The 41,044-nt window shown below is 71.1% G+C and carries 38 protein-coding genes and 4 pseudogenes (1 of these 42 only partly in view); 7 read left to right on the top strand and 35 right to left on the bottom strand.

What is annotated here, in order from left to right; genetic code table 11:
- Window positions 1–996: IS701 family transposase (locus ACOFKS_RS01790; RefSeq protein ID WP_419807522.1), on the bottom strand; the 996-nt coding region annotated here is incomplete at its 3' end.
- A gap of 65 nt (window positions 997–1,061) precedes the next feature.
- Between ACOFKS_RS01790 and ACOFKS_RS01785 the strand changes: the two genes are divergently transcribed.
- From ACOFKS_RS01785 to ACOFKS_RS01775, 3 genes are all read left to right on the top strand, one after another.
- Window positions 1,062–1,367: a hypothetical protein gene (locus ACOFKS_RS01785; protein ID WP_419807521.1), complete on the top strand. Its 306-nt coding sequence runs from the start codon at window positions 1,062–1,064 to the stop codon at window positions 1,365–1,367.
- Between the two features lie 997 nt (window positions 1,368–2,364).
- Window positions 2,365–2,769, top strand: coding sequence for a hypothetical protein (locus tag ACOFKS_RS01780; protein WP_419807520.1), 405 nt, complete (start codon window positions 2,365–2,367; stop codon window positions 2,767–2,769).
- A gap of 31 nt (window positions 2,770–2,800) precedes the next feature.
- Window positions 2,801–3,328, top strand: a complete 528-nt coding sequence (locus ACOFKS_RS01775) for a hypothetical protein (RefSeq protein WP_419807519.1) — start codon at window positions 2,801–2,803, stop codon at window positions 3,326–3,328.
- Between the two features lie 262 nt (window positions 3,329–3,590).
- Here the strand turns inward: ACOFKS_RS01775 and ACOFKS_RS01770 are convergent, their stop codons facing one another.
- The 23 genes and pseudogenes from ACOFKS_RS01770 to ACOFKS_RS01660 all read right to left on the bottom strand — a co-directional run bounded on the left by ACOFKS_RS01770 (window position 3,591) and on the right by ACOFKS_RS01660 (window position 26,521).
- The gene (locus ACOFKS_RS01770; RefSeq protein WP_419807518.1) at window positions 3,591–3,863 is read right to left on the bottom strand and encodes a hypothetical protein; all 273 of its coding nucleotides are present in this window, start codon (window positions 3,861–3,863) and stop codon (window positions 3,591–3,593) included.
- Between the two features lie 248 nt (window positions 3,864–4,111).
- A complete protein-coding gene (tssK, locus tag ACOFKS_RS01765) occupies window positions 4,112–5,479 on the bottom strand; it encodes a type VI secretion system baseplate subunit TssK (protein WP_419807517.1) in 1,368 nt (455 codons plus the stop codon).
- Between the two features lie 142 nt (window positions 5,480–5,621).
- Entirely contained in the window at window positions 5,622–6,509 is an 888-nt protein-coding gene (locus ACOFKS_RS01760; RefSeq protein WP_419807516.1) for a hypothetical protein, read from the bottom strand.
- A gap of 90 nt (window positions 6,510–6,599) precedes the next feature.
- A complete protein-coding gene (locus tag ACOFKS_RS01755; RefSeq protein WP_419807515.1) occupies window positions 6,600–9,596 on the bottom strand; it encodes an RHS repeat-associated core domain-containing protein in 2,997 nt (998 codons plus the stop codon).
- A 9-nt stretch (window positions 9,597–9,605) separates the two neighbouring features.
- Window positions 9,606–10,550: a DUF4123 domain-containing protein gene (locus tag ACOFKS_RS01750; protein WP_419807514.1), complete on the bottom strand. Its 945-nt coding sequence runs from the start codon at window positions 10,548–10,550 to the stop codon at window positions 9,606–9,608.
- Between the two features lie 74 nt (window positions 10,551–10,624).
- Window positions 10,625–10,990: a PAAR domain-containing protein gene (locus ACOFKS_RS01745; protein ID WP_419807513.1), complete on the bottom strand. Its 366-nt coding sequence runs from the start codon at window positions 10,988–10,990 to the stop codon at window positions 10,625–10,627.
- A 187-nt stretch (window positions 10,991–11,177) separates the two neighbouring features.
- Window positions 11,178–11,711 (bottom strand): hypothetical protein, encoded by a 534-nt coding sequence (locus ACOFKS_RS01740; protein WP_419807512.1) that lies wholly within the window; start codon window positions 11,709–11,711, stop codon window positions 11,178–11,180.
- Window positions 11,712–11,754: 43 nt separating this feature from the next.
- Window positions 11,755–12,525, bottom strand: a complete 771-nt coding sequence (locus ACOFKS_RS01735) for a DUF2515 family protein (RefSeq protein ID WP_419807511.1) — start codon at window positions 12,523–12,525, stop codon at window positions 11,755–11,757.
- Window positions 12,491–14,947, bottom strand: coding sequence for a type VI secretion system Vgr family protein (locus ACOFKS_RS01730; RefSeq protein ID WP_419807510.1), 2,457 nt, complete (start codon window positions 14,945–14,947; stop codon window positions 12,491–12,493). Before ACOFKS_RS01730 ends, ACOFKS_RS01735 begins: the two co-directional genes overlap by 35 nt.
- Before the next feature lie 135 nt (window positions 14,948–15,082).
- On the bottom strand, window positions 15,083–15,364 hold the full coding sequence (locus ACOFKS_RS01725; RefSeq protein ID WP_419807538.1) for a hypothetical protein: 282 nt from the start codon (window positions 15,362–15,364) through the stop codon (window positions 15,083–15,085).
- Between the two features lie 39 nt (window positions 15,365–15,403).
- Window positions 15,404–15,748 (bottom strand): annotated as a pseudogene (locus ACOFKS_RS01720) (AAA family ATPase); the annotation flags it as partial.
- 73 nt (window positions 15,749–15,821) lie between these two features.
- Window positions 15,822–17,063: pseudogene (locus tag ACOFKS_RS01715) on the bottom strand (AAA family ATPase); the annotation flags it as partial.
- Window positions 17,064–17,329: 266 nt separating this feature from the next.
- Window positions 17,330–17,701 carry a hypothetical protein gene (locus ACOFKS_RS01710; protein WP_419807509.1) on the bottom strand — a complete coding sequence of 124 codons (372 nt, stop codon included), beginning with the start codon at window positions 17,699–17,701 and terminating at the stop codon, window positions 17,330–17,332.
- Window positions 17,702–17,771: 70 nt separating this feature from the next.
- A complete protein-coding gene (tssG, locus tag ACOFKS_RS01705) occupies window positions 17,772–18,800 on the bottom strand; it encodes a type VI secretion system baseplate subunit TssG (protein ID WP_419807508.1) in 1,029 nt (342 codons plus the stop codon).
- Window positions 18,755–19,000 (bottom strand): annotated as a pseudogene (locus ACOFKS_RS01700) (type VI secretion system baseplate subunit TssG); the annotation flags it as partial. The pseudogene ACOFKS_RS01700 and the gene tssG, both read right to left, overlap by 46 nt.
- Entirely contained in the window at window positions 18,964–19,713 is a 750-nt protein-coding gene (locus ACOFKS_RS01695) for a type VI secretion system baseplate subunit TssF (protein WP_419807507.1), read from the bottom strand. The pseudogene ACOFKS_RS01700 and the gene ACOFKS_RS01695, both read right to left, overlap by 37 nt.
- 316 nt (window positions 19,714–20,029) lie before the next feature.
- Window positions 20,030–20,854, bottom strand: a pseudogene (locus ACOFKS_RS01690) (type VI secretion system baseplate subunit TssF); the annotation flags it as partial.
- On the bottom strand, window positions 20,847–21,431 hold the full coding sequence (locus tag ACOFKS_RS01685) for a type VI secretion system baseplate subunit TssE (RefSeq protein WP_419807506.1): 585 nt from the start codon (window positions 21,429–21,431) through the stop codon (window positions 20,847–20,849). The pseudogene ACOFKS_RS01690 and the gene ACOFKS_RS01685, both read right to left, overlap by 8 nt.
- A complete protein-coding gene (locus ACOFKS_RS01680; protein ID WP_419807505.1) occupies window positions 21,428–22,333 on the bottom strand; it encodes a type VI secretion system accessory protein TagJ in 906 nt (301 codons plus the stop codon). The genes ACOFKS_RS01685 and ACOFKS_RS01680 overlap by 4 nt, the downstream gene beginning before the upstream one ends.
- A gap of 28 nt (window positions 22,334–22,361) precedes the next feature.
- The gene (locus ACOFKS_RS01675; RefSeq protein ID WP_419807504.1) at window positions 22,362–22,868 is read right to left on the bottom strand and encodes an Hcp family type VI secretion system effector; all 507 of its coding nucleotides are present in this window, start codon (window positions 22,866–22,868) and stop codon (window positions 22,362–22,364) included.
- Between the two features lie 189 nt (window positions 22,869–23,057).
- Window positions 23,058–24,722 (bottom strand): type VI secretion system contractile sheath large subunit, encoded by a 1,665-nt coding sequence (tssC, locus tag ACOFKS_RS01670; RefSeq protein ID WP_419807503.1) that lies wholly within the window; start codon window positions 24,720–24,722, stop codon window positions 23,058–23,060.
- Window positions 24,719–25,192 (bottom strand): type VI secretion system contractile sheath small subunit, encoded by a 474-nt coding sequence (locus ACOFKS_RS01665; protein WP_419807502.1) that lies wholly within the window; start codon window positions 25,190–25,192, stop codon window positions 24,719–24,721. Before ACOFKS_RS01665 ends, tssC begins: the two co-directional genes overlap by 4 nt.
- A gap of 111 nt (window positions 25,193–25,303) precedes the next feature.
- Window positions 25,304–26,521: an ImpA family type VI secretion system protein gene (locus tag ACOFKS_RS01660; RefSeq protein ID WP_419807501.1), complete on the bottom strand. Its 1,218-nt coding sequence runs from the start codon at window positions 26,519–26,521 to the stop codon at window positions 25,304–25,306.
- Between the two features lie 444 nt (window positions 26,522–26,965).
- Here ACOFKS_RS01660 and ACOFKS_RS01655 point away from each other — a divergent pair, with 444 nt between their 5' ends.
- The 4 genes from ACOFKS_RS01655 (at window position 26,966) to ACOFKS_RS01640 (ending at window position 31,160) form a co-directional block, all read left to right on the top strand.
- Window positions 26,966–28,435 carry a protein kinase domain-containing protein gene (locus ACOFKS_RS01655; RefSeq protein ID WP_419807500.1) on the top strand — a complete coding sequence of 490 codons (1,470 nt, stop codon included), beginning with the start codon at window positions 26,966–26,968 and terminating at the stop codon, window positions 28,433–28,435.
- 224 nt (window positions 28,436–28,659) lie between these two features.
- Entirely contained in the window at window positions 28,660–28,821 is a 162-nt protein-coding gene (locus tag ACOFKS_RS01650) for a hypothetical protein (RefSeq protein WP_419807499.1), read from the top strand.
- Window positions 28,822–29,064: 243 nt separating this feature from the next.
- Complete coding sequence (locus tag ACOFKS_RS01645) at window positions 29,065–30,480, top strand: caspase family protein (RefSeq protein ID WP_419807498.1); 1,416 nt, start codon at window positions 29,065–29,067, stop codon at window positions 30,478–30,480.
- 77 nt (window positions 30,481–30,557) lie between these two features.
- The gene (locus tag ACOFKS_RS01640; RefSeq protein WP_419807497.1) at window positions 30,558–31,160 is read left to right on the top strand and encodes a hypothetical protein; all 603 of its coding nucleotides are present in this window, start codon (window positions 30,558–30,560) and stop codon (window positions 31,158–31,160) included.
- Between the two features lie 39 nt (window positions 31,161–31,199).
- Here the strand turns inward: ACOFKS_RS01640 and ACOFKS_RS01635 are convergent, their stop codons facing one another.
- The 11 genes from ACOFKS_RS01635 to ACOFKS_RS01585 form a co-directional block, all read right to left on the bottom strand.
- Complete coding sequence (locus ACOFKS_RS01635) at window positions 31,200–32,384, bottom strand: caspase family protein (RefSeq protein ID WP_419807496.1); 1,185 nt, start codon at window positions 32,382–32,384, stop codon at window positions 31,200–31,202.
- Window positions 32,385–33,986: a transposase gene (locus tag ACOFKS_RS01630; protein WP_419807495.1), complete on the bottom strand. Its 1,602-nt coding sequence runs from the start codon at window positions 33,984–33,986 to the stop codon at window positions 32,385–32,387.
- Between the two features lie 392 nt (window positions 33,987–34,378).
- Window positions 34,379–35,032, bottom strand: a complete 654-nt coding sequence (locus ACOFKS_RS01625; RefSeq protein WP_419807494.1) for a hypothetical protein — start codon at window positions 35,030–35,032, stop codon at window positions 34,379–34,381.
- Between the two features lie 37 nt (window positions 35,033–35,069).
- On the bottom strand, window positions 35,070–35,891 hold the full coding sequence (locus tag ACOFKS_RS01620) for a hypothetical protein (protein ID WP_419807493.1): 822 nt from the start codon (window positions 35,889–35,891) through the stop codon (window positions 35,070–35,072).
- Window positions 35,892–35,935: 44 nt separating this feature from the next.
- Window positions 35,936–36,382: a hypothetical protein gene (locus ACOFKS_RS01615; RefSeq protein WP_419807492.1), complete on the bottom strand. Its 447-nt coding sequence runs from the start codon at window positions 36,380–36,382 to the stop codon at window positions 35,936–35,938.
- A 339-nt stretch (window positions 36,383–36,721) separates the two neighbouring features.
- Window positions 36,722–36,958, bottom strand: coding sequence for a hypothetical protein (locus ACOFKS_RS01610; protein ID WP_419807491.1), 237 nt, complete (start codon window positions 36,956–36,958; stop codon window positions 36,722–36,724).
- 97 nt (window positions 36,959–37,055) lie between these two features.
- The gene (locus tag ACOFKS_RS01605) at window positions 37,056–38,144 is read right to left on the bottom strand and encodes a hypothetical protein (protein WP_419807490.1); all 1,089 of its coding nucleotides are present in this window, start codon (window positions 38,142–38,144) and stop codon (window positions 37,056–37,058) included.
- Window positions 38,145–38,259: 115 nt separating this feature from the next.
- Entirely contained in the window at window positions 38,260–39,597 is a 1,338-nt protein-coding gene (locus ACOFKS_RS01600; RefSeq protein ID WP_419807489.1) for a hypothetical protein, read from the bottom strand.
- 39 nt (window positions 39,598–39,636) lie between these two features.
- Entirely contained in the window at window positions 39,637–39,900 is a 264-nt protein-coding gene (locus tag ACOFKS_RS01595; RefSeq protein WP_419807488.1) for a hypothetical protein, read from the bottom strand.
- A 20-nt stretch (window positions 39,901–39,920) separates the two neighbouring features.
- Window positions 39,921–40,811, bottom strand: a complete 891-nt coding sequence (locus tag ACOFKS_RS01590; protein WP_419807487.1) for a hypothetical protein — start codon at window positions 40,809–40,811, stop codon at window positions 39,921–39,923.
- Window positions 40,812–40,858: 47 nt separating this feature from the next.
- Window positions 40,859–41,044 carry the 3' portion of a hypothetical protein gene (locus ACOFKS_RS01585; protein ID WP_419807486.1) on the bottom strand. 1,755 nt of this gene lie beyond the right edge of the window, so only the last 186 of its 1,941 coding nucleotides appear in the window; the start codon falls outside the window, past its right edge — the gene reads right to left on this strand; its stop codon occupies window positions 40,859–40,861.

Raw genomic sequence — 41,044 nt, 5'->3', positions numbered from 1 at the left:
GTGGGGCGGCGCGTTGGACACGAAGTACTTCACCTCCCCGGACGCCACGTTCCGGGCGACGATCAGCCGGTACGTGCGATCGGTCGGCTGCCCGTCACGCTGGAGGTGGACCTGCCCGGCCTTCACGTCCCACGCCTGCGGTCCGAGCGTCTGCCGCGCCAGCTCGACCCGCTGCCACTTCTGCGTGCGGAACGGCTTGCCCAGGGCCGCCGCGTTGTCGGCCCGCTTGGCCTGGTACGGCCGCTGGTGCGAGTCGTACGCCGGGTACGTCGGCCAGCACATCAGGTTGGCCGGCACCTCGCAGCAGTAGTGGAGGCCCGTCCCGTCCAGCAGCGCCAGGAACTCCGGCTTCCCGCCGTACCCCTCGTCGAACGTCAGCCAGTCGAACCGCACGCCGTTGGCGACCGCCCGCTTGACCTGCTCCAGCGCCATGACCCACTTGGACCGGTGGGCGATCGTCTCGGGGATGTGGGCGGCCGCGCACCGGTCGCGGTCCTGGTCCCACGACTCGTCGGGCACGTACAGGTCCGAGTCGAGCACGCCCAGGAACGTCCCGCGTCGGACCGCCAAGTGAACGGTGACGATGCAGTTCTCGACCTTGCCCATGGACCCGCAGTACTGCCGCTGCACGCCCGGGGTCTTGTCGCCCTTCTTCGCCTGCGACGTCTCGTCGATCAGCCCGATCGTCCCCACCCCGTCGGCCGCCGGTGGTTCGCCCGGGGCCGGCAGGTGGCGCTCGACGACCCGCCGCTGCAGCCGGGCCAGCACCGCGTCCTGGTCCCACGCGTGGTCGGCCAGGAACTGCTGCAGCGTCCGCGCCGCCGTCCCCGCCGCCAGCGCGATCGGCTCGACGCTCTTCCGAGGCAGGTCGCTGGCCAGCCCCCGGCAGTACGTGCCCAAGTGGCGGAACGACTTCACGTTGCCGAAGGCGGATCGAAACTCCCGCAGGTACCCGTCGAACGCCGGCCCCAGGGCCGTCACTTGCTCCGCGGTCATGTGACCTCCTTGTCAGGAGGCGTTACCGCTTTCGGCGTCTGGCGTTGTGCGAATGCGGCGCTGTAGTGCTAGGCGTCGTCGACGCATTCAAGGTGCTCGGACGGCGTCTCCCAGACTTGGTCCGCGAGACGACCACGACGCTGCAGTCGGGCCGGTCCGCCGTTGATGCCGAGACCCTGGCAGCTCGGATCTGCGTCGTCGCCGCCCAGGCGGTCGTGGCATATCGCGCGTGTGAGGACCAGATCAGCTCCGAGTTGAAGTTCTACCGTTCCGAGCTGAAGGGGGCTGGGCAGCATGCCGCAGGCGGTCAGGGCGGGGCTAGCCTGCGGGACCAGGAGTCGGACGAACACCTGCAGGTCGGCTCGGGGTGATGGCAGTCGGGGGGAGACATGTCCGCGAACCGGCTGGGTCGAGGCCCTGGGTAGAGCTGGACATCTCGCCGCTGACGGCGACACCATGCAGCGCGACGCACCGGGTGTACGAGGAGTGGAACACAGGTCGTCTGCGATCAGGGAGCTGGCCGGCACGCAAGCTGGTGCCGGTCCATGGGACGGACGTCGACCGCGATCCGTGGGCGGTACGCGTTCCGACAAGATGGCGGTCGTCACGACGGTTACAGAGATACAGGTTTGAACATGGCGATCTCAAACAAGCGTGCAAAGGGGGTCGGGAAGTCTCAAGTCGCTGCGGTTCGGCGGGCGGCGGCCATCAATCGGTCGCTCAGGTGCGGGCTCAGGATCGACGGCGAGACGCTTTCGATCGGGGGTATGCGGCTCGACATGCCGGAGAGCGCCCGGTCGTTGTTGCTTGACCACCTTGTTCGTGGTGTCGGCACTTCGGCAGCCCTGGCCCGCCGCCTCAACAGTTACGGGCTCTCGGAGTGGGAGAGGCGGTTCTCGTCCGTGTTCCACCAGGACGAGGTGGCACCGGAATGGGCGGCCCGGGCTCGCTCTGGTCCTTGATCGGAACATCGGCGAATGGAACGCTCGCCAGATGTACATCAATCATCGGTGGCAGGGTGACGATCGCCACGTTCCGAGGCGACCCGTGTTGGGGGGCTCGGCTGTGGTCTCCGACCCGGTGGATACCTCGCTACCAGGAACGAGTTGGCGACTCGGCCTCCCGCGAAGCTGATAGCGGCGACCGGCCCGGCGAGAACGTCGATTGAAGTGTAAGTGAGCCCTTGGCCCAGCCACCCATCGATCTCTGCCTTCTCGTTCGCGGCAGAAGGCGGCGGTGCCGTTCGCGAGACCTCCACTCTGACGTGCTGGGCCCGGCGTGCGTGGTGAGGACGTCGGCCTCGATTTGAGGGGCGCGTCAGGCCTCGCCCTGCTGCGCCTGTGTGCAACCTTGAAAGGAGAACGTGTGATGAGTGACTTTGATGACCTTGAATGTGCGGGTGCCGTCGTCGTGGAGGGATGCGAGGCGGTAGACGCCTGGGCGCGGAACCGAATACACACCGAACGAGGCGACGATCCGGTGGAGCGTCAACTGAACGCCCTGGCTGACAACATGATTCATTTGGCCGCTCTCGCACGCTCGCGGGGCTGGGGGCAGGTGTTCCTGGCGTACTTGGTCGACAGGGCAACTCTTGGGGCGGCGGACGGCGATCCAGACCTGCGAGTTGTTGTCCGCTTGAACAACACCGGCCGTTCGCCCGATGCGGCGGCTGAAGACCGGAGGGCGATCAGCGAGACCGCCTGCCCCTGGACGGAAGACGGCCTGCGCAGCCACGGAACTGCCCGTCGGACGGGACCTCGTGCGGCGAACTGATCGTCCACGAATTGAAAACTGTGAGACTTCTATGCCGAACCATTGTTTCTGCGACCTGTTCATTGAGGGACCGCAGACGGACATTACCGACCTGTGTTCCCGGCTCCGAGTCGACGAAGACGGCTACCCCATGCTACTTGAGAGCCTGCTGCCCATGCCGGCGGACCTGGCCGACACGAGGTCGCCGTCGCCACTTGAGACGGGGCTCATCTACGACCGAATGCTCGGCACTACTCGTCTGTTGACGGGCGAGGAGCGGACACACCTTGAAGGCTTACAAGGAAAACATGGGCATGCCGACTGGCTCTCATGGCAGCTGGAGAACTGGGGTGCTCGTTGGTGTGACTGCGAGGCGAGCATCGAGTGTGGCAGCAACCCCGTAAGGGCAACCTTCTGGTCGCCGTGGCGTCCGCCGATCAGCGGGGTCGCAGCGGTCGCCGCCATGTACCCGCGACTGGAGTTCGTGCTGGAGTACGAGGAGCGGAACATGGGCCTGTATGGCTCCTTGGTTTGGTCGGCGGGCGAGTTGGTGTCAGAGAATGGTCGAAGGGTCGCGTGATTAGGGTAGGCCTAGCTGTGACGGCTGCCGGCCACTACATCCTAGCGGCTCGGCGGGTGGCCGGGGCCGGATCGGACGCGCCCGACATCGAGGCGCTGGCGGACCGAGACGGCTTGGGCATACACTCGCGGGACCGACCACCGGTGGCGTGGGGACAGTAAAGAATATGGTAGGCGTCGAGAAACCGGACGTGGCCGCAGTCGGCCACAGCCACGTCGAGCCGAGGTCTCCAGCTCGCCATCACGGAACCGACGCTGCTCTCTTACCTGCTCCGGCAGTTCCTCAGCGGCAGGGTTGCCGCACACGTCCGCTGCCAAGAGAACCCCAGGCCGGGCCGGAACCGCCGCGCCTGCGTCGATACCCACCGGATGCCGATCAGCCGCTCGATCCGGTCGGCCGCCTCGGCCACCGTCCGGACCGGCCGGTCGGCCAGGTCGGCCTTGATCGCCGCCGCGTGGCGGGCCAGGTCGCTGACCAGCCCCTTGACGGCCCACCGCCGCAGGCCGTCCAGCCCGCCGTCGCGGTAGGCGGCCACCTACCGCTCGGCGGTCGCCCGGGACACGGCCGCGACCTTGGCTGCTACGTCCCGCTTGGCCCCGCAGGCGGCCGGGTTGACGGGTCATGTTTGAACCTGGCCGAGGGGTTCTCTTCGTCCGCCGTCAGCCACGCAGATTGAGCGGGGCACGACCGGATGGTTTGCTGAGACATCATCCGCCTCCCGTTCCTCTTCCGGCGTGAAGCGCGAGGGGGTAGGGCAACTACCGGAACACGGTCAGCTGCGGCTCACGCCGGCATGAACAGCTCGGCCGTCATTTGACCGTTCACGTCGCGCTTGTCGGCCCAGATGACCAGTTGCTTCTCCTCGGCCTGCTCGATCATCAGGCGGATTTGGCCGCTCACGCCCTCGGCCCAGTCGAGCTTGTAGTAGATCGCCCCAGTGCCCGGCGGCGGCAGGTTCGGCACGGCCTCCAACTGCGGGACCAGGCGGATGCCGCTGAACGCCTTATTGACCCCCTCCGGCAGCCCCAATTGGATCGTCCGCATTCGCACCGCGTCGGCCAGGGCGCTCACGTCTCCGTCGGTGTGGACCCGCAGGTAGAAGCCAACCGCCCGGGCGAATTGCTCCTTGGTCAGCGTCGCCCGGGCCACCGGTCCGGCCGGCACGAACCGTACTCGGTCGACGTTGTGCGTTATGGGGGGCACCAGCAGCTCGCGCGCCTTGGCAATGGCCGACGCGAACGTCCGGGCCAGATCGGTATGGTCGTACTCGGCGACGGCCGCGGCGTGGTCGTCACCCGGCTGCAGGGCGGCGAGCTCGCCGACCATTGCCCGCAACTCGCAGTACACCTCGAACGGCGACACGTGCGTCGCCGCCGCCAGCGACGCCAGCCGGCCGTGGTACCGGTTCAGCGTCCGCAGCCGCAGCGCCCCCTCAAACTGGGCCGGCGTCGGGGCCGTCTTGAACGCGAAGCCGCCCTGCCCCAGCTCGGCCAGCGACCGCTCGCGGGCCTCGCCGACCTCCAGCACCAACTCGTCGACCTTCCGCCGCAGCGGCGGCCACCCGCGGAGCACCATCAGCGGCGGGTAGAACTCCGGGTCGACCGCCGGCCGGCCGTCGACCACCCGCACGCGGAGCAGTGGCACCAGCTCGACGTTCTCCCCCCGGGGCGGCCCGACGACCAGCCGGGCGTTGATGACCCGCACCTGAACGTCCTTGGCCGCCGCGTTCGTGTTCTCGTCCCGGACCTGGACCGTGTCGACGGCGTACCGCCGGTTTCGCTCGGCCGACCCGTCGAGCACGTTCGGCCCGGCCGCGTCCCACCGCGGCACGGCCAGCGACACCAGCAACGCCTGCCCGGGGCCCAGCGCCGCCAGCTCGGCCGCCACGGCCGCGTCCTCGGGCAGGTTGGCGTTGGCGTTGACCTCGACGTCGAGCCCGTCGGGCAGGACGACGCGGAGGCGGTCGAATCGCAGCCGCCGCCCGGCCAGCAGCTCGGCCGAGACGGCGCAGTCGACCACCCCGTACGGGTACGGCCAGGCCAGCTGCCGCTCGCGGGCGAACCGCTCGTCGGTCGCCCGCTGCATGATCTGCAAGTGGTGCGGCTGCAGGGCCAGGCCCTGCCGCCAGTGGATGGGACGTTCAGCCGCCATGTTTCGTGCTCCTCGGGGTCTGAGATGATTCGTGGATTGGTCTACGGAGGTCGGTTCAGCCGTGGATGGGTCGGCCGCAAGCACGACAAACCGGGCGGCCGCGACGACGACCGCCGGCGTCGGTGGTCGGCGTGGTGATGGCCTAACACGGCGTCGCGATGCCCGGACGGATCGGGTTGCGGACGGTGACGAACGCCGTCCGGACGCTCGGGTTCTTCGGCACGCCGGATCGGCGGCCCACGCAGGTTGAGAATCCGATGGTCCGGTCCCGGTCCCACTCTTCGAACAGGTTGTGCCGCCTGCCGACTTTGTAGTTCACCCCTCGTTCTCGAAGTTCGAGGTCCGCCAGGTAAGGGTGTTCCAGCTCACCCTCGCCGACGGCCACGCGCGTGAACTCGGATTCGGGCGGAGGTGTGCCGTCCCAAAGTCGCAACAGCCCGGGCATCATCCGACGGAAGTCGTCGGCGGCGAGGAACGCCCTGGCGGATTGCAGGTCGAACCGGCCGGCGAGCACCTTGCCGAACCAGCCGGAGTAGGCGAGGGCCTCGTCTTGATAGACGTCTGTCGCGGGATCCAAGGACGCGGCGCGCTGAAATCGATCCGCGGTCAAATAGTCGGCCGGTACCCGAAACTCGGTCACGTCCCGCGTGGTCTGTGCCAGGGCGAGGAAAACGCGGAACTGCCATACGGCGACCGGGCGGGTCGCGAGCCACTGTTGTCGGCTGGCGTCCGGGGTGAACCGTGACGGAATCAAGACCATGGCCGCCAGCTCCACCGTATCGAACCAGACGTCGCCCGGGACGGCCTGATGGGGAGGGGTCAGTCCCGCGTACGCGCGGGCACCGTCCCAGTCGTCGGGTGACAAGTCGACGGTCGCCCGCCCCACCCGCGCGAACGCCGCGAGGGACCGCGCGTCGCGGCCCAACCCGGCCCGCTTCAGCGCGGCGGCCAAGGCGTCGCCTGCGGCCGGGTCGCACCCGGACGACAGGTAGGTTGAAAAACGGTCTTCCAATTCGCTGGCGTAGATCATGGGTCACTGGCGGTTGTGGTTGTCGATGTTGCCGCTCGCGGCCGCCTCGCCCGAGACGGAGACGCCCGGGCCCGGATGCGTCCCGAGCATCTACGGGGCCGTGCCGGACGGCCCACTGCCGCGAACCGGTGGAAGGCCGGGCCGCCCGTCGGCAGGGAACGTCGGGTCGATCGCCTGCTGCTTGAGCGACCGTATCCGGGTGGCCTCGCCCCAGGTGGTCGGCTTGTCACCGGGGTAGTAGACGCGGCCGTTAGCGTCGTCGACCAGGGCGTTGTCACTCGTGTTGCTGAACCGCTGCTGCTCGGACGCGCTCAGCGGCTCGTCCGGGTCGTGCACGTTGGCCGGCACCTCGTCCAGCCCCGCCCGGTCGGCCGCGACGAGCCGGCGGTGGTCGAGGGTGGTGTAGCGGCCGTCGTCGGTCTGCACCATGTCCGGGGGAGCCTTGGAGTTGTCCCAGCCGTTGGTCCGCATGTCGCCCGCCACGTCGTCGATGCTCCGACCGTCGGCCGTGTTCGGGCTGACGTCCGCCTGGGTGGAGTTCACCTGATCCAACCGGACGTTCTTGACGACCGGACCATCTGTCGTCGGATTGGGTTCCGCCCCGGGTTCGTCGCCCCCACCCGCGGTCGCCTCGGGCGTGGTCGACTCGGGCGCGGTGTCCCCGCCCGCTCCGCCGCCGGTCATGGCCTCGCCCACGCCGCCGAGGACGCCGCCGAGGGCGACGGACGTGCCGAACGCTTCCCAGCTCCAGTGCGCGTCCGGGTTCGCCGCCGTCGTGGCGGAGTAGGACGTGGCTCCGGCCAGCATGCCGACGCCGATGGCCGTGCCCATCGCGCCCAGGCCGGCGGCGGCCAGCACCGGGGCGGCGACGATCGCGGTGGCCGCGCCGACGGCCCCGCCGAGCGCGCCGTAGAGGGCGGCCTTGGCGATGCACGACGGGCACAAGTGGTCCTCGTTCAGCGCCTCGCCCAGGCCGCCGGCGACGGCCCCGCCGATGGCGGCGGCGGCGATCAGGACCGGGGCCGCCGCCCCGCAGGTGGCGACGATCAGCACGCCCACCGCGATGCCGGCACCGATCGCGGCCACCGTCTTCCAGCTCGGCCACAGGCCCAGCACGTCGATCCGATTAACCGGGTCGTTGTCGCAGTAGCTGTAGACGTGCATCCCGCCGAGGTACGTGACGGGGTCGCGGGAGAGGTACCGGCCCAACTGCGGGGAGTAGTAGCGGAAAAAGTTGTAGTGCAGGCCGGTTTCGTCGTCGAACTGCTGGCCGGCGAACCGCAGCGGGTTGCGAACCTGATTGACGAGGACGGTCGCCTCGCCGAAGGCGGCGTAGTCGGCCGACCAGACGACGGTGCCGGTCGCGTTGGTCAGCCGTCGCGGCGTGCCGACGTGGTCGGTGTGGTAGCAGTAGACGGCCGTGCCGATGCGCGTGGCCAGCGGCGTCGGCAGGCCGGGGTGGTACAGGTAGTCCTGCACGCCGGCCGGACCGGCCCCGCCGGCCGGGGGAAGGGCGACCTCGCGGATCAGCCGTGGGCCGGCCCACAGGTACCGCGTGCGGGTGCCGTCGACCTCCTTCCAGATGCGGCGGCCCAGCGCGTCGTACCCGAACCGAACCGTGCGGCCGTCGGCGCGGGTGGCGGCGATGAGCAGCCCCCGCGCGTTCCAGGTGTACCGCCAGGTGCCGGTCGGGGCGGACAGCGTGGCCAGGTTGCCGTCGGCGTCGTGGCCGCACCGGGCGTCGCCGGCGGTGACGATCTGGCTGAGGTTGTTGGCCGTCGTGGGGACGCCGTTGGCGCGGACGCGGTTGCCGGCCGGGTCGTACGCGAACGCCTCGCTGCGGCCGGGGCGGTCGGCCTGCACGGCGAGCAGTTGGCTCTCGGCGTCGTACCGGTACTGTCGCAGGCCAACGTCGGTGTCGCGGGACTGTCGCAGGCGGTCCTCGCCGTCGTAGGCGTAGTCGGCGGCGAACCGCTCGTGGCCGTCCGGCGAGGCCGTACGGATGGCCGCCGGTCGGCCGTTGGGGGCGAAGGTGGTCGTCGTGACCAGGCCGTTGGCGGCCGTCTGGCGCGTGGTGCCGTCGGCCGCGTAGCTGACGGCGTGGTGGCCGCCGGCCCAGTCGGTGGCGCGGGCGAGCCGGCCGTCGGCGTCGTAGTCGAACGCGACCCGTTCGCCCGTCGGGTAGCCGATCGCGGCGAGCAGGCCGGTGCCGCCGTACTCGTAACGGACGGTCTCGCCCGATTGCGTTTCCTCAACCAGGTGCCCCCTGCCGTCGTATCGGAGCGCGACGACCGACTCGCCGCAGCGGGCCTCGGTCACGCGGCCGGCGGCGTCGTAGGCGAACGACAGCGACTCGTCGGCGTACGCGGCCCCGATCACCCGGCCGTCGGCGTCGTGCTCGAACGACACGATCGGCCGGGCGTCGTCGGCGACCTTCCCGACGCTGACCCGCGTGAGCCGCTGGCCGGCCGCGTAGGCGTAGAACTCGCTCGTCCCGTCGGCGTGCGTCTTCCGCGCCGGCGACGGGCCCCTGCCGTACGCGAAGGCCGTCGTGTTGCCGTTGGCGTCATCGATGCCCGTGAGGCGGCGTTGGCCGTCGAACGCGAACGATTGGCGGTGCCCCCGCCGGTCGGTCACGGCGACGACCTGGCCGGTGTCGCCGTACGCGAACGCGGTGGCCGTGCCGTCGGGGTAGTCGACGCGCTCGATCTCGCCGCGGGTGCCGCGGGCGAACCGGACCGGCTTCTGGCCCGCCCGTGCGACGGCGACGGCCAGGCCGTTCGCGTCGTATCCGACGTCGACGGCCGCGCCGGTGGGGCCGGTGATCTTCGTCGGCTGTCCGTCGCGGTTGTTCTCGAACAGCGTCGTGTGGCCCAGCGGGCTCTGGACCCGCGAGATGAACCCGAGCCGGTCGAAGCCGACCCGCGTCGGGTTGCCGGCCTCGTCGCGGACGACGATGACGACCACGTCGCCGGTCGCGGCGTCCCAGGCCGCCGTCCGGCCGGTGCCGTCGAACGTGCCGATCAGGCCGTTGCCGATCGCCCGCCGCCGCAGCGCGCCCAGGACCGGATCGCGGATGACGAACATGGGCCTACGTCACCCGACGGTGACGCCCTCCGTCGCGGGTCGGCCGATCGTGACGGCGAACGGCTGCCGCCGCAGGGCACCGTCGGCGAGCGAGAACCGGAGCAGCGTGGACCGGTCCTCGCCCTCGGCCAGGTACGACCCGACCGGGCCGAAGAAGTCGGCCAGCTCGGCCGCGTTCAGCTCCGGCAGCACCAGCGGCAGGACCCGCGGGTCGTAGTAGCGGAAGTACAGTTGTTTGCCCGCCTCGGTTTTGACCAGCAGGAACCGGCGGAGGTGCCGGCGGACGTCGGCGAACGGCTCGGCCGACGTCAGGTACACGCCCCAACTGCGGCCGAACCCGCGGGCGACCAGCGCGTCCAGGATCGGCGACGCCGGCGCCAGGCGGACCAGGTGCGGCGCGACTCGCGCCAACTCGTTGCCGCGGGCCCCGTCGTACAGCGATTGGCACTGCACGTCCGCCGCGGCGTGCAGGACGCCGTGGACGGCCGGCCCGCGAGCGGCGTCGACGATGGCGAACAGCGGCTGCGAATCGGACAGCAGCAGCAGTCGTCGGAGGTCGGTCGGCGCCGGCGCGGCGGTGTGGACGATCGCCGCCGGCGGGGCGTCGCCACCGGCCGGGCCGCGCGGCGTGACCGTCGGCGGGGCGGCGGGGCCGGCGGTCAGTTGGACGCCGAACGTGGTGGTGCCGGCCCGGACGTGGTCGTTGTCGTTCAGGGCCGCGGCCGCCACGCGGACGCCGTTGACGAACAAGCCGGCCGGGCTGCCGAGGTCGCGGACGAGGCACGCGTCGGGGCCGAACTCCAGGCCGAAGTGGACGCCGGCCAGGTCGGGGTCGGCGGGGACGGGCAGCGTGTTGGCCGGCCCGCGGCCGACGGTGGCGACGCCGCCCGGCGTGAGCGTGATCCGGCGGCCGGTCAGCAGGCCGGTGAGGATTTCCAGGGTCAACCGCGACATGGTCAACTGCGATGGTCTGGTCCGCCCGACGGACCGGGGGTGGCGGCGGCGGCGGCGCGACGGGTCGTCGGCCGCTAGCCGCCGCCGGCGCACTTCTCGGCGAACGGGGCCCCCGTGCCGGCGGCGGCCCCGAGGGGCCCGCCCTGGCCGGCGAGGCCGATCTGGACGGTCGGGCAGCCGACGACGATGACGCCGCCGTGGGCCGTCAGGTCGCCCATGCGGGCGGCCGGCTGGCCGCCGATCAGGACGTCGAACGCGCCCATGGCGATCACGTCCGGCGGGCCGACGCAGGTGACCATGTCGCCGACCCGGGCGGCCGGCAGGTCGCCGATCAGCACGGTCGGGCACCCGGGGGCCAGGATCGGCCCGCCGACGTGCGGGACCAGCACGGTCACCATCGGGCAGACGTGCATGTCGGTCAGTCGGGCGGCGGGAGGCATGGCTCTTCCCTGTTTGATTACTGCGGCTACCCACTTCGGGTCGCCACTGGCCGGTGCGGCCGTCTGTGGCGGGTTGCACCTGCCCTCACGAGAATCTGGTGACGCCCACGGCACTGCCGTGGGTTCCCGCCGCGGCGTGACGGGCTTTGAGGCGAACGCCGGCCGCGACGGTTAGGCGTAACCCGCTCTAAAATGCACCGTCCTGACTGAGCAGCTTGGCCGTAAGCGTCAGCAGGTACAGGTCCGACCCGATGCCGGCTGCGCGGCCCAGCGTTGAGCCCTTGGGTACTGTCTTCTTCATTACAAGCGAGCAGCCGATGTCGCCCCGGCGCGCTCGGTAGACCTCGCGGTGGAAGCTGGGATCGGCGTCAATCTCGCCCATGGCCGCCCTGAGTTGCTCGCCCGTGGTCGTTCGATCTAATCGGGGTCGGAAGCCGAAGTCGACGAACCGCCGCTGCAATCGGTCGACGATTTCGGACGTTGGTTCGAGCAGTAAATAGTCTGACTGGGGGCTCACGTGCGCTGCGATGACGAGCCCGTTATCGAAGTCGACGCTCGAGAACCGGGTCGGGTCGACGGTCAGGGACCAGCCCGGACCCCTCAGCTGGACGACGTGCGGGTCGACCGTGATCTGGCCCGTGCCGGTGTCAACCGCGTTCAGCCGTGGGTCGAGCCGGGCGACTAGGTCGTCCGAGTGCCCGCCGAGCATGATGTCGATCACGGGAAGGTCTGGCATAAGGTGACTCAATGTGGCATGTCGGGGGTCAGAGGCCGCCGTCGCTGGCGATTTTGCCGAGGGCCGCGTTGATCGTGGACGACTGCGATCTCGACAACTCGTCAAACTTTTCGGCCGTCGCGGCTGCGAAGCCCCACCGCCAAGGCTTGTCGCCCAAGTTGCCGCCGGCCATCTCGATCGCTGGCGCGTCCGCCGCCGCACAGGCCGAGTCAAAGACCACCTTCGTCGGCTGAGTCTGCCCGAACGTCGGTACCGGTCGGTCGTTCCACTTCTGGTTGATTTCCAATGCCCTCCTGAACAGGGGGTCGTCGTAGGCCGACTTTTGGAGGGTCACAAACTGCTCGTGCCGGAGCATGGATAATGTGCCCTGCCGTGCCAAGTCGGGGTCGTTGGTCGCCCGCGCGCGGTCGGCCTGCTCAAACCCGTTCATCACGCCGTCGGGCACTGGCGGCTGTCGTTCCGGTCCGCACCGCTTGAGGCCGTCCATGCCGTTCGCGGCGTAAAAGTTGTAGACGGGCTGCAGCTCCTCGAACACGGCCTTGTTCCCGTCGCCTAGGCGGGCCAAGGTATGGTCCGCAAGAGCCTGATTCTCCGAGAACCGCCGGACGAACCACCCGTCTTCGACGCCCTTGGCGGACTGCATCCCGCACCCCACCTGCTTGGACGCGAACGCCGCGGTGCCGAACCAACCGAGGTGGGGGGCTTTCAGGTAGTCTGCGGCGTAGGTCGCGCTGATAACCCTGTTCCGCTTTATTGGGTCGGTCTCACGGGACACCTTTTCTACGTCCCCGTTCCGCATCCGCCCACCCACTCTTGCAGTCGACCGGCGGCTCGGCTGCGGCGACTAGGGCAGCTGGCGTAGCCGGGCTGCCGGGATGGGCCGCTGGGCCCACGGTGGTGGCGGCGGACGGGATGGCAGGCGAATGACCGGGCTGCCGGGCGGAGGCGTGGGGCGGTCGAGACGAGTTGGAATGCTTGGCCGGCGGAGTGGGCGTTGGCGACGTGGTCACGCACGGCTGGCCGGTGACCGAGTCGTCGGCCCCGGCCGGGGCAGCCGGGGCGGCGTCCTTGGCGTCGACCGGCGCGGCCGGGCTCGACCCCGAGCCGGAGCCGGCGGCCCCGCCGCTGTTGATCAGCACCATCGTCCCCTGGATCGTTACGCCGGCCGGGCCGATGCTGATGAAGCCGCCGGCGGCCTTGATCGTCAGCTCCACGCCGGCCTCGATCGTGACGTTCATCCCGGCCTTGAGGTGGATCTCCTGGCCGGCGTCGACGGCGTGCTTCTCGCCGATTTTCTCCTGTTGGCTGCCGCCCACGGTCAACGACGTGCTGCCATCGACCTTCTCCCGGCGGCTGCCCTTCACGTGCAGGTCGCTGCCTTGGCCGATCGTCTCGGTCCGGTGCTTGTCGACCGACACGTCCAGGTTCCCGCCGCCGCCGGCCGGGCCCTTGCCGACCAGCAGCTGGGCGTTCCCGCCGACGTGCTCGAACTGGTCCCGCTGGACGGTCAGGTGCTGGTCCTGGTGGACGAGCTGCCTGTGGTCGCCGCCCCGTCGGCCGTCCTTCTCCCACCCGATCGACGTGTTGTGGTCGCCGCCGACCGACTCGTTGCTCGTGCCCAGCACCTGCACGTCCAGCGTCGCCTGGCTGCGGAGGAACACCTGTTCCTTGCCGGCCGTGTCGTCGAACCGCAGCTCGCTGAACCCCTTGCCACCGGGCGTGGAGTTGGTCTTGAACCCGCTGACGTTGGGGTCCTTGGCGTGCTTGGGGTCGGGGCCGCCGCCCAGGTACGGGGGCTTGTTGTCGCCGTTGTAGACCGACCCGATCACCAGCGGCTGGTCGGGGTCGCCCTCGAGGAACGAGACGACGACCTCCTGGCCGATCCGCGGCCAAAAGCTCGCCCCCCACCGCTTGCCGGCCACCGGCTGAGCGACGCGGATCCGACACGAACTGTTCTCGTTCTTCTGGTGGACCCGGTCCCAGTAGAACTGGACCGTCACCCGGCCGAACTCGTCGACGTAGATCTCCTGCCCTGCCGGGCCGACGACCAACGCCGTCTGCGGCCCGTGCATGACCGGCTTGGGCGTCACCCGCGGCGGGCGGTACGGCTCGGCGTGGCTGATGGCCTCGAACGTGCACCGGGCGGCGAACCGCTTGGCGTCGGCCCCGCCGCCGCCGACGCCGCCCGGCGACCCGCCCTGGTACTCGTCGCCGTCCACCTCGTGGGTGACGGCCGTGACCAGGTAGTCCTGGTTGCGGTCGTCGCGGGGGTAGTCGATCACTCTCAGGACGGTCCCGCAGGCCACGGCCCGGGAGTCGGTTCGGCCGGCGAAGGTCTCGAACTGGGCCTGCCGCTCGTTGACCCGGACCTGGGCGATCACCTTGCCGACGGCCGTCTCGGTGAACCGGCCGGGGTAGTCGTACACCTCGGCGTCGGCGTGGGCGTTGGTCGGCGGGGCGGGCGGGGTGGCCCGCACCTGCAACGACTTGCGGGGCACCTTGAAGTCGTAGTCGGTCAGCGTGACCTGGCCCGGCTGGACCTGCTGGCCGGCGGTCAACTCGCTCAGGTGGGGTGTGTCGTCGAACGCCTCGGCGTTGCCCCGGAACGCCAGCGACTCGTACCCGGCCGTCGGCTCGTGGGCCGACGGGCCGTCGCACAGGATCAGCGTGTGGTGGTCGTCGGCGTGCGTGAAGTAGTAGTAGATGCCGGCCCCCTCCATGAGGCGGCTGACGAACGCGAAGTCCGTCTCCCGGTACTGGACGCAGTACTCCAGCGGCGGGTAGGTCGCGGTCAGGTGGCCGGCGTCAAAGTCGTGCCCGGCCTTGAACCCGTGGGCGGTGAACACCTGGGTCAGGACCTGCGGGACGGTTTGGCCCTGGAAGATGCGGCAGTCGGCCGAGCGGGTCAGGAACCACATCCAGGGGACGACAGTGGCCGAATAGTGCGGCAGGGCCCCGCCGCGGGACGTCTGGACGAACCGGCTGACGAACCCGGTGAAGTGCCGCGGGTCGGACACGCCGTGCCGGTTCACCCGGACGGCGACCGGCTGGCCGACGATGTCGGCGAACGCGATGGCCGCGTCCTCGCTGAACAGGTCCAGCTCGTACTCGAACAGCTGGCTCAACCGGTCGGTTGCCCGCAGCCTGTGGAACAACAGCTTGTCCTTGCCCAGCGGCGAGGTGACGGCGGCCAGGCGGTGGTCCTGCGTGTAGGTGTACATGGGTGTGTCGACGTGGCGTCGGACCGAAGCCGGAACGGGACCCGAGAGCCGGCCTGGGCTCGGCCCCTCAAGACCACGGCGGGTCAGACGCCGGGGCCGGCGGAAGTTGCCGGCCGAATTTATCAGCCCCATTCGTCAGCCGAACGTGTACGTGAACTGCCCGTCGTCGGCCACGCCGACGTGGACGTTGCGGACCGGGTCGCCGCCGGCCATGGCGGTGAGGAACGCCCGGCTGAGCCGGGCGGCGACCGAGTGGGTCAGGATCGCCTCGACCGCCCGCGCCCCGCTGTCGGCCTCGGTACACCGGCCGGCGATCGTCTCGGCCACGGCGTCGTCGTACGTCACGGCCGCCCGCTGGGCGTCGGCCACCCGCCGGGCCAGCCGGGCCAGTTGCAGGCGGACGATGTCCCGCAGCATGGCGTCCCCGATCGGCAGGTACGGGACGACGTTCAGCCGGCCCAGGAACGCGGCCGAGAACACCCGCCGGAGCGGGCCGCCCTTGGCCATCATCGCCGCCGTAATGCCCGGCACGTCGGCCGGCAGCTCTTTCGACTCGCACAAGTCGACGATCAGGTCCGACCCGGCGTTGCTCGTCAGCAGGAAGATGGTGTTGCGGAAGTCGATCGGCCGGCCCGACCCGTCCTCCATCACGCCCTTGTCGAACACCTGGAAGAACAGTTGGTGGACGGCCGTGTGCGCCTTCTCGATCTCGTCCAGCAGCACGACCGCGTACGGCCGGCGGCGGACCGCCTCGGTCAGCACGCCCCCCTCGCCGTACCCGACGTACCCCCGGCGGCGACCCCTTGAGCGTCGACACGCTGTGCGCCTCGCCGAACTCGCTCATGTTGATCGTGATGATGTTCTGCTCCCCGCCGTACAACGCCTCGGCCAACGCCAGCGCCGTCTCGGTCTTGCCGACGCCGCTGGGGCCGACCAGCATGAACACGCCCAGCGGCCGGGTCGGGCTGGCCAGCCCGGCCTTGGCGTTGGCGACCGTCTCGCCGATCTTCTCCATCGCGTGCCGCTGGCCGACCACCCGCTTGCCCAGCGTGTTCGGCAGCGACAGCACGGCCGCCACGTCGTCACGGAGCATCCGCCCGACGGGGATGCCGGTCCACCCGCCGACAACCTCGGCCACGCTCTGGGGCGTGACGAACGGGCTCAGCAGCGGCCGCTCGCCCTGCGCCGTCGCCAGGTCCGCCCGGAGGGCCGCGAACCGGGCCTGCCCGGCCGGGTCCGGCGTTTCGGCCGCCGTCAGCTGCCGGCCCAGGTCGATGATCTGGCGGACCAGGTCGCCCTCGTGCTCCCACCGCTGTTGCAGCGAGGCCTGCCGTTCGGCCAGGGTCGCCCGCCGGGCGTCCAGCTCCGCAGCGCGGGCGGCATGGTCGATGCCCATCGACCGTTCGCGGCGGACCACGTCGGCCTCGGCCCCGACCGCGTCGATCTCGCGGAAGACCGCCGCCAGCTCCGGCGGCGTCGCATGCAGGCCAACGGCGACCGACGCGCAGGCGGCGTCGAGCACGCCGACGGCCTTGTCCGGCAGTTGTCGGGCGGGGATATACCGCGTCGGCAGCCGGACGGCGGCCGTCAGCGTCTCGTCCAGGATGTGGACGTCGTGGTCCCGCTCCAGCTTGGCCTTGAGGCCGCGGAGCATCTTCACGCACGCCGCCTCGGACGGCTCGTCCACCTTCACGACCTGGAACCGGCGGGTCAGGGCCGGGTCCCGCTCGAAGTACAGCTTGTACTCCGACCAGGTGGTGGCGGCGATTGTCCGCAGCTTGCCGCGGGCCAGGGCCGGCTTGAGCAGGTTGGCCGCGTCGCCCTGACCAGCCTGGCCGCCGGCCCCGATCAGGGTGTGGGCCTCGTCGATGAACAGGATGATCGGCCGGGGCGACGCCTGGACGGCGTCGATCACCTTCCGCAGCCGGGCCTCGAACTCGCCCCGCTGGCCGGCCCCGGCCTGGAGCAGGGTCAGGTCCAGCGTCCGCAGCCGCACGTCCCGCAGCGGCGGCGGGACGTCGCCGGCCACGATCCGCTGGGCGAACCCCTCGACCACGGCCGTTTTGCCGACGCCGGCCTCGCCGGTCAGGATCGGGTTGTTCTGCTTCCGCTTCATCAGGATGCGGATCAGCTCGTCGATCTCGTCGTCCCGGCCCAGGATCGGGTCCATCCCGCCGGCCTCGGCCTCGGCCGTCAGGTCGACCGTGTACCGGTCCAGCGCCTCGGCGTCGGCGACGGCCGTCACGGCGGCGGCCGTTTTGCCGGCCGGGTCCTCGGGCGAGCCGGCGACCATCGGCCCGAACCCGTCGTTCACCTCGTCCGGGGGCAGCTTGGCGAACTCGCGCGACAGATCGGTCAGCAGGTCCCGCAGGCCGGGCGTGGTCAGTAGGGCGACCAGCAGGTGGCCCGTCCGCAGGCGGGTCTGGTCCAGCAGCAGCGTCGCGTGCAGCCAGGCCCGCTGCAACGCCTCGGAGACCGTGGACGGACAGGGCCGGGACCGACGTCATCCGCCGGGGCAGCCCGGTCCATGGCCGCCGTCAGGTCGGTTGACAGGCGGGCGACGTCCACGGCCGGGTACCGGGCCAGGACGCGGTGCCAGTCGGAGTCGGCCCGCAGCAGGATGCAGGCGACCCAGTGGGGCAGCTCGACGAACGGGCTGCCGCGGGCGACGCACAGCTGCATCGCCTCGCCGAGCGTGTCGGTGGCGATCGGGTCCAACCGGTCGATCAGGACGTCCAGGCCAATCTGCGGCATCGGGCACTCCCTCCGGGAGAGGTCAGCGGGGGTCGGGGCGGTTCCGTTCAGGGCATTCAGTTCAGGGCATTCAGTTCAGGTCGGCCGAGACGACCAGGTCGCCGGCGTCGCGGTCGCCCGGCCAGTCGCCGAGCCAGGTCGTGTGGCCGAGTTGTCGGTCGCCGCCCAGCCGGCACGCCGGCACGTTCCGGCCGCGGAGGACCAGGCGGGCGTCCCAGTCCAGGTGGCCGCCGACGTAGGTCAGCACCCACGCCCGCAGTCGGCCCAGGCTCGGGCCGCCGGGCAGGAGCCGCTTGAAGTCGGCCAGGGTCATCGGCCCCAGGACCAGCCGGAACCGCTGCTGGACGTCGAGCACCTGGTCGCCCAGCACGGCGGTGGTGCCCAGGGCCGAGGTGGCGTCGGACCCGCCCAGCTTGCACTGCTCGGCGGCGGGCAGGTCGATCCACTGGCGGACGAACGGCTCGACCGTGACCGGGACGGCGAAGTAGTCTGCCAGGATGGCGGCCAGCCCCTCGGCGTTGCGGGTCGGGCAGGCGAGCCGGCCGGCGTAGTGGAGCTTGGCCTCGTCGGGCACGGCGTCGCGGTCCCACAGGGCCGGCGTGCCCAGGCCGATCAGGCTGCCGAGGAAGACGCGGAACCGGTCGGCGTCGCCGGCGCCGTGGTCCCCCGCTTGGTGCGGGGCCGCCCGACCGCCCCCGCGGCGGGCGGCCGCCGTGGCCGCGTGCTGGTAGTTGACGGTCATCTCGCCGTCGCCCCAGGCCCGGTAGAACAGCGACAGCATGCGGTGGTGGAAGACGTCGAAGAACGCCGGCAACACCGGCCCGCGGGTGCCGCGGGCCTCCCGGTCCAGCCGGTACAGGTGCGGCGGCATCGGGCAGTCGGCCCCCAGCAGCCCCAGGAAGTGGCTCCACAGCGTCGGCGGCTGCCGCGCCGCCCGGCCCGGCCCGGCCCGGGGCGGGGACCAGGCCGCCGAGTTCGGCCGGCCCCGTCGTCGCCCGGCCCGGGGTCGACCGGCCCGATCCCGCCGGGCGTGCCGCGGTCGAACTTGGCCAGGTTGGCCGGGGCGAAGGACATGACCGAGTGATGGCGGAACCGGCACTTGTCGTCCTCCGGTCGGCGGGCGTACCCGACCGAGTCGCCGTCGGGCACGGTTGCCTCGATCAGGCGGACGGCCCGAAAGAAGTCGAACGCCCACGGCTCACGCGACAGCCGGGCGAGCGGGTCCGCCGGCGCCGCCGGGTCGGCGGCCGGATCGGCGTAGGTCAGAAGCTGCTCGCCCGCCCGGTGTTGGCCGACCATCGGATCTCCGTCCGCTTGTGGTTCCACGTCCCGCCGACGACGACGCGGACCATCGAGTTGACCGACACGTACCGGGCGAAGAACTGGTTCAGGACCGACCCGAGCAGGTACGCCCAGCCGTCGGCGAACGCCCGCTCGGCCAGCTCCACCTGGACTTCGACGCCCCGGGCAAAAGCGACCTCCCAGTCGTTCGCCCCGGTCGGCGGGACGCGGCAGGTGAACGGCTTGGACCGGACCGACAGGATCGCATTCACCTCGTCGGCCGCCCGGGGGTCGCCGGCCCGGGCGTACAGCGACAGCAAGTCGCGGAGGCCGGCGGCCCCATCGGTCCCGCCGCCCGTCCCGCCGTTGCCCCGGTCCCCAATCGACAGGTAGTTCAGGGTCAAGTAGTTGACCAGCCGCCAAGCGTACGGGCCGGTGGCGGGGGACGGGCGTGGGGGCGTGACCCCGGACAGGCAGCGGACGTGGCTGACGACGCCGCCCTGTTCCCACCGCAGCTCGACCTCGCCGCCGGACCGGCTCAGGTACAGCGGCAAATCCCGGTTGGTACACCGGGCCGACACCTCCAGCCGGTTCAGGTCGTGCCGGTACGGGGCGTGGGCGGCGTCGACTAGGCTGAGGTACACGTCGGTCCCGCGGTAGTCGGCCTCGGCCGCCCCGGCCCGCCGCCGCTGCGATGGGACGCGGTTGGGGCTGTAGTACCGCCCGCCCACCCCCGCCGACGTCTTTGGCGGCGTAAAACGGGGCGAACGCCTGCCCCCGCGGGGTCTGCACGGCCGCGATACTGAAAATCTCGTAGTCGTCGGTCCGCCCGCGTGTCGAGCTTGACGAGGTGCTCGGCCTCTTGGCGGGACAAATCGACCCACGCGCTGGGCACGTCGAACAGGTTGACCGCCGGCGTGCAGAACAGCCGGGAACGCGTCGGCCGACACCTGCGGCTCCAGGTCGCGGTCGGCCGTGGCCAGGGGAGACGATCAGGTCGGCCTCGGTGCCGCCGCAGTGGCCGAGCAGGTCGCTCAGGCCAGTGAACTCGACGGACAGAAACCGCGGGCGGAAGGCGAAGTACTCCTGGAGCAGCCTGTACCCCTGGAAGGTGCGGGGGTCGTCGGGCAACAGCTGCTGGCCGGCGTCGAACCCGACCGGCCGCAGCGAGGCCGGCCCCCCCGCCGCTCGCCGGCCGCCGCCGCCGCCGACCGAGTCGACGACCACGCCCGTCGCGTCGGCCAACAGCTGCTTGTACAGCCGCAGCTGGAACTGCGACGGCAGGTTCAGGTAGACCGCCAGCCGGTCCAGCGGCAGGGTGTTCAGCGGTTGGTCGTCGGTAGTTCGCAGGCGAAGGACGACGGCCGCCTCGGCCCGAGGACCGTCGCCGGGACCCTCCCCCGTCCGCAGGCCCAGCGGCGTCACCTCGCGGGTGTACCGGGCGTCGGCGACCTCCAGCGGCCAGAGCGGCACGGCGTGGGCCGTGGTGTAGACGCACGGCGTGCGGCTGACGGCCGACGCGGCGACGACCTGGCTGCCCCGGTCGACCGTCGCTTGGCCCGCCCGCAGGGTCGGCTCGGCGGCGGCGACGAACTGGACCATCGTCATCGACGGCGTCGGCGACAGGTGGTTCGGGCAGACGACCTCGAGGATCTGCTGGGTGAACCGCGGGAACTGCGACTCGAACTTCAGGTGGACGCGGGCCGACAGGTACGCGAACCCCTCCAGCAGCCGTTCGACGAACGGGTCGTCGCACCCGTCGGGCTTGACCCGCAGGTGGGCCGCGTCGGGGTTGCCCTGGGCGAACGCATCGCACAGCTTGCGGACGTGGTTCAGCTCCGTCAGGTAATGGTCGGCCAGCCGGTCATCCATCGGCCGTTGCCCCCGCCATCAACGACGCGGCCCCGCCACGAAGATCACCGGGAACTGTGGTGCCGCCCGCCTCGCTCGTGATCTGGCCCGTGCGGACGTCCATCCCCACCGTCATCCGCAGCGGCCGCTTGACTGGGATGGCCCACACCTCGGCCGTGATCCGCAGCTCGACCTGGGTCGGCGTCCGCTCGGGGGTGGGCAGCCCGCCGCTGCCGTCGTCGATGTCGATCCGCAGCGTCGGCCCCTGCACGACCCGCGGCTCGAACCGCCGGATCGCCTCGGCCACGTTGTGCTTGATCTCGGCTGCGGCCGACACGAACTGCCCCCGGGCGACGACCTCAGCCGTGCCGTAGTTCATCACCGACCCCTCCAGCCCCGGCCGTACGCCCGTCGCCGGTGACCGCGTTTGCAGTAGGTACAACAGGTCCCGGCGGACCGACTCCTCCACGGCCGTGGCGTTCACGCCATCGACGGCGTCGGCGTCGAACCCGCCGCCGGCGGACCCGGCCGTCGACCGCAGTAGGCGGTCGAGCAGGTACGGCTGTAATAGCTCTGTCGGGATGGTCCTGTCGCTCATGCGGCCCCCACCGGCGTGGGAACCGCATCGCCCGCCGGCCCGCCGCCGGTCGGCCCGTCCTCGTCGGTGAACTCCAGCGTGCGGACGTCGAGCAGGGCCACCGCCTGCGACCCGACGCGGAGCAGCCGCTGGCCCAGCCCGCGGTAGGCCCCGTCGGGATGCTGTTCCCAGGTCGTCGTCCAGGACATCTGGACTGCCGGGTCGGCCGACGCCTCGGACCCGGCGTACCGCACCGGGATGAACGCCGGCACGGCCGCCGCGTTAGTCAGCGTGAACACCGCCTGGGCCCAGATGGTCGCGTGCAGCGACGTTGGCGGCCGCAGGTCGATCCGCCGGAGGACGGCGAACGGCATCCAGTGGTACTGTCCGCCGACCACCACTTCGAGCATCGGCCCCAGCCGGTCGTCCCGGTCCAGGCAGTAGTCGAACGGCCGGCCGTCCACCCGCCCCGGCGCGAGCGGGGCGGCGGCCTCGGCCTCGGCCCGCAGGGCGGCCGCCCGGGCCGCGTCCCCCTGGACCGAGAGTTGGTGGGCGGCCGCGTACCACCCGGCGTACGGTGCCGGCTCGCCGAACAATTGCGGCAGTTGCCGCCCGGCGAACACCTCGGCCCGCACCCGCTCGGCCGCGACCAGGACACCGACCGCACTGGCCATCGGCGCCCGGGCCGCGTCCAGCCGCCCGGCCGTCCGCGCCGCCAGGGCCGCCTCGTCCCACCGGCCGACCACGGCCATCATCTGCGCGAACGTGAACCGCAGCCCGGCGTCGGCCGGGCGGGCAGTCACCTGCTGTTTGGCGGCCGCAATCGCGTCGGCGACCCGGCCGACAAACAGCATCTGTTCGGGTGTTTGGATGGGCATGGTCGGCCAGTCTCCTCGGACGGCGGCGGGCGTGACGGTCGTCACGGGCCGCGGCGGGTGGCCCGCGTTGCGGTCACGGGGCGGCAACGGCGTTCGTCGACGCGTTCCACTGGGTCGTGATCGGGCCGCCGACGTTGGACCCGTCTAGGCCGATCTGCTGGTACTCCCAGGCAATATGGGAGAACCGGAACTTGACCGTCTCGACCGGCCGCAGGTGCGCCTCGTCATTGGTGTCCCCGTCGGGGCAGATGGAGAACACGACGGCGTTGGTCATCGTGTACTTCATCAGCACCGCCGTGCTGTTGTTGGTCATGGCCACGTGGACCACGACCGTGGCCAGCGGCTTGGCGCTGGCGCAGTTCTGGTGCAGGTACGGCGAGGACTTGTCCAGCCGCTTGGTGATCTTGAACTCGCCGATGTCGGCCCGGCCGTTGATCAGGGCCGTGGTCGCGCTGGTGTTGGCGCCGGCCTTGTGGGTGATCTCCTGGCTGTAGGAGAGCACCTCGATCCAGTCGGGGTGGGCCGAATCCTTAGACTCACCCTTGATATCGTCGACCTGGCAGAAAGCGAGAAAGGACATCTGGGCTCCTCAACCCCCGTCCCCGGGGGCGTCTCTGGTGCGGCGGCCGCGACTCGAACCGATCGGACCCGGCCAGCCACTTGAACTCGACCGGTCAGACGTGCCGGCCCGACGGCGTTGCAGGAAATCTCGGCGGGGAACTCAGGATCTCGCCCGCTCGTCCAGCGACCCGCGCCCCCGCGCCGGCGGTCACTTCCCGCCGACGCGGCAGACCAGGCTCAGATTGACCTTCAGCCCGGCGAACTTGTAGTGGGGAAGGATGTAGAACGTCGTGTCGTACACGCCGGGGCTCCCCTCGACGTCGACGACCGTCGCCTTGGCCGCGGCGAACGGCTTGCGGATCCACGCCTCCTGCGGGTGCTGGTTGGGGTTGTCCAGCACGTAGTTGCTCAGCCAGGCGTTCAGCTCCCGGTCCAACCCCGCGCGGTTGATGGCCCGGCCCAGGTTCTGGCGGCCGATCTGCTTGATGTAGTGGGCGATCCGGCAGACCGACAGCAGGTAGGGCAGCTGGGCGACCAGGGCGGCGTTGGACGTGGCGTAGGCCCCGTCCTTGCCCTCGAACTTGGGCGGCCGCTGGACCGACGCCGCGCCCAGGAACGCCGCCTGGTCGCTCCCCTTCTTGTTCACGATCGGGATCAGCCCGCTCTTGGTGAACTCGTTGTCCAGCACGTCGTCGAACAGCCCCTCGGTCGGGATGCGGATCGCGTTGTCCCCCTCGGCCGTGTCGTACCGGTGCAGCTTCTGGTTCTCCACCAGCCCGCCGGTGGTGATGCCGACGATCGCGTTGGTCTGGCCGTACTGGTTGAACGACTTGGCGATGTTGGCGGCCATGGCGAAGGCGGAGTTGGCCCACACGATCTTGTCCGGGCTGGCCCCGTCGGTCTGCTCGACGAAGGTCGGCATCCCCTCGGCCGGCAGCGTCTTGGGCCCGTACGGCAGGCGGGCAACGAACCGCGGCATGGTCAGGGCTAAGTACGACGCGTTAGGGTCGTCCCGAAGGCTGTCCCACTCGGCGTAGTCGGGCCCGCTCATCGTGACCGCCACCCGCCCGGCCACCTTTTCGACATCGGCCCACGACCGCAGGTTCACTAGCTCGGGGTCGGCCGCAGCGACGAACGGGCAGTGGGCGGCCGCCCCGATGTTCATCATGCCACGCATCACGTTCACGTCGCCCTGCGAGTGGTCGAACTGGTAGTCGCCGACCAGGCACCCGAACGGCTTGCCGCCCCAGGTGGAGAACTCGTTGGTGTAGACCCGCTTGAAGATCGGGTTGTCCGTCCACTGTGCCCCAGTGTAACGGTCGAAGAGCGCGCCCAGCTCCTCCTTCTTGATGTTCATCACCTGTACCTGCATGTCGGTCCGCTGCCCGACCGTGGTCGCCAGGTGTTCCAGGCTCCGCCAGGACCCCTCCAGCTTCAGGAACTTCGGGTGGTGCAGGATCGCGTTCACCTGCGCCTCGACCCGCGTGACGATGCCGGCCCGGATGGCCGCGATCGTCTTCATCGGCTGGCCGGACAGCGCGTCGGCGGCCCCGACCTTGACGATCTGGTCGATCAGCGCCACCAGCGAGTCCTCGACCGCCTGCTGCCGCTTGGCCCCGCCGGCCATGTTCAGGAAGCTCGAGAGCAGCTTGTCGCCCTGGGCGGTCTGGCTCTGCTTGAACTTCGCCAGCAGCGCCGCCCCGGGGCCGAGCGCCGCCGGGGCATCGGCCGTGGTCGTCGTCGCCGTCGCCGTCGCCGTCGGTTGCGGGGCAGGTTGGGGTTGCGTCGCGGGCATCGGTTTCACCTCGGTGCGGGACATGCGGGCCGAACACGGGCGGCGGGCGGGGCGTCGGCCGCCCCGCGCGGGGGTCACGGCTCGCGGAGGGCCAACACTTGCCGCAGGATCTGGCCCAGGGCGTCCTCGGCCCGCATCCCGTTCTGGGATGTGGTCCCCGCCAGGTCGTCCAGCTGCCCCGCGACCTGCATCAGCTCCTTCAGCACCGGCACGTTGGCCACGATCTGCTTAGGCGTCATGTCGGGTAGAGCCGTGAACTTCAGCTTCACGTTCAGCGGGTCGCCGCCGTCGACGAGGTGGTTGGGCAGGTCGCGCAGGTCCAGCTCGGGGGCGATCGCGCCCATCAGCTTGTTCACGTTCCCGCCCACCACCGGGGCGAACGGCCGCTTGTCGGCGTCCGGCCGGTTCGGGTTGTCGCCCGACAGGTCTAGGAACGCGCCGAACACGAACGGCAAGTCGATGATCTGCGTCGCGTCCCCGGTCTGGGGCTGGTACCGGATGTGTACTTTGGGCAGCTGCGTCATCGTATCGGGGGAAGGCAGGGGCATGTCGACTCCTCAACTGGGGACGCGGCCGGCCGGGCCCGGCTCGGCGGCACCTTATCAGGCATCGCCGTTTTTCCAAAATCGACGCGGGCGGCGGACCGACCCGCACCGCGGTCAGGCCGGCGGCGGCGGCGGTGGCTGGCCGTTGCCGGCGGCGGCCTCGACGGCCTTGGCCGCGTCGGCCGAGAGGACCCGCAGCACGCCCAGGCAATCCCGCCGATCCAGCAAGTGGCGGACCCGGGCGGTCAGCAGCCGCAACGGGCTGTCCGGCTCCCGCTCGTCGAAGTAGGCGCACACCCGCTCCATCACCTGCACCAGTTGCCGTCGACTGGTGATCTCGCCGGGGATGGCGGGGACGGCGGGCGTCGGGGTCGTCAGGCTGGTCACGTTACCTCCAGGTGTACCACCGCTCGGCGGGTCCTCCGACGTCGGGTTCGGCACGGCCGGCTTCTTCGGCTTCACATCCGGCGGCGGCAGCAGCTTGTCCAGCACCTGGACGACCGTCGTAAGGTCGGCCACGAAGTCGTCAAGTGCCAGCTGCTCCCGGCCGGCCGTCGGTCGGGCGAACACCGCCGTCAGCCGCGCCAGGTGCCGGCCCGACCGGGCGGCCGCCTTCCGCACCCGCCGCAACCGGTCGACGTTGACCCGGCTCAGCGACTCGCGCACCTCCCGGGCCGCCGCCGCCGCCTCGGTCACGGCGGCCGCGGCCGCCTTCTTGTCCGCCGCGTAGTCCGCCTTCTCCTTCGGTGTCGCATTGTCCAACGGGGGCGACTGGTCCTGAAACTCCTGCTGCTGCCGCGGCGGCGGGGCGTCGGGGTGGATCGACTTCAGTTGCAGGACTGTGGCGATCGGCTGGTCCATCCCGTCGGCCGCCGACCGCCAGAACGCTTGCTTGAACTTGACCGCGTCGAACGCGCCCGGCTCGGGCCACAGCCCCCGCACGACGGCCGCCCGCCGCTCCGCCGGCCGAGCGTCGCCGGCGATCAGGGGCGGGTGGACGTCGGCCCAGAACCGCCGCCCACACAGCCCGCGGATCACCGCCAGTCCCGCCCGCAAGCCCGGCAGCCCGTCCACCTGCACCAGCCCCAGCGTCAGCATCAGGGCCGCGTTCAGGTCCTTGGACCCGCCGGCCCCGTTGCCCGTCTTGCCGTTGCCGGACAGGAACTCGACGCACTCGGTGGTCAGGCCGATCAACTTCTCTTGGTACGCGGGGGCGTCCGGTTGGAGCCGTTGCAGGGCCGTGAGGAAGTTGCCCCGCGTGCCCCACAACGCCGGCCCCGCCGGCGGGCTGGCCACGGCGGGGCTGAGGATGGATTTGAGGTCGAGTTTCATGTCGATCGCGAGGGCGACCGCAGCCGACAATTGCCACGGTCGGCTCTCGAACGGGAGCGGGGCCGCTAAGGTTCAAGTGCGAAACGGGTTCCCGACTTCCCGAGGCGTACCGTCCCGTCACGAACCGGCGAACCGTTCCTCTGACGACCCGTAACACTACCAAATTGCTGTCGTAGGCGTAACTTCGCACATTTCGCAAACGGGAGCAAGTCGGTCGGGTCGGCGGCGGGGCGAGCCACGGGCCGGCCAAAGCGGCGTGCCGAACCCGGGCACGGCTCCGAGGTCGCCGGGGTGTCGGGTTCGCCATCGTGGGACCCGCCGCGGCTGGCGAACGGGTGGGCCAGGTGGTACATCATCGTGATCCATTGTTGTCGACCTTGAGCTTGACTGCGGCGGGGCCGCGGGGTCCGTCCGATGCCATTGCCAGCGATCCTCAACCAGCAGATGAAGGTGGCCGAGGCCGCCTTCCCGGTCCAAACGTGGGTGACCGACGACCCGGCCGCCCAGGGGGCGGTGCCGGTCCGGCAGGTGTTGGTGAAGAAGGTGGCCAACGACGCCGAGGGGGCGGTGGAGGTGGGCACGCGGCTGCAGGACGGGGGGGAGGCGGCCCGGCGGGTGGCACCCCACCCGTGCGTGGCGGGCGTGGTGGACGTGGGGATCGACGCGGTGCGGGGCCACTATGTGGTCAGCGAGTTCGTGCCGGGACGGGCGGACACGCCGTCGGTGGCCGAGCTGCCGCGGGCGCAGACGTTGGCCCGGGCGCTGCGGATCACGCACCGGGTGGCCGAGGCGTTGGTGGCCGCCGCCGGGGCCGCCGGGAGACCGGTGTGCCACGGATGCATCCGGCCGTCGAAGATCATGCTGACGTCCCACCCGTGGGCCCCGGCCGACGCCAGCTTCGACCTGGTCAAGCTCCGCGACCTGGGGCTGGGCATGCTGCGGTTCCGCCAAGGGGAGGCGGCCTGGACGATGGCGACGGCCCTGTTCATCGCGCCCGAGTTGATCGAGCTAACGCAACAGCCGGACGTCCGGTCGGACATCTACAGCCTGGGGACCGTGCTGTACCTGCTGATCACCGGCCGGACGCCGTTCTCGGGCGAGTCGGTCGACGTCGTCCACTTCGTCAAGAACATGAACCACCGCGGGGTGAAGACCCTGTTGGAGGTGCGAAAGGAGATCGACACGGAGCACAGCAAGTCGCTCCAGCCGCTGGTCGACCGGATGATGGCACCCCGGCCGGCCGACCGGTACCAGACGGCGGCCGACTTGTTGGCGGACCTGAAGCTCGTCATGGCCGGAATGGCGGTCTCCCTCGACCCGCCTAAGCCGTCGGACCCGGATCCGGGTCCGACGGTTAAGCCAAAGGCGACACCGTCGGTGTGGCGGGAGGGGCCGCTGGTGGTGATGCGTCGGAACGCCCGGCTGCCCCGGCAGTGCTTGAAGTGCAACCAGCCGGCCGAAGGGGCACCGGTGCGGCAGGCGGTGTTTACCCACCCGCCGGCCCTGTACGCGCTGCTGCTGTTCCCGGTGGCCGCGGTCTACATGGCCGTCGCGGCCCTGGTCCAGACGTCGGCGGTGGTGGACGTGTACCTGTGCGCGTCCCACCGCACCAGCCGGGCGTTGATGGTGGTCGTGGCCGTCGCCCTGATCGGGGCCGGGGCCGGCGTGGCCGTGCTGGGCTACCTGACCGACCTACCGCTGCTGTACGCCGTGGCGGCGGTCGTGTGCCTGTCGGGGCCGGCCGTCGGGCTGGCTAACTGCGGGCTGCTGTCGGCCCGGCGGATCGACGCCAAGCACCTGTGGCTGAGCGGGGCCGGCGACCGGTTCCTCGACCACCTGCCGGACGGCGACGCGGTCGACGCCACCGGCGACGCCGCCGCCGGCAGCCGAACGGGCGAGCGGGTGCTGAACTGACCGCCTGCGGGCCGGCCTGAAACATCTGTTATGAACACGCCAACGATCGGGTTCGAGAACCATTCCGCCGTCCTGTTTTCCGCCGCCCCGCTGGCATGATGGGCCGCTTGCGCCATCGTGGTCGCTCGCCGCATCCCGGGATGGCGCAAGCGACTCCGTTGACGGGCGCGCAAATGGGACAGCGTCCACCGGCCCGGGTGTGACACACTTCGAGGAGCCGGCCTATGCGTAACCTGTTCCTCCTGCTGTTGGCGATCGTGCAGGTGGCCGTGATCGGCACCGTCGCCTGGGTGCTGCTCCGACAGCCGGCGGCCAATGATCCGCCGGCGGCCGTCCCGACGGTCGCGCCAGTGGTGCCCGACCGGCCGACCGGTTTGTCGCCGTGACGGACCGGGGTCGCCCGCCCCTGCCGCCGGGCGACTCCGCGCGGGACGGGTGAACCGCGAACCACCACCTCCGCGTCACGTGCTCGCTCCGCCGGACGCCGCCGACGGCCCGGCGTCCACATCGGCATCGATCGGCACCCGGCCGCAATGACGGTTTGACGCCGCCGCCCGAGGTGGTAACTTGCTACAGTGCTGGGAGCTTTGATGTCATACGCGGTACGGCACACGGCGATCGGTCGGTGGTTGGCGGTCCTGGCGGTGGGGATCGCCGGGTGCGGATCGGTCGAGACGGCCGCGCCGGTTGCGTCGGCGGGGCCGGCAGATGCGGTCTCGACGCCGGTCGAAAAGCAGGTGCACGTCGCGGGCGACGCCACGGTCGCCGCCGTGGGATCGGCACCCGTTGACGTCCCCCGGTCCAGCCGGCCGACGCTGCCGACCAATTACGCGCTGGTCGTCGGGATCAACGCATACACCGCGTTCAACCGGCTAAACTACTGCTGCGACGACGCGGTGGCCGTGGCGGCCCAACTGGTCGACCACGGCGGGTACACGGCCGACCACGTCGCCCTCCGCGTCGACGTCAACCCGCGGTCGTACGCCGACTTCCCGACCCGTGACAACTTGTTGACGGACCTGGCCCGGTTCGCCGCGCTCCCGCTGGCCGGGGACACGCTGTTGTTCTACTACTCGGGCCACGGCAGCTTCGTCGACGGCAAGAGCTACCTGGTGCCGGTCGACGCCCGGTCGGCTGACCCCGGGCAGATGGTCGCGCTGTCGGACGTCCGGGACATTCTCGGCCGGTCGCGGGCCAAGTGGAAGGTGCTGGTGATCGACGCCTGCCACAGCGGTGGCGAGAAGGACGGCCGGCCCGAGCCGATGCAGCCGGGGTTCGCCCGTGAGCTGACCGACGGGGCGGCGGCGGGCGAGGGGTTCCTCACCCTGGCCAGCTGCACGCGGGACGAGACGTCGATGGAGGACCCGGAACACCACCGAGGGCTGTTCACCTATTGGATGCTCCGCGGCCTCGGCGGCGAGGCGGCCGGGCCGGATGGGCTTGTCCCGCTTATGGGCCTGTTCAACTACCTGTCCCGGGCCGTCCCGGCCGACGCCATCCGGCGGTTCCACCGGTCGCAGACGCCTACCCTGTCCGGCATCGTCAGCGGCAATCTGATCCTGGCCGCCGTCCCGCCACCGGCGACACCGGTGCCCTCGGCGTTGAGCGTCGGCCCGGTCCCGCAGCTGCTGGCCGGTGCGCAGAGCCGACAGGCGACCGTCGGGACCGTCACCGGCCCGCCCCGGATCACCGTCGACTACGACCTAGCCAAACGGTATCAGCTCCGGTTCATCGCCGATGGCGACGACCACGCATTCCGGGTCGAACCACGGCCCGGTCGCGGGCAGTTCACGCTCGACGGCCCGTTGGTCGACGGCCTGCGGCGGGGGACGGCGGTCGCCATCGAGGTCCACGCCTGGCTGCCGGTCAGCCGGACGTTTACCGAGGAGCCGGTCGTCACCGGCCACGTCCTTGGCGACGGCACGCCGTGGCCGGCCGGCCAACCGCTCCGCATCGCGCAATCGGGCGTGACCACCCTAGGCACGGAGCCGGACGGGACGGCCATCACGGACGACGGCCGTTGGACGTTCGGCCCCGGGCGGTGACGTCCGAACCACAGGGGATCGCACGACGCATGTCACACACCGCTCCCACATCTCGCCCTGTCGGACACCGTCCCGCGGTGGCTGTCCTCGCCGCGACCCTCTCGCTGGCGGTCTGCGGCTGCGGGAGCGACGCCGACCCGTACCGGGTGCCGACGAACTTGTCGCCCGAACAGCAGCTCGACCTGACCGTCGGCCTGCGCCGCCAAGCCGAGCGGGAGGCGTTGACCGTTCTGGGCCGCAGCACCAACTGGCGGGCGCTGCGGCCGATCGATGACGACACGTTCGCCGGCCAGTTCCACGCCTACCACTTGGACAAAATCGTCGACGAGGTCGTCGAGAACGTGCAGGTCAATGGCCATCCGGCGGTGAACCACATCAAGGTGTTCAGCTTTGCCTGGGTCGACGCGCGGGTCGCCTGGTCCGACTTGTCGGCCACCCGGACGGGTTTCCGCGGCCGGACGCACGTGCCGGTGTTCGAGGCCGAGGACGGCATCCGCCCGGTGTTCGGGAGTCTGGTGTTCGTCCCGTGGGCGGACCCGGCGTCTGACGAGCCGAGCGGGTTCGTCGCCGCGTTCGAGGACGAGAAGGACCGCGACCACTTCCAGCGGATCCTCGGCACCATTGACGGGCTGGCCGCCAAGGCGTCGGCCCTCAAGCAGCAGTTGCACCCCGGGCCCTGACCGACCGACGGCGGTCCGGCCGTCCGCACGGGCCACGCGCTACCGGTCGACCAGGGTCAGGTTCCAGATGTCCGGGTCGCCGCTGCTGGTGGCGACGGTCGGCCGCTCGCTGACGCCCAGCACCCGCTGGGTCAGGTCGGGCATCCGCTCGTTCATGAACGCCCGCAGGTCGCCCACCGTGACGGCCCCGCCAGCCCGGCCAGTGGCGAACCCGGCGGCCTGCCCGTTCAGCCCCTGGAGAAGGCACTGGGTGAACGCCCCGTGCGACCAGGCCGAGTGTTCGACGGCCAGCCGGTCGCTGTCGGCCCCGACCAGGTACACCCACCCCTTGGGTACCGTTCGCCGCTCCCTCGCGTCGTCCACGTACGGGGCGATGCCCACCTGCCTGGTCGCGCCCCGGGTGACGATCTTGCCGGCGTGGCACGAGTCGGCCAGCACGACGACGTTCCGGGCATGCACCTCCTCCAGCGATTGTCGGACGCGGTCCATGCGGAACCCCGTGGCCGGGCTGGTGATCGGGTCCGTGTCGTAACAGGCGAAGTAGACCCGCTCCGGGTTGCCCGGGTCCGGGTACCCGTGGCCGGACCAGAACAGCACGACCGTGTCGTCCGGCCCGGCCTTGGTCAGCCACTGGTCCAACGCCAACTCGACGTTGCCCTTGGTGGCCTGCTCGTTGACCAGCAAGTCGACATGGTCCGGGCTCCACCCGTGCGCCACCAGGGCCGACTTGACGTCCAGCGCGTCGGCGTCGGCGTACGCCAGGTCGGCGAACCCGGCCGCCGGGTTGGCGCGGGCGTATTTGGAGATGCCGACCACGACCGCCCACCGGCGGGCGGACGTCCGGTCCGTGACTGACGCCGCGTCCGGTGCCGGGCCGTCCGGCGACACGGCCGGTACCGGCGGCCGCACCTCAACACCGGTCGGCGGAGCCGTGGCCGGAGACTGAGCATGCACCGCTAACTCGTGTGCGGCCTTCATCGCGGCGACCACCTCGGCGTTCGAGAACGCTTGGTCGACGACATCGGACAACGCCGCAGACAACCCGCTAGCAGTTGCGGTCGGAACCTCAGCCACTTTGCAACCGTTCCGGCTGTCGACCCCTTTGACCTCTTTCCACCTGACGTAGTGCCCGTCGCCGAGGAACACGATCGGCGCGGCGGAAACCCGTGCACAAACAGTGTACGGGTGGCTTTGGTCATCGTTGTCGGAGTTCGACTTTCGCACTTATGCCGCCTGCTTGACCACGTGCAGCAGCGTGCGGACGACCTTTCTGCTACCGGTCCCGTGCAGGCCCAGCGTCAAAACCCCTGCGCGGACGCTCTGGCAGCGGAGCGTGGCCAGCATGTCGGCGAACGACGGCTGGGCCTTGCCGGCGTACCACGGCCGGGCCGGCGGGGCGTAGTGCCGGTGGCCGCCGGCGGCGAACCAGAGGACGACCAGCGAGTACAGCAGCATGGCCACCGGGGCCGTCCGGGCGACGGACGGGCGGGTCCACCCCTGCGGCTGCTCGAACCCCAGCTGGCCCTTGGCGTCGTGGTTCGCCACCTCGATCGACCACCGGGCGGCGTACCGGGTCAGGACCTGCCCGGCCGTGTCGGCCACGCGCGTGGAGTAGAACGCCTGGGGCTTGCGGCCGCCCGTAAGGGGTTCGACCGCGACCACCTTGAGCGGCCGGCCCGGCGCGGCGTAGGCCCGGCCGACGGCCTCGGCCACCCGGCTGCGGTCGCGGCGGCCGTACACGTCCAGCGTCAGGCGGCGGCACCGCCCGGCCAGCATGGCCGTCGGCGTGGGCAGCCGGTCGCCCCGCACTCGCGGGCGGCCGGGCCGACCGGCGACCCGGGCCGGCGGGGCCGCGTGGAGCCTGGCGTCCATGGCCAGCCGGCTGGTCAGGTCGCAGTTGGCTGGCAGGCGGGTCAGCACGCCCTTGCCGCCGTAGGCCGTGTCGCCGACCGCGTGGAACCGGCGGCCGGCGAACCGGCCGCCGCACGCCGCCGCCAGCATCTCCACGGCCAGCTCCGGCTTGGTCCGGTAGGCCAGCCGCTTGGCCGTGGCCACCCCCTTGGGCACGTACAGGCGGAACAGGACCGGCAGGCAGAACCACCGGCCGCCGCAGCACGGCGGGCGGACCACCACGCCCAGCACGACCCAGCAGTGGCCCCAGCTGGTGACCGTCGTCCCGCGGGAGGAGATCAGCGGGTCGTGGTGCATGCCGACGCCGAACACGTGCTTGCCCCGCTTGCGGGCCAGCGTGTCGTCCACGGCCAGCATCGCGGGGCCGTCCCCGGCCAGCGCCAGGGCCAGGCCGAGCACGGCCAGCCCCAGCTCGTCCAGCGACCACCGGGCGGCGGCGAACACCCGGTGGTACGCCGAGTGGTGCTTGGCCCCGGCCGCCGTCGCGTCGGCGGCCAGGATCATGCCGGTGACGGTCCGGCGGCGGGCGAACACCCACCCGGTCAGGATCGTGAGGAACGAGTCGAACGTCGGGGCCGTCATGGCCGCCGACAGCGGTTGCAACAGGTCGAGGAACGACGGTACAAGGGCCACGGGAGCCTCCTTGTTCGATGCCACGGTCTCGCAACCCGGCATTGTCAGGAGGCTCTCTTTGCATCGGAACGGCCGATCCATGAACCGGTCCGAAAAGTGCGAAAGTCGAACGGAGATGGAAGCGGAAAACTCCGTGATTTCAAACTCCAGGCGGATGGGCGACGAATCCGACGTTTGCCACCCCGTCAGGTGAGCGGCCGCCAGGGCCGCATCGATCACCGACTTTACCGGGGCGACCTCGGTGGCGAACCGCCCGGGGTACGAACCGGCGTACGTGAACACGGACCGGTTGGACCGTGAGTCACGGGCCGAAATTGCGATGGCCGGTCCCGACGCGTCGACGGATCCGAGGCGATCGGTCGAGGAGTAGTTCACCGACACTGGCGTGGGGGACGGATCGCATCCCAACGAAGAGGCCAACGCAGCCACAATCAGGCCGCGGAAGAAGCACGCCGGTAGGTCGCTACGAGGTTTGGGTGGGGCCAGGCGTGACATCGCGTGATCCGAAGGTGTTCGCAGGGACGCGGCCCAGCCAGTGCAGGCGGTTCTGAGGGTGATCCGGAAGTTAGCCGATTGCCGCTTCGCGGACCAGCCGGCCTCGATCTGCGAAGCCGCAAGCGGCAAGACCTCACGGACGCCACAGACTTGATCGGACTGCGGATCGCGATCAATCCTTACCCCCGCCGCACTAGCCACTGGACAACCCAGACGACGATCGGGATCGTCAGCAGCAGCCACGTGACGGCCAGCACGAGCAGGGCGACGTCGCGAAGGTCCAGCCCGTGCCGGGCGGGCGGCGGCGGGCTCGGGACAACGGCGACGGGGCGGTGCGCCAACCGGTCGCGCTGATCCCAGTACTGGCCGGGGCCCGAAGGCGGGTCGGTCGCGTCCGTCGTGCCGGTCGAGTAGGTGCCGATCGTCGGGCCGCGGCTCGCGGTGCCGGGGGTGGGCCCGTTGCGGTCGGCGAACCGCCAGACGCCGACGGCCAGCGTCAGGCAGGCGGCCAAGGCCCAGGTGACGACCGTTCCGATCACCAGGATCGACGGCCGGCCGCCGCCGGCGAGCCGCGGACGTGCGGCGCGTTGCGAGCGGTCCGACCGCCGGATCGGGGGTTTGGCCTCGGCCAGCAGTTGGGCGGCCCACGGGTGACAGGCGACCTGCTCCAGCAGGGCGGCCCGGGCGTGGGCCGGCAACTCGTCTACCCGCCCGGCGAACAGCAGGGCCAGGTGCTCGTCGTCGATCTCGTCGGCCGACACGGCCGCGTGGCCGGCTAGCGCCCGGGAGAAGGACCGGCGGAAGTCGCGGGGGTTTTGCGGCAGGTGGGGCATGGCACGCGCGTCCGGGGCCGGTGACGGTCCGGGCCGATCATACAGACGCGGCGGCGGCCGGGACTTCCACGGCGTTCCAACTCCGCTGGACGAATTTCTCCCACGCCGCGGCCACGGTCGGCGTCCACGGCGTGTCGGCCGCCTTGCACAACGCCCGCCGCAGCTGCTCCATCGCCCTGGTCAACGTCCGGCTGGTCTTGGACTCGGTCCACCCCAGCAGGGCCCCGGCCCCCTTCTGCCGCATGCCCTGGCGGTAGACCATGACGATCAGGAACTTCTGCTCGGACGAGAGGGCGGCGAACGCCGCTTGGACGGCGTCGGCCAGGGCGGCGACGGCCTCGGCCTCATCCAGCCCGGCCGAAGGGGCCGCCGCCCGGTTGTCGCGGACGTCGAACGCAGACGAATCGCCGTCGCCGCCGCCGGCCGTCGTCGCGTCGGTCGACGCCGTCGGCCCGGGCCGACGGTGCCGCTGGATGGCCAGTCGGCGGCCGACGAGGATCATGTAGTTGGCCAGCGACACCAGCCCCCGGTATCGGACGATGCGGGCCGGCCGGCGGCCGTCCGGGAGCGGCATCTCGTCCGGCTGCTCGTCAATCAGCCGGGCGACCGTCTCGGCCCACAACTCGGCGGCCGTGCAGTCCGCCTTGGGTTGACGCTCGAACACGGCCTGGGCCTGCCGGCCGATTTCGGACTCGATCCGGGCCCAGGCCTGCGGGACCCGCGTCCCGGCCGCCCCGGCCAAGAACAGGTCGACCCCGTACGGCGGCGACTCCCCCCGCAGGTGCGAGACGAACGCGGCCCGTGGCCACGCCACGTCCGGCCACCGCTCGACGGCCCGTTCGTACAAATCGTTGGCCATCGACATGGCCGCCCATCTTAAAACCGGCGAGCGGATTTGCAATTTCAAGCGGGCCGGCGTGCGTCGCGGCGGTCATCGGTCATCGGTCGTCGGTTGACCACGACCAGGTCCCAAAAGTCCGGGTCGCCGCTGTCCGTGGCGATGGCGGGCCGCTCGGCAACGCCGAGCACTCGCTGGGGGATGTCCGGCTTCCGCTCAGCCATGAACGCCCGCAGGTCGTCCACCGTCACACCACCGCCGGCCCGGCCGTGGTCATATTTGGCGGCCTCGCCGGCCAGCCCCTGAAGCGGGCATTCGGTGAACGCGCCGTGCGACCAAGCCGAGTGCTCGACGGCCAGGCGACCGCTGTCGGCCCCGACCAGGAACACCCATCCTTTGGACGCCTGCGTCCGCTCGCGGACCGCCTCGACGGATGCGGCGATGCCGACCTGCCGGGTATTGCAGCGGGTCACAATCCTGCCCGCGGGGCGCGTATCGGCCAGGACGATCACGTTGCGGCCCCCCGTTCCTCCAGCAACTGGCGGGCCCGGTCCATTCGGTACCCGGCGGCCGGGATCGACGGATTGGTGTCCTAAATAGCCTTGCGCGACTGCGCGCCGTTGCCACGGCGGCAGAATGCGCCGCAAAGGCACAAAGGAGCGCAAAGACAAACGCAAAGCGGTCCGACCACGTCGCCGACCTCGGACAATTGGGATTGCCGTCTACTGCCCCGTTGCGCTTGTCTTTGCGCTCCTTTGCGCCTTTGCGGCGCATGTCCGATCGACGTGACCACGGCGACCGGCGCGTGATCGCGCACGGCTATTTAGCAGGCAAAGTAGACCCACTGGGGGTCAGCCGGGTCGGGAACCCGTGGCCGGACCAGAACAGAGGATGACCGTGTCGTCGGGGCCGGCGTCGGTCAGCCCCGAGTCCAGGGCGACCTCGACGCTGCCCTTGGTCGCCCACGCGTTGGTCAGCAGCTCGATGTGGTCCTGGCTCGACTTGTGGGCGACCGGCGTGTCCCGGACGGCGGTCGCGTCGGCGTCGGCGTCGGCGTCCGCCAGGTTGGAGACCCGTCGTCCTGACACGAGAACACCTTGATGGTGCCCTGAGTGAGCCGCACCAGATGGCCGGCGTTGTGGAGCAGGGGCCACGATGCTCGCCCGGTCGCGTCGGCGTGGGCGGTCACGGCCCGACGCGGATGGTGGTCAACTCGTGGTGGACCTCGACGTCGCCGGGTCCGGACACGGGCACCACCGCCGCGTCGGGGGCCGCCGCCGCCGCCGCCGGGACCGGGCGGCCGGTGTCCAGCGCGCCGCAGCCGACCACGACGATCACCTTGCGGTTGTTCCGCCGAGAGATGTCCTCGTATTCCTTGCCCTGCCACCGGCCGTCGTCGTGGTACACGGCGTCGACCGACCGGTGGACGGTCGTCACGACCTCGTCCAACGTGATCTGCATTTGCACCTCGACGACGCCGTCGGGGCCGTACCGCTCGCGGGTCTGGCTGAACCCGGCCAGGTGGCCGTCGAACTGGGCGCGGATGGCGTCGTTGTGGTTCAGCATGTCTCCCATGGTCGTGCCGGAGGTGAGGCGGAGGCCGTTGATCCGCTCGTACAACAGGCGGTAGGCGTCGACCTGGGCGGCCCGCCGGGCCAGCAGCCGTTTCTGGGCCGGGTACCGGGCGTAGATCGGCGGCAGGTCGGGCTTGGCCGGGGCGGCGGGGTTCAGGGCCGGCAACGGGGCGGTGGCCGGGTCGGGCACCGGGCTGGTAGCGGACGCGGCCACGCCGGCCCCGGTGACGGTCACGTCCGACTCCTTGGCCGTCGTGGTGGCCGTCTCGGACGTGACCGACGTGACGGCACCGCTGGCGTGCTCGACTCGGTCGACCGACCGCTTGAGCGTCGCCTCCACCTGCGCGATCGTGACGGTGGCGTCCATCTCGCACGACCCGTCGGACAGGTACCGCGGGTCGGAGAACCGGGCCCCGCGGATCATGTGGTCCACGTCGGTGCGGACGGTGTCGTTGCGGGTCACCATCTCGGCTACGGACGTGTCGCCGCTGATGTGCAGGCCGAACACCCGTTCGACCAGCAGCCGGTAGCACTCGGCCTGGGCGGCCCGCTTGCTCATCAGCAATTGCTGGGGCGCGAGCCCGCCAGCGGCCGGCACCGGGGCGGGCGGGTCGGCCAGGGCCGCAACGGCCAACGGCCCGCCGATCGCCACGGCCAGGGTCGCACGGGCCAGCCACCTGTTGATTCGGGACACACGCATGGGCGTTCTCCTTCGCGAACGGGGCGTCCGTTTCCGGCTCGATCCCACTGGTCTGACGGTCAAGGGCGGGCGACTTGCAAGCGGGGCCGCCGATTCTCATGGCGGCCGCCGCCGTTTAGGGCGGGTCGGCCTGGTCGGCCCACTGGTGCAGGGCCGCCCCGGCGTTCTCCATCCGGCCCTTGGCCCAGGCGACGGCCGCGACGACCAGCGACGCCAGCGACAGGACGCCGGCGGTCACCAGCGCCGACAGCTTGGCCCAATTGGACCGGCCGGCGGTCGCGGGCCCAGCCGGCGGGGGCCGCCCGGACCCGGGGCAGTTGACCGAGATGCGGGCCCCCGACGACTCGACGGTCGCCCCGGCCGGGAGCCGCTGCTTGAGCTGTAGGACCAGGTCGCCCGCCGTCCACGGCGACCGGACGGTCAGCTCGGTGAACCCGCGGTCGTCGGTCCGGCGGACGTTCACGTCCCGCATGGCCCGGACGGTCCGCAGCCAGCCGACCACATCGGCCAACGTCTGGCCGTCGGCCTTGTACATCGAGATCTCCAACTCCGACAGCGGGTCGAGCCAATCCTTGACCACGTACCCGATTACCGTCCGCAGGGACAGGTCGGTCAACTCCTTGGTCAGCCGGCTGATGGTGAGGTCGGGGTCCTGGTCGTCGTTCGGGTCGGCGTCCTTGGCCGCCGACGCCAGGAGCATTCTCGTGTCGGCCCGGACCACCTGCACGCCGCAGTGGACCTTGAGCCGGTGGGTCGTCACGCCATAGGTGGTGACGTCGGGGAACTTCTTGACCGTCGAGCTGACGATGACGAAGTAGTCGGCCTTGACCGCCGAGGCGACCTTGGCGGCCTTCTCCGGGTCCAGCTCGCCACGGGCCGCCTCCTCGGCCTCGGCCCGCTGCCGCTGGTCCAGGACGTCGTGGGACACGACGTCGAACCCCCAGTTGCGGAGCGGCTCCTGCATGTCCAGCAGCGTGTCGTCGTCCAGCCGGCCGCCCCTGGCGTCGGCCAGCAGCAGCATCCGCGGGTGGCCCTTGCGGCGGATCAGCGGTTTGAGCGCGTCGATCGCCGTGGCCACATCGCCCTGCTTGACCCAGGCGCGGAGGCGGACGGCGTACTGCCCGTGGCCGTCGGGTCCCTCGGCCAACGGCTGGTAGCGGGCGACGTAGCCCCGGCACTCGGACAGAATCTGGTCGCGGATGAGGACGCCGTTGTCGACCGCCGTGGTGCTTTGCAGGGCCGTGCCGCCGCCCTGTTCGACGGCGTGGCGGAGGGCGTCCTCGGTGGCGTCCTCCTTGGCGTTGATCAGCGTCGCCGGGGCGTGGCCGGTGACGTCCAAGACGACGGTGCCGGCGGTGGCCGACGGCGGCGGCGGGTCGTCTGCCCGGGCCCCCGCCCTCGTGGCCAGCACCACGGCCAGGAACAGCGAGAGTCGGGTCGGTCGCCACGGCATAACGCGCATCTCTAACGGGAAACGGCACCGACGGGCAGGTCACCGGACGATAATCGTCGGCTCAGGGGCTGGCGGGGACGCCGGCGACGGTGCGACGGCCGGGGTCATCGCGGGCACCGCCGCCGCCGGCGCGGGAGCCTGGGTCGGCGTGGACGGCGTCACGACGTCGGATCGCTCGACGTGCGACGTGTCCTGAACCTCGTGCCGTTCGACGACGGCCGGGTCGTCGTGGCAGCCGACCGTCAGAACGATGGGGCCGGTCAACAGCGCGAGATACAAGCGGCGTTTGTCGATCATGTTCACCTGGGGGTGCGGCTGGCCGGTCAGGGCGAGGGCGGGTCGCCGTTGGCATCGGGGCGGTTGGCGGCGACCGAGGCGGTGCCGACCGCCCGCAGGATCCGATGTGCGGTCTGCGGCGAAATTGCATCGAATTTGGCGGCGTCGGCCGGGTCGGCCTGCTTCAGGGCCGCGACGGCCTGGGCGACGGTCATCTCCAGCCGGACGGCAACGGTGCCGTCGGGCCGGTAGGCGACGGCGGCGACGCCGTACCCCCGGAGCACGCCGGCCGTCGCCGTCCGCAGGTGGTCGGACCGGGTCACGAACTGGCGGGCCGTGGTGGTGGCCGACACGCGAAGGCCGCACACCTGCTCGAACAAATTGCGGGCGGCGGTCACTTGGGCGACGCGGCGGGCGTTGGCGACGGCCTGGGGGTCGGCCTGGAACACCTGCCAAGGCGGGACCGGGGTGCCGCCGGGCCAGACGACGCGGGCGGCGTCGGCCTCGGCCGCCGGGTCGGCCACGCCCATGCCAGTCGCCGTCACTTCCGGCTCGGTGGTCGCACGCCGTTCCAACGCCGCCAGGTCGGGCGGCGGGGTGCCCGTGGTGGCCGACTTCTTCAATGCCGTGATCACGTCGGTTAGCGACAGGGTGGCGTCGACCTCGCACGACCCGTCGCCGTACTGCCGCGGCGGGCCGAACCGGGCCCCCTTGATGCACGTGTCCAACGCGGTGGCGATGGCGTCCGACCGGGCCACGTAGTTGCGGACGGTGGTGTCGGCCGTCAGGTGGACGCCCATGACGCTCTCGGCCAAGTTGCGGTAGGCATCGACCTCGGCCGCCCGCCGGGACAGGTCGGGCCGGGGCGGGGCCGCCGGCGCGGGCGGGTCGGCGGCCCCGACGGTCGTCGTCAGCGCTAGCACGGCAGCGGTCGCCAAGCGGAGAATGGGTCGGGCGTTGGCCATTGAAGTCGGCGGGGACGGCGTCACTGGCCCGCCACGACCAGTGTCGACGGGTTGATCTCGGTGACGTGCACCGGCCGCAGGGTCTCGACCACGCTACTCACCCGGGGCGACAGGTCCTCGTAGGCACCGCTGTACCGGATGGTAAACGTGCCGACGCCGTTGTCGAACCGGACGCCATCGGTCGTGACCTCTTCGACGGTCTTAAC

It is taken from the genome of Sphingomonas sp. (assembly GCF_965200135.1).
Taxonomy (GTDB): domain Bacteria; phylum Pseudomonadota; class Alphaproteobacteria; order Sphingomonadales; family Sphingomonadaceae; genus Sphingomonas.
Note: the sequence above shows the minus strand (reverse complement) of the source record. Positions and strands in the feature narration are given on the sequence as shown.

What these genes read in the sequence shown, in the direction of transcription:
- ACOFKS_RS01780 (WP_419807520.1), top strand. Translation starts at nt 2,365, where the DNA reads ATGAGTGACTTTGATGACCTTGAATGTGCGGGTGCCGTCGTCGTGGAG.
- ACOFKS_RS01775 (WP_419807519.1), top strand. Translation starts at nt 2,801, where the DNA reads ATGCCGAACCATTGTTTCTGCGACCTGTTCATTGAGGGACCGCAGACG.
- tssK (WP_419807517.1), bottom strand. Translation starts at nt 5,479, where the DNA reads ATGGCGGCTGAACGTCCCATCCACTGGCGGCAGGGCCTGGCCCTGCAG.
- ACOFKS_RS01760 (WP_419807516.1), bottom strand. Translation starts at nt 6,509, where the DNA reads ATGATCTACGCCAGCGAATTGGAAGACCGTTTTTCAACCTACCTGTCG.
- ACOFKS_RS01755 (WP_419807515.1), bottom strand. Translation starts at nt 9,596, where the DNA reads ATGTTCGTCATCCGCGATCCGGTCCTGGGCGCGCTGCGGCGGCGGGCG.
- ACOFKS_RS01750 (WP_419807514.1), bottom strand. Translation starts at nt 10,550, where the DNA reads ATGTCGCGGTTGACCCTGGAAATCCTCACCGGCCTGCTGACCGGCCGC.
- ACOFKS_RS01745 (WP_419807513.1), bottom strand. Translation starts at nt 10,990, where the DNA reads ATGCCTCCCGCCGCCCGACTGACCGACATGCACGTCTGCCCGATGGTG.
- ACOFKS_RS01735 (WP_419807511.1), bottom strand. Translation starts at nt 12,525, where the DNA reads ATGCGGAACGGGGACGTAGAAAAGGTGTCCCGTGAGACCGACCCAATA.
- ACOFKS_RS01730 (WP_419807510.1), bottom strand. Translation starts at nt 14,947, where the DNA reads ATGTACACCTACACGCAGGACCACCGCCTGGCCGCCGTCACCTCGCCG.
- ACOFKS_RS01725 (WP_419807538.1), bottom strand. Translation starts at nt 15,364, where the DNA reads ATGCTGCGGGACATCGTCCGCCTGCAACTGGCCCGGCTGGCCCGGCGG.
- ACOFKS_RS01710 (WP_419807509.1), bottom strand. Translation starts at nt 17,701, where the DNA reads ATGCCGCAGATTGGCCTGGACGTCCTGATCGACCGGTTGGACCCGATC.
- ACOFKS_RS01685 (WP_419807506.1), bottom strand. Translation starts at nt 21,431, where the DNA reads ATGAGCGACAGGACCATCCCGACAGAGCTATTACAGCCGTACCTGCTC.
- ACOFKS_RS01675 (WP_419807504.1), bottom strand. Translation starts at nt 22,868, where the DNA reads ATGTCCTTTCTCGCTTTCTGCCAGGTCGACGATATCAAGGGTGAGTCT.
- ACOFKS_RS01665 (WP_419807502.1), bottom strand. Translation starts at nt 25,192, where the DNA reads ATGCCCCTGCCTTCCCCCGATACGATGACGCAGCTGCCCAAAGTACAC.
- ACOFKS_RS01660 (WP_419807501.1), bottom strand. Translation starts at nt 26,521, where the DNA reads ATGAAACTCGACCTCAAATCCATCCTCAGCCCCGCCGTGGCCAGCCCG.
- ACOFKS_RS01655 (WP_419807500.1), top strand. Translation starts at nt 26,966, where the DNA reads ATGAAGGTGGCCGAGGCCGCCTTCCCGGTCCAAACGTGGGTGACCGAC.
- ACOFKS_RS01650 (WP_419807499.1), top strand. Translation starts at nt 28,660, where the DNA reads ATGCGTAACCTGTTCCTCCTGCTGTTGGCGATCGTGCAGGTGGCCGTG.
- ACOFKS_RS01625 (WP_419807494.1), bottom strand. Translation starts at nt 35,032, where the DNA reads ATGCCCCACCTGCCGCAAAACCCCCGCGACTTCCGCCGGTCCTTCTCC.
- ACOFKS_RS01620 (WP_419807493.1), bottom strand. Translation starts at nt 35,891, where the DNA reads ATGGCCAACGATTTGTACGAACGGGCCGTCGAGCGGTGGCCGGACGTG.
- ACOFKS_RS01605 (WP_419807490.1), bottom strand. Translation starts at nt 38,144, where the DNA reads ATGCGTGTGTCCCGAATCAACAGGTGGCTGGCCCGTGCGACCCTGGCC.
- ACOFKS_RS01600 (WP_419807489.1), bottom strand. Translation starts at nt 39,597, where the DNA reads ATGCCGTGGCGACCGACCCGACTCTCGCTGTTCCTGGCCGTGGTGCTG.